Genomic DNA, 52,261 nt, shown 5'->3' on the forward strand with positions numbered 1-52,261 from the left:
CGGTATCGCCGATGAGCCGATCCGGCTTGATGCCGAACTGTTCTTCGACCCGCTCGATCATGGTCTTGGTGCTCGCGACCTCGGCGGTTCGATGCGCTGGGGTCGGCTCCACATCCATGATCACACCATGCTCGACATCAATCAGGTAGTTCGTCGAGTAAGCGAATAACGCCGGGCCTCCAGGCGCTGCTGTCCAGCGAGCGAGCGGATCATCAGTCAGCGACAAGCGCTTGGGTAGTGCTTCGGCCAAAGCCTCTTCATCCAGCGCTTCAAGGTACTCACGCACGGCCCGAGTACTGAGCGACGGATCGCTCCAGTTGACCTCTTCATCGCTGGGTACGCCACGTTGCCGACTGGCATCTGCCTTGATGATGCTGGCGTCAACCGCAAACCCTTCGCCCTTGACCAGACCTTCGGGAGCTGGCAGGCCGCTACATTGAGTTTCTGGTGCGTTCCTTAGGCGCGGGGCGAAGGTTAGAGGGGGGATGGCGGGGTGGGCAAGGGCAGCGTTGTAGGGCATTTCTGAAAATTATCGAAAGCTTGTGCGCATTTAGTCCAGACGGATCTAGCCGTGAGAAATTACGGTTGTCGTCTGTTGAGATGTCGCTTCTGAGCATTTTTCGACCAGCTTGCAGATTTCCACGTCAAGCATGCCTAGGTTTTTGGTTTGGCATTCCCAGATTATCGCGACCTTCCAGCCAAGTGCTTCAAGGTCAGCTTTCGCTTTGTGGTCGCGGAGCACGTTGTTCTGCAGTTTGGGCAACCAAAAACCTAGTCGTGATTTAGGCTGATAAGCGTATTTACAGCCTGGGTGTTGATGCCAAAAGCATCCATGCACAAATAAGCAAAGGCGATGCCTTGGGAAAACCAAGTCGGGTTTTCCAGGGAGGTCCTTGCGGTGCAGTCGAAATCGAAGGCCAAGCCTGTGGCAGACCGATCTCACGGTCATCTCAGGCTTGGTGTTTTTTCCTTTGATTTTCGCCATCACTTTGGAACGTTGCTCTGGCCTGAACACGTCTGCGCACATTTGTAGGTCAGCCTATCAAAGGGAAACTCGACTCCAACCAAGTAGCCAAAGCCGTGCAATCGTTGACGCCCGTTTGCCTGATCAAATCTACAACGTCTTTACCCGAAAGAATCATGACCGGATGACCATCTTCGACAATTTCCTTGTAAGCCTGAGCATGAAGCCAAGACGTTGTAATCATGATCCCGAATTGGCGATGTCGCAGGCGAGAGATCAATCGCGAGACCTCGCGTACTCCGACGGAATTTGATACTCCATAGCACTTCGCTTCAATCGCAAAATCGACAAGGACCGCTGAAGCTGCGCGTCCTATCCGAAGCTTTCCAATGCCATCTCGGCCCCCATCGCGATAGCGTCGCGTCAGGTCCAGCTCGACAATATCTGGCAGGCATACCCTGACTAGGTGAGCTGCGCACGCTTCGAATACGTATGGGTCGGCTTTGAAGTATTCGTGAACCGCCGTGAGCATCTTCATATCCTCCTTCGTGGATGGAAGCTGCTCCTTGCTCGACAAAATCGGCTGCGAGCGTTTAGCAATTAGAGGTATGTACTGGCCCGTCTTGACCCATTTGAGCCACTCCACAGGTGCGTGCTCACTATCCGCCGCAGCCTGGCCTTCTATGATCTCTGCGAGCCATTTCCTAGAGATGCTGGGCAGATCAAGAATAGTGAAAGTAGCCTTGTAATTTTGAAAACGCTGACCTTTGCTGGTATGCCAAACAGCTACCAAATCATCGTTGTGGGTGCTCCCTATTTGTCCGGGTACTACCAATCCACGAAAAATCACGTCTCGATATACGCCGGCTTTGGTGAAGACCAGGATGGGCGGGATGAGGTGCCGTTCGCCTGAGTGGTGCCTTGAGAAAATCAGTTCTAAAAGATTGTTGCCGTAGCGATTGGTTTCGTCCAATTTGCGCCCTGGCTTTTTGTTGTCACCGTAATAGATGAAGGTTCCTGTTGATAGGTCAATCTCATCGGGCCAGTCAAGGTCTTCCATGCTGGAGAGCAAAACGATCAAGCTAGGGCTATTGCGCTTCCCCCTGATGCGAAACCCACCTTGATTGCTGACATTCAGAAGCTTATTGAGAGGATCATCGCTGGAGTTTCCTTGGCGGCTTCCTGCATAGTGCGCATCAATCATCAGGTCTGAGCTGGAAAGCTCATCAACAGAGAAAAGCCGGTTGCCAGTCATCGTGATATCCTAGTGCCATCAGTCTTGAATGGTGCCTGGAACCTGGTAACCTGGCTAGAGAATTAATTTAAGGCTGCAAAATGGATCCGATACGCGTTTTTGACATGTTCTGTGGGGCGGGAGGAAGCAGCCTGGGGGCACGTGACGGTGGGGCTGAGATCGTTGGTGGGGTAGACCTCTGGGGGCCAGCTGTGGAGTCTTTTCGCCTTAATTTTCCGCGCGCTCATGTCTTTCAAAGGGACTTGCGTAAGTTAACGCCAGAGGAAGTGTTAGAAAAAACTGGTCCAATCGACCTGCTTATTTCCTCTCCCGAATGCACCCACCACACGTGTGCGCGAGGAAGTAAGCCTAGATCAGACGAAAGTAAAGATACGGCGTTTCAAGTAATTCGATATGCAGAGGTGCTGAGGCCGAGATGGATTACTTTAGAAAATGTTGTTCATATGAAACCATGGGGGCGATATAAGGAGCTCATGGGGGAGCTCAGAAGATTAAACTACAAAGTCCGCGAGCAGGTTATAGACGCATCCCAGTTTGGTGTCGCTCAGCGCCGACGTCGACTTTTTATGATTGCTGATCTTATGGGCATGCCAGATGAGGTGTATCCGTCCATTAAAGTTGGCAAAAATGTGTTGGATATATTAGATTTTTCTGATAGATACAAGATGACTCCGTTGAGAAAAGCTGGCCGGGCTACAGAAACTTTGGCTCGAGCTGATCGTGCAATAGCTGAACTGGGTAAATATAAAGATTTTTTGATAGTGTACTACGGTACGGATGGCGGAGGAGGGTGGCAGCGGATTGACGCGCCATTAAGAACGATCACAACTGTGGATCGTTTCGCATATGTAAAAGCTACGACGGATGGACATTTCATGCGAATGCTTCAGCCCGATGAGTTGCGGAGAGCTATGGGCTTCCCTGAGAACTATCAATTCCCTGACGTGACTAGGCGTGAGAAAGTGAAGTTGATGGGGAACGCGGTATGTTCTCCTGTAATGACAGCTATAGTCGAGAATGTTTTGTCTCGTAGAGCTGAGAAGATAGTTGCTTAGTTGCTGGTCTATTGAGTTATGGCGCGTTATATTAATTCGAGTGAGCCCTCAGTCTGGACTTGCTCGGGTTATTAGTAAGTTTGCTCTTTAATTATCCATTGATTAAGGCATTTCATGTCAAAGTCAATTGATTGACAAACGTACTTTTCAATGGTCGCCCTGACTCTGATAAGTGCTGAGTGAAATATTAATTATTTTGCTCCAGCGGGTTTGATATTGTATTAGAGATATAATTTATCATTCATCACCTTAAGGCTTTCATGAGTTTAGGTATGGGAAAATGCCAGATTTTGGTTTGGTTGGAATTAGACTGATTTAAGTTTTTCACTATCTTATAATTGTGGGGTGAATAGCTAATACTTTGAGAAAGTGCTCGTGTCTCAGCGAAAGCTTTAGCGGCCCAGTGTTAATATTTTTATCAACCATTATCTTAATTTCTGAATGCATCCGATTTGATGCGGCTCTGTTGAAAATATTCAATAGTCCAAAGGCGGTAAAAATTACCTGCTTTCGATTCCTTCACTGAACAGCCCAAAACTTGGTGCTTCGCAACGCTCTTTCATGAGACCGCACTGGGACTGTGCGCTTCTCATGGCTTTGTGGACGATTCCGCTGATGGGATGCTTGCTCTAGATAATTCCGTTTTGCTATCTTGGCATTCTGGCTTAGGATGGGGCAAGGTGCCAGATGCTATGGTGCTCGCCCATCCTTAGGAACGGGTATCACAGCTAATATTCCTTGATCGACACCTCGTTTGGTTAACGAGTTATTACTAATGGATTTTGCACATGCCGTCATAAGCATGTAAGGAGCATAGGTTTGACTGATCTGAAAGTTCGTGTGCAGTCCCATATCTTAAAGCTTCTTGGGGATCAGTTGATCGGTCATGATAGATTAGCTGTTTTTGAGTTGGTCAAAAACTCTTATGACGCTGATGCCAGCAAAGTTGATGTGGAATTAAGTCTGGAAAGTCTCGTGCCTTTCATCTCTATCGAGGATGACGGCTGCGGCATGAGTTTAAAAGATATTGAGACAAAATGGTTAGAGGTTGGAACAGACTCAAAACGAGGAAGCACAGGCAAGAAACTATCTCCTAAGTTCAAACGACTGCCTTTGGGAGAGAAAGGGGTGGGGCGTTTAGCAATTCAAAAGTTAGGCGGTACTGTAAACCTTATAACTAAGAAGCAAGATGGTGAGGAATTAGAGTTCACCATCACCTGGGATGATCTGATTGGTGGAGGGAGATACCTCGATAGTGGGCTCTCAGTGTCGGTTACGACAAACTCACAGCCAAAAATATTTGCCGGAAAATCTGGAACTAAGTTGGTGATTACGGATCTAGCTCGAGATGAGTGGAGCAAAAGGGAGGTTAGGGACTTATATAGGCTCATAACTTCGCTCGGAAACCCAATAAATAAAATTGATAGCTTTGAAGTGGAGCTATATCTGCCAGGGCGTGAGGGAGATATCGAAGATCTTCCGTCAGCTAAGCAGATGTTAGATGCTGCTATGTGGACTTTCGATTTCAGTTTGTCGCAAGACGGCTGTTTCTCCTGGAGTTATGCTTTTTGTCCTCCCTCCTATAAGGGGCTAAAACCCTCAGATGATAAGGAAGTGAACGACAAGCTAGAGTTGGTTAAGGTTTCAGGGGAAGAAGAGTCGGAAGATCCACCTTTGATATTTTTGTCTCCTGAAATGCTTACACAAATAGGTCCCATTAAAGGGAAAATCTATGCTTATCATCGTAGAACAGAAATTCTCAAAGAGTTGGGATCTGCGAAGCTGATAAGCGACTGGCTAAAATATCAGTCAGGTATACGAATATACCGAGATCAGGTTCGTGTTTTTAACTACGGTGAGCCCGGAGACGATTGGTTAGGATTAAATGTCCGTCGTATCAATAGGCCAGCGGGTAAGCTGGGTACAGATAGCTTAATAGGTTATATTGATCTCAACTTGGCGCAAAGCCCAGGCCTCAAAGAAAAAACAAATCGAGAAGGTTTCGACGAAAATAGTATCTATAAAAATCTACAGCGAGTTGTTCTGAGTGTTTTCGATAAGTTTGAGCGTTTACATGGTCCTCATCGTAAAGAAATCGACAAGGCTCTCAAGGGTGAAACGAAGATAGTCCCAGTTGAAGAAGCTTTTGATGCACTAAAAGAAATTGCTAAGAAGAATAATCTTGAGTTGGAAATTAAGCCTGTAGTCGATTCGCTACAATCTCAGCTTAATAGTTATCGGACCGTAATGCTTAATTCTGGTATGGCTGGACTGAATTTGTCTCTTGCTTTTCACGAGATGGTTCACGGCGTGGACTCTCTAGCTCGGCAGCTTGAGGCCAATAGCGGTAGAGCTACTCTTGAGCAAACAGTGACGAATCTTAGAAAGCTGTTGGATACATTCAAGCCGCTACTCAACAAGGAAAGATCTCGAAAAGTTACAGTGAGAGAGTTGATGGCGCGAGCTCTTGATATGAATTCCGGGCGTTTTAAAAGGCATGACCTAGTATTGTCTAATCATCTTTCAGATGGCGGAATTTCTTTTCCTATCAGCGGGCCGTTAAATCTTCTCATGGGGGCTATTAATAATATAATTGATAATGCGATTTATTGGGCACGTTACCAAGCGCAAAAGAAAAACCATCAGGGTGCAGTTCTTATTACTTCTAACTGGGACAGTGAGCGGAGATGTGGGTCATTGGTTGTAGTTGATAACGGTCCTGGGTTCGAGCTTCCATTTGATCAGCTCGGCACTCCATTCGTTTCTAACAGAGCAGAAGGAATGGGGTTGGGGCTTTATTATTCAAAGATGGTGATGGAGTCCATCGGCGGGAGTTTAGTTCTCTGTACTGCGGATGAGTTACGTGAAGATTTTGAGTTTTCTGATGCGTACAATGGTGCTGCCGTGATTTTCCAATTCAAGGAAGAAAAATGATTCCTCAATTCGTTCGTGTAGCTGCAATTGATAATGAGCAATCCCATCTCGATAAAATTTACTCTGCGCTGGTCTCCAGCGGTTTTTGGGTCATGCCATTCCTTTATGACTTCGGAACTGTTAAACCTACTCCTCCAAATCCATACAATGGAATAAGGATCGTCTTTACTGATATTCATTTAGTTGATGGCGGTATGAATAATATGGCCCAGCAGGCGCTAGCTATCATTGCCTGCTTAAAAAAAGTTGTCTGTGACGGCCCTTATGTACTTATTTTTTGGACAAAGTTTCCCGATGACGCGAAAGTAGTGTTTGAAGACATAGTCGCGCGTGCGAAAGATAATGAATGTGTGGCTCCTGTCGCATATGGTTGTATGGATAAAGGGTTGGTTCTTGGTTTAGAAGAATATCCGGACCGTCTGCCTGAAATATTGACTCAGCTAAATGAGGCTATTGAAAGCTGTGGCGCGTTATTATTATCAATTTCATGGGAGGAGCGAGTATCGCAAGCTGCGATTCGTTCTACCTATAGGCTGTTTGATTTAGCTCATCAGCAGTCCCCTAGTGACCCTCTCACCAATTGGCATCAATTATTGGCATACTTGTCTACTGAGGCGGTGGGTGAAGCGCAAGCAGCTATAGCTCCAGTTGCCGCGATGGACGTCGCGTTATTACCTATCTTGGAAGATCGCCTTCACATATCTTTTGAGAATGTCGAATCTCTCAATGAGCTCCTAGGGCAGCAGTTTGGTAAGAGCAATCTTGTATCTAAATCAGCTTTGAATGCTCATTATCTAGTCTCAACATTAAGTAGTTCATCTAAAAATTCTCCGTCTACCCGGGGAGTCGTGTCAGTTATAGATAGAGGGGCATGGGATGCTCATCAGTTGGAGTTGTGGGGCCAGACTTGTAACGATGTTTTGGTAAAGGAGTTCTTTTTACCAGCTCAGAAGTTTGATAAAAAATTCATGGACTCTCTCTCACCATGTGTTGTCACATTGACTCCTGAGTGTGATGATGTTCAAGGTAAAGTTGGCAGCTATCGATATCTTTTAGGTGTTCTAATACCCTACTCAGATTCTGTTAGATCGTTCTATTACAGCAAGAGCAAAAGGCAGTACTCCAATCTTTCAATTTTTGACGTTGGCGTGCTGTCTATTGATGTGGGGGACGGTGTGAAAGACTATTGTCTGTTGATTTCAAGTAATAGATTTTTTGCTAAACCTACTACAGATTTATTGCATGCGGTACCTAAATTGAGGTTGCGAAGAGCAACTCTTGAAGAATTGAGTCATCACTATGCTACCCATGCGCGTAGGCCGGGCGTTATGCGATTTTCATTATACTAACCACGTGGTGCCTCAGTGCTTCATGAGCCTCACCTTTAGTTTGAGGTTCATGTAATGCTTAATTTTTATCCTGACTTCGTGCATGCCTAGTACTTCGAGACACAAAATACGACTTATTCGAATTGAAGTCGAGCTGGTTTTAAGTAGTTGCATGTTTTTCAAGGCTGAATTTGTATTGATTTCGGTATTAGCTATTACATGTTAAGAGTTTGGGTCGCGAGGTACACGAAGCTCATAAAAGCGTTAAGTAGTCACTTTAATTATTGAAGGTTTTATTGTTTTAGGATAGGGCGCTAATGGCAAAGGACTGTACGTTACTGGATCTCAGATTCTTTAGAATTCGTCTAAGTTTCAGAATAGGAGCACGGAAATGTTAAGTTTGATCGTTTTGTATTGCTGAAGCAGTACCGTAATATCAAATTCTACGTTCTTTTTTTAAGCGCGCGGTGGAGTTTATGCACTACATTTTTAGCACTGAAACATATGCTCGTGCAAAAAAAATTCGTAATTCTACCAGTAATGAAGCGATTTTTGCGCTTGTACAAGAAGACAGAGACGGGGCCGCTTTTTTTTTATCGGGCAAAGTATTTTCACTCGATGATGAGTTTCGCGAAAAACTTTTGCAACATGTAATTTCTAGCCCTCTGCAGATAGCTTCCTCGAATAGGGCACACTTTATCAAGTGGGGTGTTTCTAAGGCAGGGCAGTCATACACGCACGCGGCCAGCTGTGTTACCGATCTCAATGTGTCAAGTATGCTCGCCTATTTGGAAACGTCTGTTTTGAGGATGGAAGTATTTGGCACAAGTGTAGATGGGCGCTTTTATCCTGAAAGTGTTCTGCAATCACAGTCTGGACATCTCATATCTACGTTAATGTCGGCATTATATTTTGTTTCTAAGCGATCTAGTTTGTGTATCGAAGGTACTACCGATGAGAGTGGGATTGCTGAATTCTGGAAACATATGGCTCATTATGAATCTCTAAAAGGGTTTGTTCAGGAGGTTGCCCACGGTAATTGTATCCCGATAGAAGTTACTAGTTTAAGTCCTGAAGTCTCCGCGAAGAGTCTTGAGAGGTTTGTCGGGCGCGCTACATATTATATGGAGTGGTATGACCAACGATGGAGGAGTTTAGAGATATACAGAGATTTAAACTATAGATTTTACAATGCTCATGAGGATGGCGGCGATCTATTGCTTCTGATGGAGCGCAGCGGTTTAAGTAAGGTTGAAAGCTCAATAGTCACGTTTGATATGACAAATAGTGAGAGCTTTGAATTTGAGTTGAGGAGGTTCAAAGTAATAAAATTGTTGGAGTTGATGTACGTTGTTGATGGGCGTTGTTGTTATGAAGGCTGCTATTTTACAATTAGAAAATTGATTGATTGCCTCTTTTCTTTGCTTGCTTACGCTCAAAAACTTAATGCGGATAATACAGGGCGGGTAAGGCGCGGGAAGGTAGCTAAAGTTCAAGCTCTTAGTTTGTATAGGCTCGGAAAAATTTTGAATTTAAAACGGAGCGAGATTAAATTGATCGATTTGTTCGTCTCTGATCTAAATCGTAACGGACCAAGTCCTAATTCTGGCGTTTTTATGGTGGGAAGAGAGTACTACATTATACCTTCTCACATTATGTCTCTTTCTGTTGAGAAAGTTGTTGATCATATAATGGTTCGAAAAGACGTTTTTATAAATAATGAAGGTTTTTCAGATAAAGGATATTTTTTCGAAAGCTTGTTGAGAGACGTAATTGAGAAGTCGGCTAGGTCCTTTTATAAGCTCAATCAAGATATTAAAAAAGGGATACCTGAGATTGATGGTATGTTCAATGTTTGGGGTTCAACATGGGTGCTGTGTGAGGCCAAGTGTAGTGTCAAACCAGAATGTCGACGAGATGCGTATCAATTTACTGAAAATCACATTGTCGGCGCGTTGTCTCAGTTAGATAAGCGGTTTGATTTCCTATCTGGTCGTCTTAATCCGATTCCCGGTTTTGTATTTGAAGAGGCAGATCTCTTGCTCTTAATAGTCACAAATCATAATTACTTTACCGGTTTGAATTTGAAAACACCTAAGGGACGAGATGTTTATGTTGTAGATTTATTGTATTTGAGTGATATTTTGATTGGGGGGTTTGTGCCGGTTTGGAGTAATGTAAAGGGCGGCCAGAGTTATGTTAGATCAAAGCGGGATGTTGCTAATGAATTAATTTCTGATGCCATTAAGTATCCCTTGCGAAATCTACTAAGTGTTGAGGTGCCAAGCTTTCAGATTCAGGAGTCAGGTATTGTGATTCGAATCCACAAAGAATCAATCGTAGATGATATGTCTTTTTATTCTTAGGCTTAATCAGCGGTTTTTCGAGTTATAGCGGTTATTAGTTATGGCTAAGATAAGTTTTGTCATGGCTGCGCATCTCAGATGTGCTGTTCACAGTTATCCACAAAAAATACAACCTCTCCAGGCCGGCCTTTATTCGAAGCTTGGTAGCGTGTGATCGCTCCTACAGGTTCTGCGTATCATTCCCGGGCAATAAAAAAGCCAAAAGCATCATGCTTCTGGCCTTCTGTTTACCGCTGCAATGCAGCCCGGATATCAATCCCAGCTAAGCGCACCGCCGTTCTGGTATTCAATAACCCGCTTCTCAAAGGAGTTCTTCTCTTTCTTCAAGTCCATGATTCCGCTGTCGCGCGATGCTTCGGCCTCGTTTTGCGGGTCCGATCACTCAGGCCTGGCCCCGGGTTGCAACAGCAGCGCAACCAGCGCGCTCCAGCCTGTCTGATGTGAGGCGCCCAGGCCGCGTCCATTCTCGCCGTGAAAATACTCGTGGAACAACACCAGGTCGAGGCTCTGTGGATCGATTTCCAGTTGTGGATAGCTGGCCATGGAAGGTCGATTGCCTTCACTGTTGCGCAGGAATAATCCGCAGATGCGCTGACTTAAACCTTCAGCCACTTCGTCCAGCGAAGCCAGATAGCCCGAGCCACTGGGGTATTCCACGGAAAAGTTCTCACCGTAATAGCGATGAAACTCACGCAGTGATTCGATCAACATGTAATTCAACGGCATCCATATCGGGCCGCGCCAGTTTGAGTTGCCGCCGAACAGCCGCGAGTCGGACTCGGCAGGCTGGTAATCCGCCGACAGCGTGTTGCCGTTGATTTGCATGCTGAACGGATTCTCTGCGTAGAAGCGTGACAACGAGCGCACACCAAACGGCGAGAGAAACTCGTTTTCATCAAGCATTTGCTTGATGAGGTCCTTGGTCCGTTGCCCGCGCAATAGTGCCAACAACAGACGATTGCCTTTTCCGGGTTCGGTCCAGCGCGAGATTAGCGCTGCCAGGTCCGGACGATGATGGAGGAAACCCAGCAGACGTTCGCGCAGCCCTTTGAGCCCTTCATGTTCGCTCTGCTCCAGCACACGCACGGCAAACAGCGAAATCAAGCCCACGAATGATCGCAGCCGCACCGACTCACGGCTGCCGTCAGGACGGTGCAATACGTCATAGAAGAAGCCGTCCTGCTCATTCCAGAGCCCTTCGACGTCCACGCTGTCCACTTGGTTGATCGCACCGGCGATGTACAGAAAGTGTTCGAAGAATTTCACCGAGATGTCGATGTAAACGTCATTGCGCTGTGCCAATTCCAGCGCCATGCGCATCAGGTCCAGGGCATAGCCAGCCACCCAGGCGGTTCCGTCGGCCTGGTCCAATTGATAGCCGGGCGCAAAGGCGGCAGAACGGTCAAACAGGCCGATGTTATCGAGACCGAGAAATCCACCCTGGAAAATGTTGTGGCCTTCGCTGTCCTTGCGATTCACCCACCAGGAAAAATTCAGCAGCAGCTTGTGGAAAACCCGCTCAAGAAACGCGGCGTCGCCTTGGCCCGTCTGGGCCTTTTCCATCTGGTACACGCGCCAGGATGCCCAGGCATGCACCGGCGGGTTGGCGTCGTCGAAGCACCATTCATAAGCCGGTATCTGACCGTTGGGGTGCATAAAGCGGTCTTTGACCAATAGCAGCAACTGATCCTTGGCGAAGTCCAGGTCAATCAACGCAAACGCGACCGCCTGGAAGGCCGTGTCCCATGACGCGTACCAGGGATACTCCCACTTGTCCGGCATCGAGACGATGTCGAAGTTGTACAGGTGATGCCACTGGTTGTTTCGTATTTGCGCGCGTTCAGGCGGCGGTGTCTCTCCGGGATCGCCAGCGAGCCAGGTTTTGACGTCGAAGTAATAAAACTGTTTTGACCACAGTAATCCAGCCAGTGCCTGGCGCTGAACATTGCGAGCATCGGCATCGGGCAATGCATGCTGCAACGCGTCATAAAACTCATCGGCATCGGCGCGGCGCGTCTCAAACAACTTGCGTGCATTCACCCGCGCCGCTCCGGCGGGGGCGAAACGCAAGTACACCACCTCAGAAGCGCCACCCTCCATTTGCAGGACGAAATGCGCGGCGACTTTGGTCCCGTTGTCTCTGCGAATCGCAGTGGGGTTAGCGTTCATGAGGTATTCACCGATCCCGTCCTTGAAGGGGCCGGGCGCGGGCTCGCCAAAAAGTTTTGGGGTATTACTGCGGTTCTCGCAGAACAGCCAGTCGCAGGCGTGCGGCCCCCAGGCCGTGGCGTGTCTATCGGCTTCTGACGGATGCCGGGCACTGATGGTGTCATCAGACAATGACAGGGCAGGGCGCTCGGTACCCGGTGCCCGGCTCCAGGTATCACGGGCCCATAACTGCGGCAGTACATGCACCCGTGCTGCCAGATCGGAGCGATTGGTTATCGTCACCCGCATAAAGACATCATCCGGAGTGTGCTTGGCGTACTCCACAGTGACGTCGAAATAATGGTTGTCGTTGAATACGCCGGTGTCGAGGATTTCATACTCAGGATCATTCAACCCACGCCTGGCGTTCTCTGCCACCAGATCATCGTAGGGAAACATCCCATGCGGGTACTTGTAGAGCATGCGCATATACGCATGGCTCGGGACGCCGTCGAGGTGAAAGTACAATTCCTTCACGTCTTCGCCATGATTGCCTTCAGCATTGTTCAGGCCAAACAAACGCTCTTTGAGGATGGGATCGTGTTCATTCCACAAACCCAGGCCAATGCACCAGTGCTGAGACTTGTCGGAAAACCCGGCCAGCCCATCCTCCCCCCAACGGTAAACACGACTGCGGGCATGATCATGGGGAAAGTAGTCCCATGCATTTCCATCGGAGCTGTAGTCCTCCCGAACTGTGCCCCACTGCCGATCACTCAGATACGGCCCCCACTCACGCCACCGTTCCACATCCTCGCTGGCAAGGCGCAAACCTTCGGTCGTCTTCAACAACGCGTACTGCTTTGGATCGGCAGCCATCATCACTTCCCGGCACGTTAATGTTGGAAAATCCAGACCTCGTGGTTTGTTATGAGGCTATCGGTTGCTGAGGTTTGTCAAACGGCGGGCAGGAACGTTGGGATCGGCCTGGCTACAAATGTGACTGAAAATACAGCGTCTGATTTTTCATTGAGGTGAGGCGTCGAGTCGCTTGGCGGATAAGCTGAGCGCAATAAAAAGGGCCACCTTTTCAGGCAGCCCTTTCATTGAAGCTTGTCAGCGAGGGATCAAATCAATCCCAGCTCAACGCCCCACCAGTTTGATACTCAATAACCCGCGTCTCAAAGAAGTTCTTCTCTTTCTTCAAGTCCATGATTTCGCTCATCCATGGGAATGGGTTGGTGGTACCTGGGTACTCTTCTTTCAAACCGATCTGCGACAGGCGACGGTTGGCGATGAATTTGAGGTAATCCTCCATCATCGCGGCGTTCATGCCGAGGACGCCGCGGGGCATGGTGTCGCGGGCGTATTCGATTTCCAGTTGGGTGCCTTGCAGGATCATCTGGCTGGCTTCTTCCTTCATCTCGGCGTCCCACAGGTGTGGGTTTTCGATTTTGATCTGGTTGATCACGTCGATGCCGAAGTTCAGGTGCATGGATTCGTCGCGCAGGATGTACTGGAACTGCTCGGCGACGCCGGTCATTTTGTTGCGGCGGCCCATGGACAGGATCTGGGTGAAGCCGCAGTAGAAGAAGATGCCTTCCAGTACGCAGTAGTAGGCGATCAGGTTGCGCAGCAGTTCTTTGTCGGTTTCTTCGGTGCCGGTTTCGAACTTCGGATCGGAGATCGAACGGGTGTATTTCAGGCCCCAGGCGGCTTTTTTCGCGACCGATGGGATCTCGTGGTACATGTTGAAGATCTCGCCTTCATCCATGGCCAGCGATTCGATGCAGTACTGATAGGCGTGGGTGTGGATCGCTTCTTCGAAGGCCTGGCGCAGGATGTACTGGCGGCACTCCGGGTTGGTGATCAGGCGGTACACGGCCAGGACCAGGTTGTTGGCAACCAGGGAGTCGGCGGTGGAGAAGAAGCCCAGGTTGCGCATGACGATGCGGCGCTCGTCGTCGGTCAGGCCTTGTGGGTCTTTCCACAGGGCGATGTCGGCGGTCATGTTGACTTCTTGCGGCATCCAGTGGTTTGCGCAACCGTCCAGGTACTTCTGCCAGGCCCAGTCGTACTTGAATGGCACGAGCTGGTTGAGGTCGGCGCGGCAGTTGATCATCATTTTTTCGTCAACGGCAACACGGGCGCTGGCGCCTTCGAGTTCAGCCAGACCTTCAGCGACGTCCAGTGCGTCCAGCGCTTTTTTGGCGCGGACCAGGGCAGGGGAGTCTTTGTCGGTGATGTTGCGTGCTTCGGTCGCTGCGGCGCCACCGGCGCTGTCGAGGCGGTCCATGTTGGCTTCGTTGGCGTGACCGGCGTTGGTCGCTTTGGCGACTACTTCGCCGTCTTCTTTATCGAATTCGTCCCAGCTCAGCATGGTGGAAGCTCCTGAATTTCAAAGGATGTAGTGCCCGCGTCGTGTCGCTAACGTTGGCAACGGATTTCTTGATTTACTCGGGATCGACTGGCCTGTGGCGCTGTAGGTCGATCAATGGATTTGCCGCCGCGGCGCGGGGCCACACAGGCGAACAAAACGGGCAGTAGAGGTTGCTTTCAGGTAAGACAGCATTGCGTGTGCAAATGGTCATTTGAGTACCCTGGAGCGAGCGCGGGATTATACAGATTTTGCCCGGCACTTGTTCATTCATGACTGTGTTTTGGGGTGTGATTTTCACTTTTTTCTTTTGCATTTGCGGGTTCATTCTCAAATGGTGAGAAGTGAGCGGAAATGCAGTGAAAACCCTGTATGTAGTGTTTTTCAAATTTCGAAACACAGCATATAGGTCTCGCTGGCCTCCGGCAACGTGTCGATGCGACGCATTTACGCTTAGGCTTTATCGCTTGATGGGGGTCAATGTTTCTGTGTGCCTTGGATACTGGGGGTTGTGGCGGGGGGAGGGGTTTAGGCGGGGATTTTCAGGTGACCAACGGTTGGTGTGACGGGCGTGCGCGATGTCAGCCGCTCCAGACGGCGGAGAGTCTGTGGGAGCGGTGCTTGCCCGCGATGAACGATAATGCGGTCTGTCTGAAAAATCACAGCGTCTGCATCGCGGGCAAGCACCGCTCCCACGGGGGGCGGCGGCCTATCTGATGTACCGCGTCATCGTTCTTCGCGGGCAAGCCTCGCTCCAACAGAACTCCGTGCATAAGTGTTAGCTGACTTTGAAGAACGCCACTTTCTGAGTCAGGCGATCTGCCAGTTGAGCGAGTTCGTGGCTTGCGGTGGCCACTTGTTTTGATCCTGTCGCGGACTGCACGGTTGAGCCGTGGATGCGGTTGATGTTGACCGCGACTTCTTCGGCCACGGCGCTCTGTTGAACCGAGGCGCTGGCGATCTGCTCGTTCATGCGGTTAATGGCGCCCACTTCCTGGCTGATTTTGGACAGCGCACCTTGAGCGTTGCGGGTTTGTTCCACGGTGCGGCCAACCAGTTCGCAGTTATCACGCATGGTTTGCGCGGCGGCTTCGGTGCCGCTTTGCAGGGTGCTGATCATTTCCCGTATGTCCTGAGTGGAGCGCTGGGTGCGGTTGGCCAGGGAGCGGACTTCATCAGCCACCACGGCAAACCCTCGGCCATGCTCACCGGCCCGGGCCGCTTCAATGGCAGCGTTGAGGGCCAGGAGGTTGGTCTGCGCGGCGATGGAGTTGATGACGTCGATAACGCTTTCAATCTCCTCGCTCTGTTTGGATACCCGCTCCACGGTCAGGGTGGTTTCAGCCAGTGAGGTGGCCAGTTGTTCGATCGCCAGGGTAGTGCCTGCGACCAGTTGGTTGCCGCTTTCAACTTCACCGTCGGCCAGGCGCGTTGCGTCGGCAGCTTGAGACGCGTAACCGGTGACTTCGTTGACGTTGGCTGCCATTTGCGTGATGGCGGTCGCGACTTGCTCGGCCTCACGGGTTTGCAGATTTATCTGGTCATTGTTGGTGATCGACGTAGCAGACAGCAGCGAGGAGGAGTGATTGACCTCCTGCGCGGCCAGACGCACCTGGGTGATGGTGTCGGCCAGTCGGCTGAGGGCGGTTTTCAGTACGCCCATGACACTGTTCGGGTAGCGGGTGTCGATGCGTTGCTGCAAATCGCCGGCTGCCAGGCGCTGGATGGCTTCGGCGACTTCGGTAGGCTCGGCGCCCAGAGTGGATTTGACGAAGCGGATGATCACGACTGACAAGATGACACTCAGCAGCAAGGCCACGGCGGTTGCCAGCAGCATCAAGCCGCGAAACTGGCTGGCGGTGGCTTGCACATCGTTCAAGTGCGACTTGATAGAGGCCTCTTCGTAGTCGATCAGGGTGTTAATGCGCTTGAGCCACTCGCTGTAGTTGGCGGATACCTGGTTCAGCAGCAAAGCCTGCGACCCGGCGATATCGCCCGTACGCCGCAAGGTGATCAGTTTTTTGGTGGCGGCGAGGGTTTGCTGTTCGATTTCTTTGATGGCACTGAGCATGGATTGCTCTTGCACGGTGACGTGGCCGCCAGCATACAGCTGGTCCAGGGGCACGGCTGAGTCGACGTAGTCTTTTTCCAGGCTAGTGACTTCGGTCAGGTGGCTTTCCAGATCACGATCATTTGCCACCAGCACCGCATCACGAATGGCGATGGCCCGGTTGTGCACGCTGCCGCGGAAGTTGATGGCGAAGCGCTGCACTTTTGCGGCGTTATCGTTGACGTCTTCCAGCGTGGAGTCAATGAAGCTGACCCGTTGGATGCCAACGGCGGTGATCAATACCAGCAACGACACGATGGCAGCAAAGCCCAGGCCGATGCGTGACGCGAGGGAAATCGGGGTTTTCATGAGCAGAACTCGTGGGGAAGCGATGCGCAAAACGTACTGGTATCAATACGCCATCTTTGGGTGTGACGAAGGTATCGTTAAGCGGGGTTACTGCCTAATGAAAGGAGACTACGGCATTCATAGGGGGATGCTATGGAATTGTTTTAGGCAGTGGTTTGGCTGCAATGCCGTGGGGGCGGCTAAAGCCGGTGCCACAGATTCACCTTACCCGTGTGGGAGCGAATTTATTCGCGAAGAGGCCGGTAGATTCGATGGATTTTCATCGGTTGTGATATTGCCTTCGCGAATGAATTCGCTCCCACAGGTTCGGTGTTTTCTGAGGTTGTGCGGCTCGATAGAAATTTGGGCTGGGCTGATGCTATCGCGAGCAAGCGCGCTCCTACAGTTTTGTGTTTTGAGGGATTCAAGCAGGGAGGGAGGTGTTGCGGGGGGAGGCCGGGAGGGTTTGATGCTCCCGGTTTTGTTCAGCTAGTTATAGCGGTGTTGGCTTCTTCGCGAGCAAGCTCGCTCCCACAGAAAGCGATGGGAGCGAGCTTTCGGCTATGCCTTATTGGCAAGCCTCGCAATCCGGTTCGTCGATGGCGCAGGCTTTAGGCACTGGCGCTGGACCGGCCGGGGCGGCTTCGGTTGGGCGAGGGGCGGTGATCGCCGAGTCGTCCGGGCCGTGGCCGCCGCTAGATACTGCGTTGAGCTTGCCGGTGTTGACGGTGGATTTCTCGGTGCTGGTCGCGGCCAGGGCACGGAGGTAGTAAGTGGTTTTCAGACCACGGTACCAGGCCATGCGGTAGGTCACGTCCAGTTTCTTGCCCGATGCGCCGGCGATGTACAGGTTCAGGGACTGAGCCTGGTCGATCCACTTCTGGCGACGGCTTGCTGCGTCAACAATCCACTTGGTATCCACTTCAAACGCGGTGGCGTACAGGTCTTTGAGTTCCTGCGGGATGCGTTCGATCTGCTGTACGGAACCGTCGTAGTACTTCAGGTCGTTGATCATGACCGAGTCCCACAGGTCGCGAGCCTTGAGGTCGCGAACCAGGTAAGGGTTGATCACGGTGAATTCGCCGGAGAGGTTCGATTTCACGTACAGGTTTTGATACGTCGGTTCGATCGACTGCGATACGCCAGTGATGTTGGCGATGGTCGCGGTCGGTGCGATGGCCATGATGTTGGAGTTACGAATACCTTTCTGTACACGGGCACGTACTGGCGCCCAGTCCAGAGATTCGTTCAGGTCAACGTCGATGTACTTCTGGCCACGCTGTTCGATCAGGATCTGTTGCGAATCCAGCGGCAGGATGCCTTTGGACCACAGGGAACCCTGGAACGTCTCGTAGGCACCGCGCTCGTCGGCCAGGTCGCAGGAAGCCTGGATCGCGTAGTAGCTGACCGCTTCCATGGACTTGTCGGCGAACTCGACGGCAGCATCGGAACCGTAAGGAATGTGCTGCAGGTACAGCGCATCCTGGAAGCCCATGATGCCCAGGCCGACTGGACGGTGCTTGAAGTTCGAGTTCTTGGCTTGCGGCACCGAGTAGTAGTTGATGTCGATAACGTTATCGAGCATGCGAACCGCTACGTCGATGGTGCGCTTGAGCTTGTCGGTGTCCAGCTTGCCGCCCACGATGTGGTTCGGCAGGTTGATCGAGCCCAGGTTGCAGACCGCGATTTCGTCCTTGTTGGTGTTCAGGGTGATCTCGGTGCACAGGTTCGAGCTGTGAACCACGCCCACGTGCTGCTGCGGGCTACGCAGGTTGCACGGGTCTTTGAAGGTCAGCCATGGGTGGCCGGTTTCGAACAGCATCGAGAGCATCTTGCGCCACAGATCCTTGGCCTGGATGGTCTTGAACAGTTTGATCTTGCCTGGGTATTCGCTCAGCGCTTCGTAGTACTCGTAGCGCTCTTCGAAGGCTTTACCGGTCAGGTCGTGCAGGTCCGGCACTTCGGAAGGCGAGAACAGGGTCCATTTGCCGTCATCGAAGACGCGCTTCATGAACAGGTCAGGGATCCAGTTGGCGGTGTTCATGTCGTGGGTACGACGACGATCATCACCGGTGTTCTTGCGCAGCTCGATGAACTCTTCAATGTCCATGTGCCAGGTTTCCAGGTAGGCACAGACCGCGCCTTTGCGCTTGCCGCCCTGGTTGACTGCTACTGCGGTGTCGTTCACGACTTTCAGGAACGGTACAACGCCCTGGGATTTGCCGTTGGTGCCTTTGATGTACGAGCCCAAAGCACGAACTGGCGTCCAGTCGTTGCCCAGACCGCCTGCGAATTTGGACAGCATGGCGTTGTCGTGGATGGCGTGGTAAATGCCCGACAGGTCATCCGGCACGGTTGTCAGGTAGCAGCTGGACAGCTGCGGACGCAGGGTACCGGCGTTGAACAGGGTTGGGGTCGACGACATGTAGTCGAAGGACGACAACAGGTTGTAGAACTCGATGGCGCGGTCTTCTTTGGCTTTCTCTTCGATCGCCAGGCCCATGGCCACACGCATGAAGAAGATCTGCGGCAGTTCGAAACGCACGCCATCCTTGTGGATGAAGTAACGGTCGTACAGGGTTTGCAGGCCCAGATAAGTGAACTGCTGGTCGCGCTCGTGGTTGATCGCCTTGCCGAGTTTTTCCAGGTCAAAGGTGGCCAGGATCGGGTTCAGCAATTCGAACTGAATGCCTTTGGCGATGTACGAAGGCAGGGCCTTGGCGTACAGGTCGGCCATTTCGTGGTGAGTAGCGCTTTCGGCGACTTCCAGGAAATTCAGACCTTCAGCGCGCAGGGTGTCCATCAGCAGGCGGGCAGTCACGAACGAGTAGTTCGGCTCACGCTCAACCAGGGTACGGGCGGTCATCACCAGCGCGGTGTTGACGTCTTTCATCGCCACGCCGTCGTACAGGTTCTTCAGGGTTTCGCTCTGGATCAGGTTGGCATCGACTTCTTCCAGCCCTTCGCAGGCTTCAGTGACGATGGTGTTCAGGCGACCCATGTCCAGCGGCGCAACGCTGCCGTCGGCGCGGGTGATGCGGATCGAAGGGTGCGCCTGGACCGGTGCGTCGTTGCCACGAACAGCACGCTCTTTGGAGCGCTCGTTACGATAGATGACGTAGTCGCGAGCCACTTTCTGCTCGCCGGCGCGCATCAGGGCCAGTTCAACCTGGTCCTGGATTTCTTCGATGTGGATCGTGCCGCCCGAAGGCATGCGACGCTTGAAGGTCGCGGTGACTTGTTCGGTCAGGCGGGCAACGGTGTCGTGAATGCGCGAAGACGCAGCGGCGGTGCCGCCTTCAACTGCAAGAAATGCTTTGGTGATGGCGACGGTGATTTTGTCATCGGTGTAAGGGACGACAGTGCCGTTACGCTTGATCACGCGCAGCTGGCCGGGAGCGGTCGCGGACAGGTCTTGCTGGGATTGGCCTGTCTGCGGCGCCGGGGTCGGCGAATTCTCGCGAGTTGTGTCTGTTTGCATGGGTGTCTCCACGTTCTCTATGTTTGTTTGGGTACTGGTCGAGTACCCACCTTTCCGTCATTGAAGGCATTCAGTCGACAAACGTCGGCTGTAACGACCTCAAAACGGAATGGGATGGCGGATGTCGCCGTCCCTGGCCTTGAAGTCAAAAAGGTAACGAATCGTTTTGCTCGTTACCCTGGGAAATCTTTGGGATGGTGCTGGTTAAATATTGCAACAAATGTACTGGCTGGCTCTGATTTACGAGTCTGGTTCCGGGATTGCGTGCTCAGCGTCAGTTCGGGAAGCTTTGGCCGTTAATCGGACCCTTGGTTCAACCCTGAACGCTAAAGAAAAATGCTTGAAATTCCCGATCTACTTGTGGTGGGTTTTTATCTCAAAACCCTATATGTAGGGTTATTTGTGAAGTCGGGCTACAAGATAAAGGTTTTCGGACACCAATTGCAACGCATGGCCTGTGGATAAAGCTGTGTGTAAATCGTGTATGAAAACGCCTTCTCGCGTGTAGGCCGCATAACTACTGGACCAGACTGGATTTTCCGGATTTTCAGGTTTTTTTCCGACGCGGGCTGATTTTTGAGGGCGCGAACCCTATCACAAAAAATGACCTTGGCAAGGCCGGTCTGGCATGTGCTGTGCTTGGCGAAATGGGTTGGTACAATTGCGGCCTTTCAGAATCGAACCCGCTTTTTATGTAGGAGCGCGCTTGCCCGCGATTTCGTTATGACAGATACAGAAAGGCTGGCTGGAAGAACGCAATCGCGGGCAAGCGCGCTCCTACGGTCGGTTGACCAGCGTTTATTCAGCGGCGCATTCACCCCTTTCGGCCAGACCCTGCTGGCCGCCGAAGATCCGCAACCCGTGCGGCCGTTACTGGAGGTGTTGCGGCCTGAATCTCTGGACGCATTGTTGCTGAATATCTACGGCCCGGCGTTGATGCCTGCGCAGCGAGCGGTGCTGGTCTCGCAGTGGTCCAAGTATTACTTCATGCAGTTGATTCCGCCGGTGGTGGTGGCCAGTCTGGTTTTTGATCGGCATTGGTCGTTGGCGCTTGATCGGGTAAGCCTGGCGTTGGACGCGCGGGGTTTGCCAAGTGGCGTGAAGCTCAGCGATTGCGAGCGCGGGAGCCTTGGCGAATTGCTGGATGACAACCTACGACCCTTTATTGCCGCGTTGAGCGCATACGGTCATGTTCCGGGCTCGGTGTTGTGGGGCAATGCCGGGGATTATCTGGAAAGCTGCCTTGTCCGGTTGAATGCTGTGACGGATGTTTCGCTGGAAGCGGGCTATGGGTTGTTGCGCAACAGAACGCTGAGCGATGGGCGGCGCAATCCCTTATTCAAGGCAATCGATTACGTGGGTGAGCCTGCGCGCCGAAAGCGCCTGACCTGTTGTTTGAGTTATCAGGTGGAATGGGTGGGGCGGTGTGAGCATTGTCCGGTGCAGGTAGCGATCTGACTGACCCTGTGGGAGCGAATTTATTCGCGAAAGGGCCGGTACATCCGATAGAGATTGGTCATGTGTAAAACCGCATTCGCGAATGAATTCGCTCCCACAGGAGACCGCATTCCAATAGTGAATATCGACTGATTCAGGCGGGCACCGCTACCAGACTCAGCACATGCTCACCCTGCACGCTGAACTGCCCCTCCAGTTCTTTGCCGCTGTGCCATTCGCTGGACAGGTCGGTGAGCAGGCGCAAGCGGGCGTGGCCATCGTCTGTCCATTCCAGCAGTTGCGCGTCTTCGAAATAGAAGCGCTTGAGCACGATGGGATACAGCGCTTTGAACAGTGCTTCTTTTATAGAAAAGGTCAGGGTCACGCGCAGGGCAATCTGATCAGCGGAGCCGGCGGCCATTTGCTGCATTTCTGCTGGCGTGAGGATTTCCCCAGCCAGGCGTGTAGCGCGCTCCGCTGTGAGCATGTTCTCCGTGTCCAGGCCCAGGCCGCGCCAATGCTGCTTGTGTCCGACGATGGCTGCGGCCCAGCCCGTGCTGTGGGTGATCGAGCCACTCACATCATCCGGCCAGATCGGCGCGCGGTCTTCGCCCATGCCTGGTACCCAGTCGCGGCCCTGCAGCTGCAGCAGAGCGGCGCGGGCGCATAACCTGCCTGCGAGAAACTCGGTTTGCCGTTTGGCAACGGATCGCTGAATGCTGGCCGGTGGCTGAACTGCGCAACGCGGGAAGTCACCCTCGGCCAGTTTCGTCGGGTCGAAATACCCGCTGACCAACGCCACATTCGCCAGGGCGTGAGGCAGGGGCCAGTGATGGTGGAGTACGGGGCAGCAGTCGGGGAGCGGTTGGGTTTGAGTCATGGGCGGCATTTTGCCGGGGGAATGGGGTATTGGGGAAGGGGCCGAGTACCCGTGGGAGATTCTGAATTTGCCCGCAATCGGATGTGACGACGTGGGACCGGCTTTAGCCGAGAAGAGATCGTCACGGTCACTGATGATTGGTTGTCAGAATTACCGCTTTCCCGGCTAAAGCCGGTCCCACGTCGCTCGTCAGCCCCACAGGTGATCAGCCAGTCTTTTGGTTACGCGCCAAATACCTTTTTCAGGAACGCCTGCATGTCTTTCCACGAGCTTTCGTCGGCGGCTTTGTTGTAGCCGATGTCCGGGCCGCCATGTTCGCCGTGGCTGAGGCGGTCGGCGTCGGGGTTGGTGAAGCCGTGTTTGGCATCGGCGAGGCTGACGAACTTGTAGTCGGCGCCGGCCTTGTCCATTTCATTCTTGAAGGCGGTAACGTTTTCAGGCGTGACCATAGTGTCTTTCGCGCCATGCTCCACCAGCATTGGTACTTTCACGCCACCCGGGGTTGCCGGGGTGTTGGTGACCAGTGCGCCGTGGAAGCTGACCACGCCGGCTAGGGCTTCACCACGGCGTGCTGCGTCGAGCACGATCTTGCCGCCGAAGCAGTAACCGATGGCGGCGATCTTGGCAGGGTTGGTCTGTGGCTGTTTCTTGAGCTGTTCAAGGCCCGCATCGAAGCGCTTGTTGGCCGCGTCGCTGTCTTTCAAGGCGGCCTGCATGAAGGCCATGGCGTCTTTCGGGTGTTCTGTGTTCTTGCCTTCACCGTACATGTCGATGGCCATGGCGCTGTAGCCAAGGGCGGCGAGGTCGCGGGCGCGGCGTTTCGCGTAGTCGTTCAGGCCCCACCATTCGTGAACCACAATGATGCCGGGGCGCTGGCCCTTGATGGCGTCGTCATAGGCGTAATAGCCCACGAGCCTGGTGCCGTCGGCGCTTTGATAGTCGACCTGCTCGGTCTTGATGGCGGCCTGTGCCAGCCCGGCCAGGGTCATCATCGCGAATGCAATCCAGAAACGCATGTTCAGCTCCTTCTTCTTCATATGAGTAAATGAGTGCCGAAGAAGACTAGCCCATTGTGCCGCCTGAAAAACATCGTGTGCGGTAGATAGTTATTCAGTGGGGCTCTTAGGAGCGTGTTAAGCGAGTGTTCAGCAGGTGTTCAGGGCCGGTTCAGGGCCTGCAGACTAGTCTGGCCTCGTACCTGAACAGCGCCCGGCGCGAGAGGACTACAGCATGCAGACCTTCAACAAGTTGTTTCTGGCTTTGGCTTTTCTGGGCGGCAGCGCAGCGGCGCAGGCGGCGGACACTAACCAGCTGGCGCGTGCGCCCACAAACAAGACCAGTGAGCGGTTTGAAGCCATCGAGCGGCGCAACTGGGGTCAGGGCTTGAGTCAGCAAGGCACCTACAATGGCGTACCGGTGGCGCTGAAAAACCTGTCGGGTCATTATGATCTGCAGCAGACGGTGCCGGTGGTGCTTGGCGCCCAGGCTGGCAGCTCGCAGGAGTGGAAGCCGGCACACCAGGTGCTTTGAACGGTTTCGCAGCAATCACTGAATAAACACAGAACCTGTGGGACCGGATTCATCCGGGAAGGCGGCGGTCCAGGCGAACGATATCCTGCGAGTGTACTGGCCCTTTTCGCGAATGAATTCGCTCCCACAGGATGAAGATCCGAGATGGTACTAATTCCCCCTCCCAGGAGAGCGTCATGAAGTTGCTGGTGGTTGAAGATGAGGCGCTGTTACGTCATCACTTGCAGACCCGCCTGTCCGAGTCCGGCCACATTGTCGAGGCCGTGCCCAATGGCGAGGAGGCGTTGTATCAGGCCGGGCAGTTCAATCACGACCTGGCAGTGATCGACCTGGGCTTGCCCGGCATGAGCGGCCTTGAGCTGATCCGTCAGTTGCGCGTGGCCGGCAAGGTGTTCCCGATCCTGATTCTGACCGCTCGCGGCAACTGGCAGGACAAGGTCGAAGGGCTTGCCGCCGGGGCCGATGATTACGTGGTCAAGCCGTTTCAGTTCGAGGAGCTGGAAGCGCGCCTCAACGCTTTGTTGCGCCGGGCCAGCGGCTTCACCCATTCAAGCATCGTCGCTGGGCCGTTGCTGCTGGACCTGAACCGCAAACAGGCATCCCTTGACGACCAACCCTTGGCGCTGACTGCCTACGAGTACCGCATTCTGGAGTATTTGATGCGCCATCATCAGCAGGTGGTGGCCAAGGAACGACTGATGGAGCAGTTGTACCCCGATGACGAAGAGCGCGATCCGAATGTCATCGAGGTGCTGGTCGGGCGCTTGCGGCGCAAGATCGAGGGCTCGCTGGCGTTCAAACCCATCGAAACCGTGCGCGGCCTGGGGTATTTGTTCACCGAGCGCTGTAAATGATTCGTTCGCTGCACCTGCGTTTGCTGATTGGCGCTGCGGCATTGGCCGTTGTGTTCATGCTGTTGATGCTGCCTGCCTTGCAGGGCGCCTTCAGCCTGGCATTGCGCGGCGCTATCGAGCAGCGTCTGGCCTCTGATGTGACGACGTTGATTTCTGCCGCCCGGGTAGAGCATGGCCGCCTGTTGATGCCCTCAGTGTTGCCCAGTGAGCAATTCAACCTGCCGGGCTCGCGCCTGCTGGGTTACATCTATAACCGTCAGGGCGAGTTGGTCTGGCGGTCGCTGGCCACCGAAGATGAAAACATCGACTACCAGCCACGCTACGACGGCAAAGGCAGCGAGTTTTCCCTGATCAAGGAAGCCGACGGCGAAGAATTCTTCGTTTATGACGTGGAAATACGGCTGTTGGGCGGGCGCAATGCGGCGTTCAGTATCGTTGCGCTGCAACCTGTGCGCGGCTATCAGGAAACCGTCAGTGCCTTGCGGCAAAAGCTCTATCTGGGTTTTGGCGCGGCGCTGATCGTGCTGTTGGCGCTGCTCTGGCTGGGGCTGACCTGGGGTTTGCGTGCGCTGCGCGGCCTGAGTCAGGAGCTGGATGAAGTCGAGTCCGGTGCCCGGGACAGCCTCAGTGAAAACCACCCCAGCGAGTTGTTACGCCTGACCGGGTCTCTCAACCGATTGCTGTCCAGTGAGCGCGAACAGCGTATTCGCTATCGGGATTCTCTGGGCGATCTGGCCCACAGCCTGAAAACCCCGCTCGCGGTGTTGCAGGGCGTCAGCGAAACCATCGCCAAACGTCCCGAAGACTTAGAACAGGCGCGCATCCTGCAATCGCAGATCGAGCGCATGAGCCAGCAGATCGGCTATCAATTGCAACGCGCCAGCCTGCGCAAAAGCGGGCTGGTGCGCCATCACGTCAGCCTGCGGCCGGTGGTGGAAAGCTTGTGCAATACCTTGGAAAAGGTCTACCGCGACAAGCAGGTCAAAGTCACTCTGGACTTGCCCGAGGCGTGCGTGGTGCCCATGGAGGAGGGCGCATTGCTGGAGATGCTCGGTAACCTGCTGGAAAATGCCTACCGCCTGTGTCTGGGCGAGGTACGGGTCAGCTTGCGCACGTCGGCGACGGGCGATGAGCTCTGCGTCGAAGATGACGGCCCCGGTGTGCCGGAGGATCAGCGCGAACGCATCCTGCAACGGGGCGAGCGGCTGGACCGGCAGAACCCGGGGCAGGGGATCGGGTTGGCGGTGGTCAAGGACATCATCGAAAGCTACAACGCCCGCCTGACCCTGGATGATTCGCCGCTGGGTGGCGCGGCGTTCAGGATTCATTTTTTGGTGGGATGACTCAGATCCCCTGTGGGAGCGGTGCTTGCCCGCGATAAGACTGGATGCGTTCTAAAGTGAATCGCGTCCAGCCTTATCGCGGGCAAGCACCGCTCCCACAGGAACCGCGCGAGTCTATAAACCCATGCTGCCCTCTCCCCGTCATGGGCGGATACCCGCCACTCCCGCGCTGTTTTGTCCCTCATGCGGCGGAAATCCGCCATGCCTTCGTACAGGCTCAACCAACATTTTTCCCTGTGAGCATCGGTTTGACTGATGTTCAGCGCGTTTCGCGAAACTGGCACGGGCCTTGCGATAGGTGTGGCAGGTCTGCTCAATGCAGCTCGACAAAACAAATCCCTCCAGTTGCAGGAGGGTTAGCTCGTTAGGTGTCTCGCGCATCACATGAATGATGCCGACGATACCCTTGAGGATGATGCCATGACGACTCGTCAGCCCCTGTATAAGTCCCTGTATTTCCAGGTGATCGTAGCAATCGTGATCGGTATTCTGATCGGTCACTTCTATCCTGACACCGGCAAGGCTCTCAAGCCGCTGGGTGACGGATTCATCAAGCTGATCAAAATGGTCATTGCCCCAATCATCTTCTGTACGGTGGTCAGCGGTATCGCCGGCATGCAGAATATGAAATCGGTCGGCAAGACTGGCGGTTACGCGCTGCTCTACTTCGAAATCGTTTCCACCATCGCCCTGCTCATCGGTCTGGTCGTGGTCAACGTGGTTCAGCCGGGTGCCGGCATGAACATCGACGTCAGCACGCTTGATGCCTCGAAAATCGCTGCTTATGTAACAGCGAGTAAGGATCAGAGCATCGTTGGCTTCATCCTTAACGTGATCCCGAACACCATCGTCGGTGCATTCGCCAACGGCGATATCCTGCAAGTGCTGATGTTCTCGGTGATCTTCGGTTTCGCCCTGCATCGCCTGGGTGCTTACGGCAAGCCGGTTCTGGACTTCATCGATCGCTTCGCCCACGTGATGTTCAACATCATCAACATGATCATGAAGCTGGCGCCACTGGGTGCTTTCGGCGCCATGGCGTTCACCATCGGTGCTTACGGTGTGAGCTCGCTGGTGCAGCTGGGTCAGTTGATGATCTGCTTCTATATCACCTGCGTCCTGTTCGTGCTGATCGTACTGGGCGGCATCTGCCGCGCTCACGGCTTCAGCGTTCTGAAGCTGATCAAGTACATCCGTGAAGAACTGCTGATCGTGTTGGGTACTTCGTCTTCGGAATCGGCACTGCCACGCATGCTGATCAAGATGGAGCGCCTGGGTGCACAGAAATCGGTTGTGGGTCTGGTGATCCCGACTGGCTACTCGTTCAACCTGGACGGTACCTCGATCTACCTGACCATGGCGGCTGTGTTCATCGCTCAGGCGACCAACACCCACATGGACATCACCCATCAGATCACCCTGCTGCTGGTGTTGCTGCTGTCGTCCAAAGGTGCTGCTGGCGTGACCGGTAGCGGCTTCATCGTCCTGGCCGCCACCCTGTCGGCCGTTGGCCACCTGCCGGTTGCCGGTCTGGCACTGATCCTGGGTATCGACCGCTTCATGTCCGAAGCCCGCGCCCTGACCAACCTGGTGGGTAACGCTGTTGCCACCCTGGTAGTTGCCAAGTGGGTAGGCGAGCTGGACAACGAACAGCTGCAAACCGAGCTGGCATCCGGTGGTCGTGCTATCGACAACACCATGCCGGTTGATGATCTGGGCGTTGCCGAGATGGCTGAAGAGCCTGTGACCCGTCCGATCCCGACGCGCAAGCCTGTTTAACCACAGACAGCGTTGTTGAAAAACCCATCTTCGGATGGGTTTTTTTATGGCCGGGATTTGCTCGCCTTGTTTGACTAAGCTCAGTGCTGGGCGGTTGTCATTGTGGAGGTCCCATGCAAGGTCCGTTGTCATCACTCAAAGTGCTGGATTTTTCGATCTTATTACCGGGGCCCTTTGCCTCATTGCTGCTGGCGGACATGGGCGCCGAGGTGCTGCGTATCGAATCGCCGTCGCGAATGGATCTGCTGCGCGATCTGCCGCCTTTCGAGCATGGCATCTCGGCGAGCCATGCTTACCTGAACCGCAACAAGCGCAGCCTCGCGCTGGACCTCAAACAGTCAGTGGCGGTGCAAGTCGTCAAGCAGTTGGTGCTGGATTACGACATCGTTCTGGAGCAATTTCGACCGGGGGTGATGGAGCGTCTGGGGCTCGGTTATGAGGTGCTCAAAGCGCTCAACCCTCGGCTGATTTATGTGGCGATCAGCGGTTATGGCCAGACCGGCCCTTATCGCGAGCGCGCCGGGCATGACATCAACTACCTGGCGGTGTCAGGCATGGCCAGCCATATCGGTCGCAAGGAGAGCGGACCGCTGCCTCTGGGTTTTCAGGTAGCAGACGTGGCAGGCGGTTCGCTGCACGGGGTGATCGGCTTGCTGGCGGCGGTGGTAGCTCGGCAGCAAAGCGGGTTGGGGCAGTACGTGGACGTGAGCATGACCGACTGTGCATTCAGCCTCAATGCCGTTGCGGGAGCTGGCTATCTGGCGTGTGGTGCTGAGCCTGAACGGGAAAGTCAGCTGCTCAATGGCGGCAGCTTTTATGACTATTACCGCAGCCGCGACGGCCGTTGGTTTTCGGTAGGCAGTCTGGAGCCGCCGTTCATGCAGGCGCTATGCAAGGCCTTGAAGCGCCCGGAGCTGGCGAGTCAGGGATTATCCGCCCGGCCAGAAATCCAGGCGAGCCTGAAGAATGAGCTACGGATGGAGTTCGAAAAACGCAGTTTTGACGAGTTACAGGTCTGTTTTGCCGCTATCGACGCCTGTGTCGAACCGGTGTTGAGTCTGTCCGAGGCGGTACAGCATCCGCAGTTGCGGGCCAGGGAGGTTGTCACGCAAGTGCCACGGGGCGACGGCACCTCACAAGCGCAGATGGCCTGCCCGCTGAAATTCTCCGACGGCTTGGCGGCTCCCCGCCACACGGGGGCGAGGCTGGGGGCGCATAGTCAGCAGGTGTTGGAGGAATTGGGGTATTCGGAGCAGCAAATCGCTGCAATGCGTGAGTCTGGCGCGGTTTTGTGAAAAGCCCTAAAACCTCTGTGGGAGCGAGCTTGCTCGCGAAAGCTATGGTACATCCGCCACATTTACCGAGCCTTGCACACCGTTTTCGCGAGCAAGCTCGCTCCCACCTGGATGGTGCTAACCCTTACTCGACTCTTGTCTCGCCACTGAACACCAGCGTCTCGCGACAGCGCCTGCACAGGTAGCGACGGCCTTTGCGAACCAACTGGTGGCGCTGGGCGGAGAAGGGGAAGTCGCTGTTGGCGCAGGGGCAGCGGTAAATGTAACGGGTCACGCTACGGCGTTTGATGGCGTAAGTGTGGCAACGGTTGGGCGGCAGTTCATAGACGCCGCGCATGATCAGTTGCCATTCCTCGCCATGGGGTGCGATGCGATCACCGAACAATTGGTGGGCGATCAGGTGCGCGACTTCGTGGGCCACCGTCTGGCGCAGGAAATCATCACTGTTCTCGCGGTACAGCTGAGGATTGAAGCGCAGCATGTTTTCATGCAGATGCGCCACGCCCGCCTTTTGCCCGCGCAGCTTGAGGCTGACTACCGGACGTTTGAAGGGGCGTTTGAAAAAGGCTTCGGCTTGTTGGTAACAGACTTCGACACGGGTGTTGAGTTGCTCGGGCATGCTTCATCGGTCTCCAGAGAACGCGAGTATGCCGTAAAAAGCGTGGCTATCGAAAACCCGAGGTGCCGAATGGTCGTTGGGTTGTGCATAAACCCTGTGGGAGCGAATTCATTCGCGAAAGCTGCAGTCCGGCCGACAAAGTTCTATCGTCCGTACTGGCCTCTTCGCGAATGAATTCGCTCCCACAGGGTTTACGCCGCATTCTGATACTTAATTGGTGTACTCCGGCCCTATACCAATCCCCCACAGCACCACCGTGAACGCCATGATCGCCACCAGGACTACCAGCCCCACGGCCAATACCGAGCTGGAGAACATGAAGCCCTCATCAGCCGGAATGTTCATGAAGGTGGGCAAGCCCACATAGAGCAGGTAGACCGTGTAACACACCGCTGCGGTGCCCACCAACATGCCTAGCCAGAGGTGGGGATAGAGCGCGGCCAGCCCGCCGATGAACAGTGGCGTGGCGGTGTAGGTCGCGAACGCCACACAACGGGCCAGGCTCGGTGTGGCGTCATAGGTGCGGGCCATCCAGTGGATGAAACCGCCCATCACGGCAACACCGGCGAGCATGGCGAGGTACGACATGATCGTCATCCAGATCGCGCTTTCGTGTGTGAGCATGACCGGCGCCCGCTCACCGATCACCCAGCCCATCTGAGTGGTGCCGATATACGCCGAAACAGCGGGGATCGCCGCCAGGATCAGTGTGTGGGTGAGGTACATGTGGCCTATGCTTTCCTCCTTTTCGCCACGTATTTGCTGCCATTCTCGATCGGGATGTGTGAACAGTCCCCAGACATGGTGAATCATGGGTTTCACTCCTTGCTGTCATCGAACAATCAAGCATCTGAAATATGACGTGGGACCGGCTTCAGCCGGGAAGAGGCCAGCACATACACTGAGTTTTTTTGTCTGTGCCGCCGCTTTCCCGGCTAAAGCCGGTCCCACGACATCACTCTTCAGATGAAGCTCAGTGTCAGTATAGGAAGCGCATGCCAGCGCTTTAGAGTCATTAGTCATGTGCAGACTCTCGCTAATAGCTCAATGTGTCGGGGTACCGGGTTTAGCGCTGCCTGGCATTTATGCGTAAAATACCCGCCGTTTTAACGACCTTCCCGTCATAGCATCCGGATAACAGCGCCATGGGCACTCTTTCAGTCAATCAGAACAAACTGCAGAAACGCCTGCGTCGCCTGGCGGGCGAAGCCGTGGCCGACTTCAACATGATTGAAGAGGGTGACAAGGTCATGGTCTGCCTGTCTGGTGGCAAGGACAGCTACACCCTGCTCGATGTGCTGATGCACTTTCAGAAAGTGGCGCCGATCAATTTCCAGATCGTTGCAGTGAACATGGACCAGAAGCAGCCGGGCTTTCCCGAACATGTGCTGCCGGCCTACCTGGAAGCCTTGGGCGTCGAATATCACATCGTCGAAAAAGACACCTACTCCGTCGTCAAAGAGCTGATCCCGGAAGGCAAGACCACCTGCTCGCTGTGCTCAAGACTGCGGCGCGGCACCCTGTATACCTTCGCGGACGAAATCGGCGCGACCAAGATGGCGCTGGGTCACCATCGCGATGACATCGTCGAGACCTTCTTCCTCAACATGTTCTTCAATGGCTCATTGAAAGCAATGCCGCCCAAGCTGCGGGCTGACGATGGCCGCAACGTGGTGATTCGTCCTCTGGCTTACTGCCATGAGAAGGACATTCAGGCTTACTCCGACTTCAAGAACTTCCCGATCATCCCTTGCAACCTGTGTGGTTCGCAGGAAAACCTGCAACGCCAGGTGGTCAAGGACATGTTGCAGGAATGGGAGCGCAAGACCCCGGGCCGCACCGACAGCATCTTCCGCAGCTTGCAGAACGTGCAGCCCTCGCAACTGGCCGACCGCAATCTGTTCGACTTCACCAACCTGCGGATCGACGAAAGCGCGGCGTCGCGGTTTGTGAATGTGGTGAATGTCTGAAAGCGGCTTGCGAATGAAATACCTCTGTGGGAGCGAATTCATTCGCGAAAGCGGTGGGACCGGCGAAGAATATTTATCGACTGGACCGGCCCATTCGCGAATGAATTCGCCCCCACGGGTTTAAGTCGCGGCGTGCTTAATGATTCACGGTAAATGCCAGCATCGCTGACAGATGGCACAACGGCCTGCCGCTTTCGCTCTGCCACTGGTTGAACACTTGCTGGACGATGGCCTGGTCGCGTTTGCTGGTCGGCACTTTGTCGACGATCTTCTGGGCGTTGAGCGCTGCCACCACGTCCCAGGTCGGGATGAAGGTGTCTTTGCCCACCATGCGCAAGAAGCGTGGTGAAGACAGCCCGCCCATCTGGTTGCCATGCTTGGCCAGGTATTGCCATAAGCCGGTGATGTCATCCACCGGCCATTGGGCGATGAATTTGCCGAAGCTGCCGTGTTCCTGCTCGATATCGAGAATCAATTGCGCGTTGCGCGGCACGCTCTTGAGTTTGCCCAGGTGGCGGATGATCCGGGCGTCCTGCATCAGGCGTTCCAGGTGATCGGCACCCATCAACACGACTTTTTCCGGATCGAAGCGGTAAAACACTTCTTCGAACGCGGGCCACTTGGAATCCACCAGACTGTGCTTCAAACCCGCACGAAACACCCGCAGGGCCATGGTCGACAGGTAACGGTCGGCGCTGATGGCTTCGAGTTGTCTGGCGGTCTTGGGGGTGGGCAGGTGCGCTTCAAGGGCTTTGGCCGAGCCGAAACGGTTCAGGCAATACTCATTCAGCCATTTGTAGTCGTGCATTGAAACTCCAGAAAATTGCGCGTAAAGCGTCAGACCTGACCTTCACCCGCAAGTTTGCGGTTGTATTGAAAACGCCAGCGGATATACAGCAGGGCGCTGACGAACACCGCGAGGCTGGCGAGCATTTCCAGCACACCAAACAGTGAGCGATTGGGATCGAAAGACGCCAGCGCGCCTTTGATGAAGTACAGGTTGACCACAAAGCAGGTCCACGAGTGGGCGCGCGGGCTACCCAGGATCATCCCTGGCGCGAGGAGCAGCAACGGCACCAGCTCGATCATCAGGATCACCCAGGGCCGGGCGCCGTGCAGGTCCGCCAGCCACAGGTAATAAATGATCAACAGTGCGATCAGGCCGAAAAAGCACAACAGGCTGACCACGCGGCTGACTTTCACTCGCGGTTCAAGCCAGTCCAGCGCAGGCAGCACCTTCGGCTTTTTAGCCACGGGCAGGCTCCAGCAGGACCGCGGTTTTCGCCAGACGCTGGCCGAGGGCGCGACACAATTGGGTTTCGTGCGGGTCCAGCGGACGTTTGCCGTCGGCACCCGCGTGGTGGCTGGCGCCATAAGGCGTGCCGCCGCCGCTGGTTTCCACCAAGGCCGACTCGCTGTAGGGCAGGCCGGTGATCAGCATGCCGTGGTGCAGCAACGGCAGCAGCATCGACATCAGTGTGGTCTCCTGGCCGCCGTGCAGGCTGGCGGTGGAGGTGAAGACGCTGGCGGGTTTGCCCACCAGTGCGCCGGTCAGCCACAGGTTGCTGGTGCCATCGAGAAAGTACTTGAGAGGGGCGGCCATGTTGCCGAAGCGGGTCGGGCTGCCCAGGGCCAGGCCTGAACAGTTTTTCAGGTCGTCGAGGGTGGCATAGAGCGCGCCGCTTTCCGGGATGCTCGGTGCCACGGCCTCGCAATCAGTGGAAATCGCCGGCACGGTACGCAGGCGCGCTTCCATGCCGCCCAGCTCGATGCCACGGGCAATCTGCCGGGCCATCTCGCTGGTGGAGCCGTTGCGGCTGTAGAACAGAACCAGAATATAAGGCGCACTCACGAGACAATCTCCAATACGTTTTCGGGCGGTCGGCCGATCACGGCTTTGTCGCCAGCGACCAGAATCGGGCGTTCGATGAGTTTCGGGTGGGCTGCCATGGCGGCGATCAACGCGTCGTCATCCAGGCTCTTGTCAGCCAGGTTGAGGGCTTTGTAGTCGTCTTCACCGGTGCGCAGCAGTTGCCGGGCGCTGATGCCCAGCTTGCTCAGCAGGTCGCGCAATTGTGCGGCGTCGGGTGGGGTTTCCAGGTACAGCACGATGGACGGGCTCAGGCCTCGGCCTTGCAGCAGTTCCAGCGCGCCGCGTGACTTGGAGCAGCGCGGGTTGTGATAAAGCGTCAGATCGGTCATTTGCAGGTCGCATCTTGCGTAGGGTGGCGGCTATTCTACCCGCGTGACGGCAGCGTCTGAACACCAAGCGGTAATCAGTCGCAGCTTTCGGCATTTCATGACAGTGAGGAACAACATGGCAAGGCGATTGGCAGCAGTAGTGACACTGGTCGGCAGTTTCCTGTTGGCTGGCTGCGGCGTGGATCTGGGCACTGACCAGAACGGCCAGAAGGTCGCCAGCGATAAGGTCGACAAGCATTGGCTGGTGATCAATTACTGGGCTGAGTGGTGTGGTCCGTGCCGGGTGGAAATTCCAGAGCTGAATCATTTGTCCGAGCAACTCAAAGACCAGAAGGTCAGTGTGTTCGGGGTCAACTTCGACAATCTGCAGGGCGAAGAACTGAAAACTGCCAGTAATGCGCTGGGCATCAAGTTCACGGTCCTGGCCCAGGACCCTGCCGCGCAATACGACCTGCCGCCTAGCGAAGCGCTGCCGGTGACTTACATCATCGATGACAAAGGCAAAATGCGTGAACAGCTGTTGGGTGAGCAGACCGCTGCGGGTGTGGCGGCCAGACTGAAGGCGTTGCGCGGGGAGGGGTGAGCGGGGGTTTATGTTGGAGCGAGGCTTGCCCGCGAAGAACGATGACGCGGTACGTCAGTTCCTCCGTGGTGATCCATTCGCGGGCAAGCCTCGCTCCAACAGACCCTCATCCTCCGCTCAACTCTCTTCCCAAAACCTCAACGGCTTGCCTTCGGCGGGCCACAGGCGCAGTTGGTCGATGGGGGAGATGTCCCAGCGCTGGACTTTGCCCACCGCTTCCAGGAAGCGCTGCTCCTGCTCCATCAATGCCGGGGCGCACATTTTGCGGGTTTTGCCCACGGCGCCGAAAGTGATGGTCTGGTCTTGCAGTGTGTACGGCGCGAACCAGTGATTGCAGCCGGCATTGCCATAAGCCCGGCCATCGGCGCCGAGGGTCATGGTCAGGTGGCTGTTATCAATCAGAGGTCGCTCGCCGATCCATTCCAGTACGTAACTCTGGTCATGCTTGATCGGCAGCGGTTTTGCCGCGCAACCGGTCAGCAAGGCAACGCCGATCAATGCGGACAGAACGTGTTTCATGCCGCCTTCTCCTGACACTTTTTGCACAAGTGCTTCTCGCCCACGGTTTTCCAGCCCAGTTCGGCAATCCGCGCTGCTGCAGCCGGCTTCTGCGCCGAGACGCCTGCTTTGGCATCAACCATGAACTCGAAGTCCAGCACGGTGCTGCAACCGTCGCAGTTGACCTTCCACTGATGGATGGCCAGCTCGTCGAACACCGGCCCTTTGGCAACGGCGATCCACTGCCCTGGCGGGTTGATCAGGTGACGAACCTTCTCGACTTGCAGGCGCATGTGCAGGGTTTTGCTGCCCTTGATGGTCACCAGCAATTCGTCCTGATCATGGATCGAGCCGCCGTTGCCGGTCACTTGATAGCGGCCAGGCGCCAGGGTGCGGCACTCGGTCAGGGTGTGTTGCGGGTTGAGCATGCTGTAACGGAAATCGTGTTCGGCCATGAGGTCCTCCAAATTGCGCGCATCCTATCACGCACGTGTGGCTTGTCTCCCCCTCGCTAACCGACCACCAGATTCTGCGCAGCTCCGTCAGCCCAGGCCTGGATGTTGTTCAGTGTGGTCTGCGCGATGGCACCCAGTGCTTCGTGGGTCAGAAAAGCCTGATGAGCGGTCACGATCACATTGGGAAAGGTCAGCAGGCGTGCCAGTACGTCATCTTGCAGCGGTAGATCGGAGCGGTCTTCGAAGAACAGCAGGGCTTCTTCTTCGTAAACATCCAGGCCCAGATAGCCGAGCTGGCCGCTTTTCAGGGCGTCACTCAAGGCCGGGGTGTCTACCAGTGCGCCGCGCCCGGTATTGATCAGCATCGTGCCACGTTGCATGGTCGCCAGTGAGCGCGCGTTGATCACATGCTTGGTATCCGGGGTGAGCGGGCAGTGCAGGCTGATGATCTGCGCCTGGGCCAATAGCTCTTCAAGACTCACGTAGTGCGCGCCCAGAGCCTCGACTTGCGGGTTGGGGTACGGGTCATAAGCCAGCAGTTTGCAGCCGAAGCCGGACATGATTTTCGCGAACGTGGCGCCGATTTGCCCAGTGCCGACGACTCCCACGGTTTTGCCTACCAGATCAAAGCCCGTCAGGCCATGGAGGCTGAAGTCGCCTTCACGGGTGCGGTTGTAGGCGCGATGCAATTGCCGGTTCAGGGCAAGAATCAAGGCCACGGCATGTTCAGCCACCGCGTGGGGCGAATAGGCGGGTACCCGCACGACGCTGATCCCCAGCTTTTTCGCAGCGGGCAGGTCGATATGGTTGTAGCCGGCCGAGCGCAAGGCAATCAGCCGCGTGCCGCCGGCCGCTAGCCGCTCCAGCACCGGGGCGCTGAGGTCGTCATTAATGAAGGCACAGACCACTTCGTGCCCGTCAGCCAGAGCGGCGGTGTCCAGCGTCAGTCGGGCGGGCTGGAAATGCAGTTCCAGATTGGCAGGCAGATGGGCGGCGAGAAAACTTTCCCGGTCGTAGGTCTGGCTGCTGAAGATCAGAGTGCGCATCTACGGTTCCTTGTAATGAGATTCACTGGACACTGGCTGTGGCCCATGTGGGAGATTTGCAAGTTTGCCTGCAATGCTTCTGTGCATCTGAACTGACGAAATCGCGAGCAAGCTCACTCCTACAGTTGGAACGCTCCCACAGTCGCGCGTATCACCGTTGGAGCCGAGCTTGCTCGCGAAGAGCGATCACGGGGAGTGCCTGACAGACCGCGTCGACCAATTCGCGGGCAGGCCTCGCTCCAACAGAAAAAACGCGATTCCTGTGGGAGCGGTGCTTGGTCTGGCCCGCATCCGGACGATGAGACTGGGCGCGGTTAACCTACCGACCGCGTTGTCTGTATCGCGGGCAGGCCTCGCTCCCACAGGAGATGGAACGAGGGCGATCAAGCACTCACCCGCGCTTCGGCTGCGAGGCGGTTGATGGCGGATTCCAGATCGTCCAGCGCATGGTGCGCCAAGGGGGCATTTTGCTTGAGCAAGGTTTCGCTGCGTTGACATGCAGCACGTAATTGCGGAACTCCACAATATCGAGTCGCACCATGCAGGCGATGGACCCGTTCGATCAATGCTGACTGATCGTTGCTTTCCCGTGCGGCACGGATGGCTTCTCGGTCACTGTCCAGGGACGCCAGGAGCATGGCCAGCATGTCGGCGGCCAGATCCGGTTTGCCGGCGGCCAGTCTCAAGCCTTCCTCGTGATCGAGGACCAGCAGGTCTGCGCTCCTGCGTGGAACTTCCTGCTGACGTTCCGGCTGTTGGTTGCGCAACGCCAGGCCACTCCACTTCAGCACCACCTGAGCCAGTTGCCGTTCGCTGATCGGTTTGGTCAGGTAATCGTCCATGCCGCTCTGCAACAGCGAGCGCTTTTCGTTGGCCATGGCGTGGGCGGTGAGGGCGACGATAGGCAGCGGCGTGCTCTGGCGCTCGGTTTCCCAGGCGCGAATCGCTTCGGTGGTTTGCCGACCGTCCATGCCGGGCATCTGCACATCCATCAACGCCAGGTCGAAGGTCTGGGTTTGAACGGCATGCAGTGCCGCATAACCGCTGTCCACGGCGGTGACTTCGGCTCCCATGTCTTCGAGCAAGGTCTGCACCAGCAAAAGATTGGCCGGGTTGTCGTCGACGCAAAGCAAGCGTGGCGGGCGACTGGCCAGCGGTTCGGTGGCATCGCTGCGTGGGGTTTTCGGGTTGATCAATTCGCAAAGGGTGCGGCGCAGCTTGCGAGTACAGACGGGTTTGGACTGCAACTGGGTGTACATATCAGGCACGGCGAGCTGAAACAAAGCCTGCTCGGTGGTCGGACACAGGACCAATACTTTGCAGTCGAGGTTTTCAAGGTCCCAGATGTGCTGGCGCAATCTTTCCGGCGGCAACTCGTGGGCCGTGACGCCCAGCACGGCAAAGTTGATCGCAGAAGGCGTCTGATGCGCGGCGGTGACACCGTTGAGCAGGTTTTCCAGATTGTTGAACATCAGGGTTTGCAGCCCGCAATCTTCCAGCTGGTGTTCCAGTGCCTGGCGAGCCAGATCGTGCTGTTCAAGCACTCCGACCCGCAGCCCTTGCAAGGCCATTGCCGGGACATCTTCAATGTCGTCCCGGGCTTTTGGCAATTTCAGGCTGATCCAGAATTCCGAGCCTTCGCCCGGCGTGCTGTCTACCCCAATCTCGCCGCCCATCTGTTCGATGAGACGTTTGGAAATCACCAGCCCAAGCCCGGTGCCGCCGGGTTGTCGGGACAACGAATTGTCCGCCTGGCTGAATGCCTGGAACAGGGCGCGCACGTCCTGGCTGGACAGCCCGATACCGGTGTCCTGCACGCTGATGCGCAATTGTGCGCTGTCGTCGGTCTCGTCTTCGACCATCGCCCGGGCGACGATGGTGCCTTCGCGGGTGAACTTGATGGCGTTGCTGACCAGGTTGGTCATGATCTGTTTGAGTCGCAACGGGTCGCCCAAAAGCGACAGCGGTGTGTCACGGTAAACCAGGCTCACCAGCTCCAGCTGCTTGGCGTGGGCGGCGGGGGCGAGAATGGTCAGGGTGTCTTGCAGCAGATCCCGAAGGTTGAAGGGCACGTTGTCCAGCACCAGCTTCCCGGCTTCGATCTTCGAGAAGTCGAGAATCTCGTTGATGATGCTCAGCAGGCTGTCGGCGGATTTTTCGATGGTGCCCAGATAGTCATATTGGCGCGGCGTGAGATCACTCTTTTGCAGTAGATGAGTGAAACCGAGAATCCCGTTGAGCGGAGTACGGATCTCGTGGCTCATGTTGGCGAGGAATTCCGACTTGATGCGGCTGGCCTCCAGCGCCTCTTTGCGCGCCAGGTCCAGCTCGATGTTCTGGATCTCGATGGTTTCCAGATTCTGCCGCACGTCCTCGGTGGCTTGATCAATGCTGTGCTGCAGCTCTTCCTGGGCATTCTGCAAGGTGGCCGCCATGCGGTTGATGCCCGAGGCCAGCTCGTCCAGTTCCAGGCTGCCCAATGGCGGCAACCGCGTTTCCAGCCTGCCGTCCTTGAGCTGGGAAACCGCTTGTTTGATCAGACTGAGTGGCCCGTTGATCGCGCGACTCATGCGGATCGCCAGGACTGCGGTCAGGCCGACGCCAGCCAGGATCAGCAACAGGCTGGCGAACATGCTGCGATAGCCGCGCAGCAGCGTGCCGCTGTGGGACAGCTCCAGTTCTACCCAGCCCAGCAGTCGGTCGGCTTCTTCCGGGACCACTGCGCCGGTCAGGTGCCGCTGGCGGCCAAGTACCGGTAGCAAGTAGCGGGTGGCATCGCTTCCGGAGGTTTGCAGTAGTTCGTCACTGTTTCCGCTGGGCGGTGGATTGATCATGCTCGGGCCCGCGTGGGCCAGCATTTGCCGGTCTGCGCTGAGGAACGAAACTGAGCGCACGTCAGTCTGCTCCAGAGTTTCCACCGCGATGCGTTCGAGCAGCTTGGCGTCGCCGCGACTTAGCGCGGGTGCTGAAAGCGGAGCCAGCTCTTCGGCGATCATTTCCCCACGCTGCAATAACTGCGCTTGCAGGTCGTGCAACTGCATCCAGGTGAAATAACCGCCCAGCAACGTCGCCATCAGCATGGCAGGCAGAATGGTCAGCAGCAGTACGCGGCCTTTTATACCCAGCTTGGTCAGCACGCTTGTTCTCCAGCAGGCCAGGACGATCTTCGCTCGACTCGGGAGTTTGCCGAGATTGGGCCAGTGTAGCCACTAAACGCCGCTCAATCTCGGCAAATTGCCTGGCACGCCCCCTGTAGGTGCTCGCGCGCTCTAATCAAACATAAATCAATTATCTGAACTGGAATGCTGATTGTGTAGGAGCGCGCTTGCCCGCGATAGCGTTGTGTCAGCCACAATCCTTTATCGGAGCTGACGCCATCGCGGGCAAGCGCGCTCCTACAGGGTTCCGTGTTTGCTGTGCCACAGCGCGGGACCTCATACGAAAAAGCCGCGAAAACGATCGCGAAATACAGTTAAGGGGGGTGACCATGTAACAACTACCGTGCACTTATGCCATTTAGCGATAAGCCCCGCACTTTGCGTGATATGGGCTTTTGGCGTTTGCCGTTATGATAGGCGCCCCCGCAGTCTGGATTGCGAATACGCCATGACCTTGCAGTACCCAACCATTGCCGATTGCGTCGGCAACACTCCGCTCGTGCGTCTGCAACGCATGGCGGGTCATACCAGCAATACGCTTCTCCTGAAACTGGAGGGTAATAACCCTGCAGGTTCGGTCAAGGACCGTCCTGCACTGTCGATGATTACCCGTGCCGAGCTGCGCGGGCAGATCCATGCCGGCGACACCCTGATCGAAGCGACCTCCGGCAACACCGGTATCGCGCTGGCCATGGCTGCGGCGATCAAGGGTTACAGGATGATCCTGATCATGCCGGACAATTCCAGTGCCGAGCGCAAGGCGGCCATGACCGCCTACGGGGCCGAGCTGATTCTGGTCAGCAAGGAAGAAGGCATGGAGGGCGCCCGGGACCTGGCCGAGCGCATGCAGAATGAAGGCCGTGGCAAAGTCCTCGACCAGTTCGCCAACGGCGATAATCCTGAGGCGCACTACACCAGCACTGGTCCGGAGATCTGGCAGCAGACGGGCGGCACCATTACCCATTTCGTCAGCTCCATGGGCACCACCGGCACCATCATGGGTGTTTCGCGGTACCTGAAAGAGCAGAACCCCAACGTGCAGATCGTCGGTCTGCAACCCATGGAAGGTTCGGCCATTCCTGGTATCCGCCGCTGGCCGGAAGAATATCTGCCGCGCATCTACCAGGCGGACCGGGTGGATCGCATCGTCGATATGGATCAGACCGAAGCCGAAGACACCATGCGTCGTCTGGCGCGTGAGGAAGGCATCTTCTGTGGTGTTTCTTCTGGCGGAGCCGTTGCCGGGATGTTGCGTTTGTCTCGTGAAGTCGAAAATGCGGTCATGGTCGCGATCATTTGTGACCGTGGCGACCGTTACTTGTCGACCGGCGTCTACGACGCGCCTAACTGATGGCCAAGCACGAAAGAGGCCTGCGCTTTCAACCAGCAGGCGGTACTCGGGTCAATCAGATCCCGACCGGCAAAAAACAGCGCCTGACCATCGAGCGTCTTGCCAACGACGGGCGCGGTATTGCGTTCTTCGAGGGCAAGACCTGGTTTGTCGCCGGCAGTCTCGCGGGTGAAGAAGTCGAAGCCCGGGTCCTGAATGCCCACGGCAAAATCGTCGAAGCGCGCACCGAGCGAGTCTTGCAGGGCAGCGCCATGCGTCGCCCGGCCCCTTGTGCGCATTTCGGTCGGTGCGGCGGTTGCAGCGTGCAGCATGTGCCCCACACTGAACAACTTGCCCTCAAACAGCGCATGTTGGCGGAGCAGTTGATGCGTGTCGCAGGTGTCGAACCCGAGGAGTGGGCAGCGCCTCTGACCGGGTCGGAATTTGCCTACCGCAGACGTGCCCGGGTCGCGGTTCGCTGGGACGTCAAGGCCAAGCGGCTGGATGTGGGTTTCCGTGCGGCGGCCAGTCAGGACATCGTTGCGATTACTGAGTGCCCGGTGCTGGTACAGGCTTTGCAACCGATCATGATGCAGCTGCCTGCAATGCTGAAAAGTTTCAGCAAGCCACAGGTGCTGGGCCATGTCGAATTGTTCAGGGGAACGTCCAGCGCGGTGCTGGTCCGACATACCGCGCCGTTGGCGGAAGTCGACTTAAATACCTTGAAAGCATTTTGCCATACTCATGACGCACAACTATGGTTGCATGGCGAAGGTGATCCGCAACCGGTAGACCCGATCCAGACATTGGCTTATCGACTGGAGCCCTGGAACCTGGAGCTGGCTTATCGGCCGGGGGATTTCATTCAGGTCAATGAGGCGGTCAATACCGCGATGATCGAACAGGCGCTTGATTGGCTTGCACCTCAGGCTGATGAGCGGGTGCTGGATCTGTTCTGTGGGCTGGGCAACTTTGCCCTGCCACTGGCCAGAACGGTCAGTCAGGTGGTGGCAGTTGAAGGGGTTGCGACCATGGTCGAGCGTGCCACCCGCAACGCAATGAGTAATGTTCTGCATAACGTAGAATTTTTTCAGGCAGATTTGTCACAGCCGCTGGCGCAGGCGAACTGGGCCGCGCAAGGCTTTTCTGCAGTGCTCCTGGACCCACCGCGAGACGGTGCTTTGGAGGTGGTACGCAAGCTGAAAACACTAGGCGCCGGACGGTTGCTTTATGTTTCATGCAACCCGGCAACTTTGGCTCGCGACACTGTCGAATTGGTCAATCAGGGCTATCGATTAAAACGTGCCGGAATCCTCGATATGTTTCCACAGACAGCGCATGTCGAGGCGATGGCTTTATTTGAAGCGAGTAAGTAAGCCGCTGCCCAAGGAATCGAGTAAGCGGCTTACATGGAGTCTCGTTTAATCCGACTGGCCCGCGAACACCAGCCCTTGCTTGCCCGGCAAGGAGTGTTCGCTCAAGAAGGTCAGCGACTGTAGGCGCTATTCATCGCGCCTTAGGGAAGGTAAGCAACATGGTACAGGTGAGAGCACACCAGCCGATAAACACAGACGGCAGTATCAACCTCGACGCATGGCTTGATCATGTGGTCAGCGTCGACCTCATAGTGGATCGACAGGCTTTGAAAGAGGCCTGTGAGTTTGTCCGACAGGCCGAGCAGCAGGACAACGCTGCGAAGAACCTTTGGGCCGAAGGCACGTCCAGTTTTCGTACTGGCCTGGAAATCGCCGAGATCCTCGCGGACCTCAAACTTGATCAGGATTCGCTGGTTGCCGCGGTTTTGTACCGTGGCGTGCGCGAAGGCAAGATCCCCTTGCCGGATGTCGAGCAACGTTTTGGCGCCACCGTCGCCCGCCTGATCGATGGCGTGCTGCGCATGGCGGCGATCAGCGCCAGCCTCAGTCCGCGTCAGTCATTGGTGCTCGGCACTCAGGTTCAGGTGGAAAACCTGCGCAAGATGCTGGTGGCCATGGTCGATGACGTTCGCGTTGCGTTGATCAAGCTGGCCGAGCGCACCTGCGCGATCCGGGCGGTAAAGAATGCCGACGAAGAAAAGCGCAACCGGGTTGCCCGGGAAGTCTTCGACATCTACGCACCACTGGCCCATCGCCTGGGCATCGGTCATATCAAGTGGGAGCTGGAGGACCTGTCCTTCCGCTACCTTGAGCCTGAGCAATACAAACAGATCGCCAAGTTGCTGCATGAGCGGCGGCTGGACCGTGAGCGCTTCATCAGTGATGTGATGTCGCAACTGGACAACGAGCTGCTGGCCACCGGCGTCAAGGCTGATATCAGCGGCCGCGCCAAACACATCTATTCCATCTGGCGCAAAATGCAGCGCAAGGGCCTGGAATTCAGCCAGATCTACGACGTTCGCGCCGTGCGCGTGCTGGTTCCGGAAATGCGCGACTGCTACACCGCGCTGGGTATCGTGCATACCTTGTGGCGGCACATTCCCAAGGAGTTTGACGATTACATCGCCAATCCCAAGGAGAACGGCTATCGCTCACTGCATACGGCCGTCATCGGGCCGGAAGGCAAGGTGCTGGAAGTGCAGATCCGCACTCACGCCATGCACGAAGAGGCCGAGCTGGGTGTCTGTGCTCACTGGCGGTACAAGGGCACCGACGTCAAATCCGGCTCCAATCATTACGAAGAGAAAATCTCCTGGCTGCGTCAGGTGTTGGAGTGGCACGAAGAACTGGGTGATATCGGCGGCCTGGCTGAACAGCTGCGGGTCGATATCGAGCCGGATCGTGTCTACGTCTTCACCCCGGACGGCCACGCCATTGACTTGCCAAAGGGCGCGACACCGCTGGACTTCGCTTATCGGGTGCATACCGAAATCGGCCACAACTGCCGGGGCGCGAAGATCAACGGCCGGATCGTGCCGCTCAACTACAGCCTGCAAACCGGTGAGCAGGTCGAGATCATTACCAGCAAGCACGGCACGCCGAGCCGTGACTGGCTGAACTCGAACCTGGGTTACATCACCACCTCCAGAGCGCGGGCGAAAATCGTCCACTGGTTCAAATTGCAGGCGCGTGACCAGAACGTCGCAGCCGGCAGAACACTGCTTGAGCGTGAGCTGGCGCGCTTGGCGTTGCCGGCGGTGGACTTCGATCGGTTGGCGGAAAAAGCCAATCTCAATTCTGCCGAGGACATGTATGCGGCGCTGGGCGCGGGTGATCTGCGCCTGACCCAGTTGGTGAATCTGGCGCAGCAATTGGTTGAGCCGGAACGCGGCAACGAGCAGCTTGAACTGATCCCGCGCAAGGCCACTGGTTATAAGCCAGGCAAGCGTGGCGATATCCAGATTCAGGGCGTTGGTAACCTGATGACGCAAATGGCCGGCTGCTGCCAGCCGCTGCCGGGCGATGCCATCGTGGGCTACATCACTCAGGGTCGTGGGGTGAGTATTCACCGTCAGGACTGCGCTTCGGTCTTGCAGCTTGGCGGCCGCGAGCCGGAACGGATCATCCAGGTCAGTTGGGGCCCGGTGCCGGTGCTCACCTATCCGGTGGACATCATCATCCGCGCCTACGACCGTTCAGGTCTGCTGCGGGACGTTTCTCAGGTTCTGCTTAACGAGCGGATCAACGTGCTGGCCGTCAACACCCGCTCTAACAAGGAAGACAGCACCGCGCTGATGTCCCTGACCATCGAGATTCCAGGGCTGGATGCACTGGGCCGGTTGTTGGGGCGGATCTCGCAATTGCCGAACATTATTGAGACGCGGCGGAACCGAACGCCTTGAGGCGTAGCTGCCAGCTTCAAGCTACAAGCCGCAAGCGATACGCGGATATCTTGTAGCTTTTGGCTTGCCGCTTATCGCTGTGACCGAAGGGAACCCGATGTACACACTCCAAGACCTGCTTCACCTCATGGCCCGTCTGCGTGACCCGAAATTCGGTTGCCCCTGGGATGTGAAGCAGAATTACGCCAGCATCGTGCCGCACACCCTCGAAGAGGCGTATGAAGTGGCCGACGCCATCGAACGTGGTGACTTTGATGATCTCAAGGGCGAGCTGGGTGATTTGCTGTTTCAGGTCGTCTATTACAGCCAGCTGGCCAGGGAGGAGGGGCGTTTCGAGTTTGATGGCGTCATCGACGGCATTACCACCAAGCTGATCCGTCGCCACCCTCATGTTTTCCCCACGGGCGATTTGTACGCGCCACTGGAAACCCCGCGCCTGAGCGATGATCAGGTCAAGCAGCGCTGGGAAGAAATCAAGACTCAGGAGCGCGCTTCCAAGAGGGGCGTGCCGGAGCAACTGTCGCTGCTCGACGATGTGCCCGCTGTACTACCTGCCTTGTCCCGCGCCGCCAAATTGCAGAAGCGTGCCTCGCAGGTGGGTTTTGACTGGCCTGCGGCGTTGCCCGTGGTCGATAACGTGCGCGAAGAGCTGGATGAAGTGCTCGAAGCCATGGCGGATAACGATGCCGAGGGCATTGCCGAAGAGGTCGGTGACCTGCTGTTTGCAGCAGTGAATCTGGCAAGGCACCTCAAGGTCGACCCGGAAAATGCTTTACGCGCCGCCAATAATAAATTCGAGCGCCGCTTCAGATTTATCGAACAGGCATTGCGCCAGACCCAGCGTCCCATGGAAGATTGCACCCTCGAAGAAATGGACGCTCTCTGGGGCGAAGCCAAACGTCAGGAAAAAAACGCGCCCAGCTGTGGCTGAGCCCGCTGCATAAGTGAGTAAACAATGAGCATTTCCCTTCGCGATCAGTTGCTCAAGGCAGGTCTGGTCAACCAGAAGCAGGCCAAGCAGGTCAGCAAAGACAAGCAGAAAGAACAGCGTCTGGCCCACAAAGGTCAGGTGGAAATCGACGACTCGCAAAAGCGTGCAGCCCAGGAAGCCATGGCCGAAAAGGCCAAGCGCGATCAGGAGCTAAATCGTCAGCAGCAGGAAAAAGTCGAGCAGAAGGCACGAGCGGCGCAGATCAAGCAATTGATTGAAAGCTCACGCCTGCCGAAGCTGACCACCGAGGATTACTACAACTTCGTCGATGACAAGAAGGTCAAGCGTCTGTCGGTCAACAACCTGATGCGCAGCAAGCTCAGCAACGGCTCGCTGGCGATCGTGACTCACGCAGGTGGCTACGAAGTCATCCCTCGTGAAGCGGCGCTGAAGATCCAGGAGCGCGACCCACGTCGCGTCGTGCTGCTCAGCGAGCCGACGGAAGAGAAAGTCGAAGGCGATGATCCTTATGCGGCCTACAAGATCCCTGACGATCTGATGTGGTAACGGATCCTGATACAAACAAAACCCGCTCATGGCGGGTTTTGTTTTTTAGCGATTCTGAAATGACTGCTTACTGGGTGCGGCGGCTTTCCTGCTCTTCCAGCTCCATTTTGTACCGGTGCGCATCCGACTCAACGTGGAACATGCCGACCAGCTGATCCTGCTGATAGACGTCCCAGATTTGAATGCCATCGGCAATGCTTTCATGGGAGATATGGGCGTCGTCGCGTTCACTTACTCTTACGGTCATAGTTCAAACTCCTGACTTGGACTGCGGCGATCTGTCGCAGGCCTCAGTTATAGAATTTGTTAGCTGACTACGTAAATAGCTTGTTTTTTTCATGTTCGATGCAAGGGGCGATCGGGGTGCTGCAGGCCTTTATTCATAAGGGTTGTAGCGGGGCTGGCGGGTAAATGAAGATTATTTCATGTAGTGCGCGCAGGTTCAGACTGACCGCGCTCTTTCCTGTGGGAGCGGTGCTTGCCCGCGATAAGGGCACCGCAAATCTAAAGTGAACTGCGTCCAGCTTTATCGCGGGCAAGCACCGCTCCCACAGGGATTGCGTTTTTCCAGCAACACCGTTAAAAAAAAGCCCCGCTCAACGGCGGGGCTCTCTAATGGCTGCGGGGCTAAATCAGCTGCCTTTAACCGCTTTACCATTCACCGTGCCGTCCAGCAGCATGATGTTGTATTCCTTGCCGTCGGTTTCGACCTGTTGCAGGCGAACCAGTAGGTAATCCCAATCCTTGGCAAACCACAGCACCGTGATGCGCTTGCTTTGTGTCGGGTCACGGACGCGTTCGACCTTGATGGCGTCGATCTGGCCCGCCTTGGTCGCCACTTTCTCGGCGCCCAGTACCCGGAAGTCATAAGTATCCACTTCGTCACCGTCGACGACCTGATAGCTCATGCTCTTCTTGCCAGCGGCCACGTCGTGCTGCAACGCCAGCTGATAGGTAGATTTATCGAGAATGCCGCGATTGAGTGGCAGCTTGACCGCATCGCCGCGATCAGTCCCGGTGATGAATTTATTGGACCAGTCGAACGCCAGATCAACCTTCTTGGATTTACCCAGGCCGCCTCGCTCGAAGTTATAGGTCTGCGGCAGCAGGGTGTCCTTGTCGACCTTCAGGGTGCTGACTTCGGTCAGGCTGGCGATCATCATGGAGGCTTTGAAATTAAGGGTCCAGACGCCGTTAGGGCCGGACTCCAGGCTGCGTTCTGCCGTACCGCTCATGGGCAGTTGCTTCCAGTCGGCGGTGTAGCTGGCGGAGAACGGTTGCAGGTCGGTTGCCTGGGCAGCAGGCAGGGCGAGCAAGGCCAAAGCGAAAAGCAAAGCGCGACGCATAATATCTCCTAGGTTCGAATCAAGTGGCCATGGGCGGCGAGTAACTGACCGTCCAATAATGCGCCTTCTTCGCCAAGGCTCAAGCGGCCTTCAGCGAACCAGCGGATTGCCAGCGGATAAATATGATGTTCCTGGGTATGAACGCGTTGGGCCAGGGTCGTCGGAGAGTCATCAGGCTCTACCGAAATGACTGACTGTATGACCAGTGGTCCGCCGTCGAGTTCCTCGGTGACGAAGTGCACGCTGCAGCCGTGCTCGGCGTCGCCAGCTTCCAACACCCGTTGATGGGTGTGCAAGCCTTTGTAGCGAGGAAGCAGGGAAGGGTGAATGTTCAACAGGCGACCCTGATAATGCCGCACGAATCCGGCAGTCAGGATTCGCATGAAACCGGCAAGCACCACCAGCTGTGGCTGGTAGCTGTCGATCAGTTGCATGAGCGCACCGTCGAAGGCTTCGCGACCTTCGTAAGCCTTGTGGTCAAGTACGCAGGTCTCGATGCCTGCGTCCCGAGCGCGTTGCAAGCCGAAAGCATCGGCGCGGTTGGAGATCACCGCGCGAATGCGGGCGGGATGGTCCCCGCCCTTGAAGCTGTCGATCATGGCTTGCAGATTACCGCCGGTGCCGGACAGCAGCACCACAACATCGCAGGTTGCAGGCATCAGTGCGCCTTGAGGTTTTTCAGCTCAACTTGTGCAGCGCCTTCGGCAGCGGTGCCGATCTGGCCGATCACCCAAGGCTGCTCGCCTGCTTCACGCAAGACGTTCAGCGAAGTTTCAACGTGCTCTTGAGCGACGCAGATCACCATGCCAACGCCGCAGTTCAGCACGCGGTGCATCTCGTGTTCATCAACGTTGCCTTGCTGCTGCAGCCAGTCGAATACCGCTGGACGCTGCCAGCTGGCGACATCGACCACGGCCTGAGCGCCGGCTGGCAGAACGCGTGGGATGTTGTCCAGCAGACCGCCGCCGGTGATGTGGGCCATGGCTTTGACCGCGCCAGTGTCCTTGATCAGCTTGAGCAGTTGTTTGACGTAGATACGAGTCGGGGCCATCAGCAGTTCGGTCAGCGGCTTGCCGTCGAGCTGGATGTTTTCGATATCGGCACCGGCGACTTCGATGATCTTGCGGATCAGCGAGTAACCGTTGGAGTGCGGGCCGGACGATGGCAGGGCGAGCAGGGCGTCACCGGCAGCTACTTTCGAGCCGTCGATGATGTCGGCTTTTTCCACGACGCCAACGCAGAAACCGGCCAGGTCGTAGTCTTCGCCTTCGTACATGCCAGGCATTTCAGCTGTTTCGCCGCCCACCAGCGAGCAACCCGCCAGTTCACAGCCAGCGCCGATACCGGTGACAACATCGGCCGCAGTGTCGACGTTGAGTTTGCCGGTGGCGTAGTAATCGAGGAAGAACAGCGGCTCTGCGCCACAGACCACCAGGTCGTTGACGCACATGGCAACCAGATCGATACCGATGGTGTCGTGCTTGTTCAGGTTCAGCGCCAGACGCAGCTTGGTGCCAACGCCGTCGGTGCCGGAAACCAGAACCGGCTGCTTGTAGCCTGCCGGGATTTCGCAGAGGGCGCCGAAGCCACCCAGGCCGCCCATGACTTCTGGCCGCTTGGTGCGCTTGGCGACGCTCTTGATGCGTTCGACCAATGCTTCACCGGCGTCGATGTCTACACCGGCGTCTTTGTAGCTCAGGGAGGGTTGCTTGCTCATAATCCAGGCCTTTAGGGGGGATTCGGGGGATCGACCGAAATAGCGGGGCCTCTGAAAATCTGCATGCAGTTTTTCGGGCCGCCACCATCGCCAGTCTGCGAAGGCGCGCGATTTTATCAGGCTTGGGCGGCAGCGGCCATCCTTAGGCCGACGGGCTGGCCCTCTGGATACAAAATAAACCCGTTACAACTTGGCTGACTGGTTCGGCGAAGACTCGATTAGGTGTAGCCTTTGTCTCCAATGTGAATGATTGACCGCTTGTTGCGGTCTCAAACACGTCAGCCATTTCTGACGCGGCTTCCTTCTTGGCCGCTTTTTTTCCGTTCGGGAACTGTTTATGCGTCTTTCGAGATTCTTTTTTGCCGGCTGCCTGTCATTGCTCAGTCTGCCGAGCTTCGCTGAAACCGTTAATAACCTCTATCAAGTGCGTGAGCCGGTCAGTGGCCAGTCTCCTGATGAGCGTACCCGTGCCACTCAGGCGGCACTGGAAACCCTGGTCCTGCGCCTGACCGGCGATGCCAAGGCGCCGCAGAGTCCGGCGCTGGCCGAGTTGCGCAAGGATCCCCAGCAGGTCATCAGCCAATACGGCTACGAGGCCGGACCACCGGAATCCCTGCTGGTAGATTTCGATCCGGTCAGCACTGACCGTTCATTGCGTCAGGCGGGTCTGTCCCTCTGGGGTAGCAATCGACCGACCATTCTCGGCTGGTGGCTGAACGACGCAACCGAGGGTTCCAATCTGGTCGGTGACGGCCAGAGCGCTGCCGAACCGCTGCGGCGTGCGGCTCAGCATCGTGGTCTGCCATTGCGCCTGCCCCTTGCTGACCTTGGCGAGCAGAGCGTCGGCACCGCAAAAAATCTTGAAGGCACCGATGCTGCTCCTCTTAAAGAAGCCTCTGAGCGTTATGGCGCCGACGCGCTGCTGGCAGTGCATGCCAAGGAGGAGGCCGGTCAATGGCAAGGCAAATGGCGGCTGTGGATGGGCGACAAGCGCGAGCAGGGCACCGCAACCGGCGCCAGCTCCGAGGCCTTGGCTGACGCCGTGTTGTTGGCCGTGAGTGAGCGGCTTGCCCCACGCTTCGTCGTCAAGCCTGGCGCGAGCACGGGGATGCTGCTGCAAGTGCAGGGCATGAATCTGGAGCGCTATGCGCAACTGATGCAGTTACTCGAACCATTTGGCGCGCGTCTGAAGTCTGTTGAAGGCGATCGCATCATGTATGAGGTCAGTGGCAGCGCTGAGCAGATCCGCTCGCAATTGGCGCTGGCCAAGTTGCAGGAAACGCCGGCACCTGAAGTCGCTCCGGTGGCTCAGGCTCCTGTCAATGCTACAGGTGCGGTTCAGGCTCCAGCACCGATGATCGTGCCTGCTCCGGCGGCGCAACTGTATTTCCGCTGGTAAATCACTAGACGTATCCATGAGTAGTAAGGGGTTTTGATGACTGACACACGGCGCTGGTTCTGGCTCGGCGGGATTGTCCTGCTGTTCCTGTTTGTGTTCTTGCTGCACTCGATTCTGACCCCGTTTCTGGTCGCGCTGCTGCTCGCGTACATGGGCGACCCGCTGACCGACAAGCTGGAAAAGCTCGGCCTGTCGCGGACCTTGAGTGTGGTGGCGGTGTTTGCCCTGTTCACCCTGATCTTCATGGGCCTGCTGTTGATTCTGGTGCCAATGCTGGCCAAGCAACTGTTCCGCCTTTATGAGCTGGCGCCGCAAATGCTCGACTGGTTGCAGCACACTGCCTTGCCTTGGGTGCAGACCAAGTTCGGCCTGGCCGACGGTTTCTGGAAATTCGACAAGGTCAAAGCGGCCATCTCCGAGCATATGGGGCAGACCGGCGATATCGTCGGCGTGGTGCTTTCCAAGGCCACGGCGTCGAGCCTTGCGTTAATTGGCTTTATTACCAATCTGGTGCTGATCCCGGTGGTCTGTTTCTACCTGCTGCGGGACTGGGATGTGATGATGGCCAAGATTCGCAGCCTGCTGCCGCGTCATCGCGAAGAGCAGGTCGTGAAGCTGGCAGGTGAATGCCACGAAGTACTGGGCGCCTTTATTCGCGGGCAATTGCTGGTGATGGTGGGCCTGGGCGTTATTTACGCTGCTGGCCTTATGCTGGTGGGCCTGGAACTGGGGCTGTTGATCGGGGTAATCGCCGGGCTTGCCGCGATCGTTCCTTATATGGGCTTTGTGATCGGTATCGGCGCGGCGCTGATTGCCGGGCTGTTCCAGTTTGGCGGCGATCTCTACCCAATGTTGGGCATTGCGGCGGTATTCATGATTGGTCAGGCGCTGGAAGGTATGGTTCTGACCCCCTTGCTGGTGGGCGACCGCATTGGCCTGCACCCGGTGGCGGTGATCTTCGCGATCCTGGCGGGCGGCGAATTGTTTGGCTTCACCGGCATCCTGCTTGCGCTGCCGGTGGCGGCGGTGATCATGGTGCTGGTGCGGCACATGCACGACATCTATAAAGAGTCGGATATCTACGGTGGGGCGCAGGATCCGGAGTTGTAGGGGCGACCGCCCGCGGGTTGGGGGAGGAATACAATCTCATGTGGGAGCGGTGCTTGCCCGCGATGCAGGCATACTGAAGTGCGCCCCAAAAGTTGGACACCCGTCCAACCTCTGGGGTGTTTTTCATG

The 52,261-nt window shown here is 55.9% G+C and carries 41 protein-coding genes and 2 pseudogenes; 19 read left to right on the plus strand and 24 right to left on the minus strand.

The window, feature by feature from the left end; all coding sequences use genetic code 11:
- The 3 genes and pseudogenes from IV01_RS08690 to IV01_RS08680 form a co-directional block, all read right to left on the minus strand.
- Positions 1–412, minus strand: a pseudogene (locus IV01_RS08690) (IS5/IS1182 family transposase); the annotation flags it as partial.
- Between the two features lie 153 nt (positions 413–565).
- Positions 566–1,027: a very short patch repair endonuclease gene (locus IV01_RS08685; RefSeq protein ID WP_032629891.1), complete on the minus strand. Its 462-nt coding sequence runs from the start codon at positions 1,025–1,027 to the stop codon at positions 566–568.
- Between the two features lie 7 nt (positions 1,028–1,034).
- Positions 1,035–2,219 (minus strand): restriction endonuclease, encoded by a 1,185-nt coding sequence (locus IV01_RS08680; RefSeq protein ID WP_032629892.1) that lies wholly within the window; start codon positions 2,217–2,219, stop codon positions 1,035–1,037.
- Between the two features lie 80 nt (positions 2,220–2,299).
- Between IV01_RS08680 and IV01_RS08675 the strand changes: the two genes are divergently transcribed.
- From IV01_RS08675 to IV01_RS08660, 4 genes are all read left to right on the plus strand, one after another.
- On the plus strand, positions 2,300–3,274 hold the full coding sequence (locus IV01_RS08675; RefSeq protein ID WP_032629893.1) for a DNA cytosine methyltransferase: 975 nt from the start codon (positions 2,300–2,302) through the stop codon (positions 3,272–3,274).
- Positions 3,275–4,093: 819 nt separating this feature from the next.
- Positions 4,094–6,208 (plus strand): ATP-binding protein, encoded by a 2,115-nt coding sequence (locus IV01_RS08670; protein ID WP_032629894.1) that lies wholly within the window; start codon positions 4,094–4,096, stop codon positions 6,206–6,208.
- On the plus strand, positions 6,205–7,557 hold the full coding sequence (locus IV01_RS08665) for a hypothetical protein (protein WP_032629895.1): 1,353 nt from the start codon (positions 6,205–6,207) through the stop codon (positions 7,555–7,557). Before IV01_RS08670 ends, IV01_RS08665 begins: the two co-directional genes overlap by 4 nt.
- A gap of 455 nt (positions 7,558–8,012) precedes the next feature.
- Positions 8,013–9,902 (plus strand): hypothetical protein, encoded by a 1,890-nt coding sequence (locus IV01_RS08660; protein ID WP_154232242.1) that lies wholly within the window; start codon positions 8,013–8,015, stop codon positions 9,900–9,902.
- A 252-nt stretch (positions 9,903–10,154) separates the two neighbouring features.
- Here the strand turns inward: IV01_RS08660 and IV01_RS27525 are convergent.
- The 5 genes and pseudogenes from IV01_RS27525 to IV01_RS08635 form a co-directional block, all read right to left on the minus strand.
- Positions 10,155–10,244, minus strand: a pseudogene (locus IV01_RS27525) (hypothetical protein); the annotation flags it as partial.
- A gap of 36 nt (positions 10,245–10,280) precedes the next feature.
- Complete coding sequence (locus IV01_RS08655; RefSeq protein ID WP_032629898.1) at positions 10,281–12,929, minus strand: MGH1-like glycoside hydrolase domain-containing protein; 2,649 nt, start codon at positions 12,927–12,929, stop codon at positions 10,281–10,283.
- Between the two features lie 253 nt (positions 12,930–13,182).
- Positions 13,183–14,430: a ribonucleotide-diphosphate reductase subunit beta gene (locus IV01_RS08650; protein WP_032629899.1), complete on the minus strand. Its 1,248-nt coding sequence runs from the start codon at positions 14,428–14,430 to the stop codon at positions 13,183–13,185.
- Positions 14,431–15,205: 775 nt separating this feature from the next.
- Positions 15,206–16,846, minus strand: coding sequence for a methyl-accepting chemotaxis protein (locus IV01_RS08645; protein WP_032629901.1), 1,641 nt, complete (start codon positions 16,844–16,846; stop codon positions 15,206–15,208).
- Positions 16,847–17,393: 547 nt separating this feature from the next.
- Positions 17,394–20,306 carry a ribonucleoside-diphosphate reductase subunit alpha gene (locus tag IV01_RS08635; RefSeq protein WP_032629903.1) on the minus strand — a complete coding sequence of 971 codons (2,913 nt, stop codon included), beginning with the start codon at positions 20,304–20,306 and terminating at the stop codon, positions 17,394–17,396.
- A gap of 723 nt (positions 20,307–21,029) precedes the next feature.
- Here IV01_RS08635 and fhuF point away from each other — a divergent pair.
- Positions 21,030–21,764, plus strand: a complete 735-nt coding sequence (fhuF, locus tag IV01_RS08630) for a siderophore-iron reductase FhuF (protein ID WP_080290351.1) — start codon at positions 21,030–21,032, stop codon at positions 21,762–21,764.
- 133 nt (positions 21,765–21,897) lie between these two features.
- Here the strand turns inward: fhuF and IV01_RS08625 are convergent, their stop codons facing one another.
- Positions 21,898–22,623: a 4'-phosphopantetheinyl transferase family protein gene (locus IV01_RS08625; RefSeq protein WP_229636138.1), complete on the minus strand. Its 726-nt coding sequence runs from the start codon at positions 22,621–22,623 to the stop codon at positions 21,898–21,900.
- 221 nt (positions 22,624–22,844) lie between these two features.
- Positions 22,845–23,639 carry a dienelactone hydrolase family protein gene (locus tag IV01_RS08620; RefSeq protein ID WP_032629905.1) on the minus strand — a complete coding sequence of 265 codons (795 nt, stop codon included), beginning with the start codon at positions 23,637–23,639 and terminating at the stop codon, positions 22,845–22,847.
- Between the two features lie 214 nt (positions 23,640–23,853).
- Here IV01_RS08620 and IV01_RS08615 point away from each other — a divergent pair, with 214 nt between their 5' ends.
- From IV01_RS08615 to IV01_RS08595, 5 genes are all read left to right on the plus strand, one after another.
- The gene (locus IV01_RS08615; protein ID WP_032629906.1) at positions 23,854–24,153 is read left to right on the plus strand and encodes a hypothetical protein; all 300 of its coding nucleotides are present in this window, start codon (positions 23,854–23,856) and stop codon (positions 24,151–24,153) included.
- Positions 24,154–24,329: 176 nt separating this feature from the next.
- Positions 24,330–25,007, plus strand: coding sequence for a response regulator transcription factor (locus IV01_RS08610; RefSeq protein ID WP_032629907.1), 678 nt, complete (start codon positions 24,330–24,332; stop codon positions 25,005–25,007).
- A complete protein-coding gene (locus tag IV01_RS08605) occupies positions 25,004–26,350 on the plus strand; it encodes an ATP-binding protein (RefSeq protein ID WP_032629908.1) in 1,347 nt (448 codons plus the stop codon). The genes IV01_RS08610 and IV01_RS08605 overlap by 4 nt, the downstream gene beginning before the upstream one ends.
- Before the next feature lie 420 nt (positions 26,351–26,770).
- Positions 26,771–28,129: a dicarboxylate/amino acid:cation symporter gene (locus IV01_RS08600; RefSeq protein WP_032629936.1), complete on the plus strand. Its 1,359-nt coding sequence runs from the start codon at positions 26,771–26,773 to the stop codon at positions 28,127–28,129.
- A gap of 113 nt (positions 28,130–28,242) precedes the next feature.
- A complete protein-coding gene (locus tag IV01_RS08595; protein ID WP_032629909.1) occupies positions 28,243–29,424 on the plus strand; it encodes a CaiB/BaiF CoA transferase family protein in 1,182 nt (393 codons plus the stop codon).
- Positions 29,425–29,548: 124 nt separating this feature from the next.
- Here the strand turns inward: IV01_RS08595 and IV01_RS08590 are convergent, their stop codons facing one another.
- Both IV01_RS08590 and IV01_RS08585 read right to left on the minus strand, forming a co-directional pair.
- Entirely contained in the window at positions 29,549–30,043 is a 495-nt protein-coding gene (locus tag IV01_RS08590; protein WP_032629910.1) for a SprT family zinc-dependent metalloprotease, read from the minus strand.
- A gap of 210 nt (positions 30,044–30,253) precedes the next feature.
- Positions 30,254–30,856, minus strand: coding sequence for a Yip1 family protein (locus tag IV01_RS08585; RefSeq protein WP_032629911.1), 603 nt, complete (start codon positions 30,854–30,856; stop codon positions 30,254–30,256).
- 332 nt (positions 30,857–31,188) lie between these two features.
- Here IV01_RS08585 and ttcA point away from each other — a divergent pair, with 332 nt between their 5' ends.
- The gene (gene ttcA, locus IV01_RS08580; RefSeq protein ID WP_032629912.1) at positions 31,189–32,013 is read left to right on the plus strand and encodes a tRNA 2-thiocytidine(32) synthetase TtcA; all 825 of its coding nucleotides are present in this window, start codon (positions 31,189–31,191) and stop codon (positions 32,011–32,013) included.
- A 136-nt stretch (positions 32,014–32,149) separates the two neighbouring features.
- Here ttcA and IV01_RS08575 read toward each other — a convergent pair whose 3' ends face one another.
- Genes IV01_RS08575 through arsC form a run of 4 tightly spaced genes read right to left on the minus strand, consistent with a single transcriptional unit; the run spans position 32,150 to position 34,215 of the window.
- Positions 32,150–32,821, minus strand: coding sequence for a DNA-3-methyladenine glycosylase I (locus IV01_RS08575; protein WP_032629913.1), 672 nt, complete (start codon positions 32,819–32,821; stop codon positions 32,150–32,152).
- Between the two features lie 29 nt (positions 32,822–32,850).
- Complete coding sequence (locus IV01_RS08570) at positions 32,851–33,267, minus strand: DUF2069 domain-containing protein (RefSeq protein WP_032629914.1); 417 nt, start codon at positions 33,265–33,267, stop codon at positions 32,851–32,853.
- Positions 33,260–33,865 carry an NAD(P)H:quinone oxidoreductase gene (gene wrbA / locus IV01_RS08565; protein ID WP_032629915.1) on the minus strand — a complete coding sequence of 202 codons (606 nt, stop codon included), beginning with the start codon at positions 33,863–33,865 and terminating at the stop codon, positions 33,260–33,262. Before wrbA ends, IV01_RS08570 begins: the two co-directional genes overlap by 8 nt.
- Positions 33,862–34,215: an arsenate reductase (glutaredoxin) gene (gene arsC, locus IV01_RS08560; RefSeq protein ID WP_032629916.1), complete on the minus strand. Its 354-nt coding sequence runs from the start codon at positions 34,213–34,215 to the stop codon at positions 33,862–33,864. Before arsC ends, wrbA begins: the two co-directional genes overlap by 4 nt.
- Before the next feature lie 115 nt (positions 34,216–34,330).
- On the opposite strand from arsC, the gene IV01_RS08555 reads away from it, so the two are divergent.
- Entirely contained in the window at positions 34,331–34,798 is a 468-nt protein-coding gene (locus IV01_RS08555; protein WP_032629917.1) for a TlpA family protein disulfide reductase, read from the plus strand.
- Positions 34,799–34,915: 117 nt separating this feature from the next.
- Here IV01_RS08555 and IV01_RS08550 read toward each other — a convergent pair whose 3' ends face one another.
- From IV01_RS08550 to IV01_RS08535, 4 genes are all read right to left on the minus strand, one after another.
- Positions 34,916–35,317: an META domain-containing protein gene (locus IV01_RS08550; protein ID WP_032629918.1), complete on the minus strand. Its 402-nt coding sequence runs from the start codon at positions 35,315–35,317 to the stop codon at positions 34,916–34,918.
- Complete coding sequence (locus tag IV01_RS08545; RefSeq protein ID WP_032629919.1) at positions 35,314–35,751, minus strand: hypothetical protein; 438 nt, start codon at positions 35,749–35,751, stop codon at positions 35,314–35,316. The genes IV01_RS08550 and IV01_RS08545 overlap by 4 nt, the downstream gene beginning before the upstream one ends.
- 56 nt (positions 35,752–35,807) lie before the next feature.
- Positions 35,808–36,797, minus strand: coding sequence for a 2-hydroxyacid dehydrogenase (locus tag IV01_RS08540; RefSeq protein WP_032629920.1), 990 nt, complete (start codon positions 36,795–36,797; stop codon positions 35,808–35,810).
- A 383-nt stretch (positions 36,798–37,180) separates the two neighbouring features.
- On the minus strand, positions 37,181–39,934 hold the full coding sequence (locus tag IV01_RS08535) for a response regulator (protein ID WP_032629921.1): 2,754 nt from the start codon (positions 39,932–39,934) through the stop codon (positions 37,181–37,183).
- 469 nt (positions 39,935–40,403) lie between these two features.
- On the opposite strand from IV01_RS08535, the gene cysM reads away from it, so the two are divergent.
- The 5 genes from cysM to IV01_RS08510 all read left to right on the plus strand — a co-directional run bounded on the left by cysM (position 40,404) and on the right by IV01_RS08510 (position 46,561).
- Complete coding sequence (gene cysM / locus IV01_RS08530; protein ID WP_032629922.1) at positions 40,404–41,306, plus strand: cysteine synthase CysM; 903 nt, start codon at positions 40,404–40,406, stop codon at positions 41,304–41,306.
- On the plus strand, positions 41,306–42,661 hold the full coding sequence (gene rlmD / locus IV01_RS08525; protein ID WP_032629923.1) for a 23S rRNA (uracil(1939)-C(5))-methyltransferase RlmD: 1,356 nt from the start codon (positions 41,306–41,308) through the stop codon (positions 42,659–42,661). Before cysM ends, rlmD begins: the two co-directional genes overlap by 1 nt.
- 158 nt (positions 42,662–42,819) lie before the next feature.
- Positions 42,820–45,063, plus strand: a complete 2,244-nt coding sequence (relA, locus tag IV01_RS08520) for a GTP diphosphokinase (RefSeq protein WP_032629924.1) — start codon at positions 42,820–42,822, stop codon at positions 45,061–45,063.
- 97 nt (positions 45,064–45,160) lie between these two features.
- Entirely contained in the window at positions 45,161–45,994 is an 834-nt protein-coding gene (gene mazG, locus IV01_RS08515) for a nucleoside triphosphate pyrophosphohydrolase (RefSeq protein WP_032629925.1), read from the plus strand.
- Positions 45,995–46,018: 24 nt separating this feature from the next.
- Positions 46,019–46,561 (plus strand): DUF2058 domain-containing protein, encoded by a 543-nt coding sequence (locus IV01_RS08510; protein ID WP_032629926.1) that lies wholly within the window; start codon positions 46,019–46,021, stop codon positions 46,559–46,561.
- Positions 46,562–46,628: 67 nt separating this feature from the next.
- Here the strand turns inward: IV01_RS08510 and IV01_RS08505 are convergent, their stop codons facing one another.
- From IV01_RS08505 to purM, 4 genes are all read right to left on the minus strand, one after another.
- Positions 46,629–46,808: a hypothetical protein gene (locus IV01_RS08505; protein ID WP_032629927.1), complete on the minus strand. Its 180-nt coding sequence runs from the start codon at positions 46,806–46,808 to the stop codon at positions 46,629–46,631.
- Positions 46,809–47,193: 385 nt separating this feature from the next.
- Positions 47,194–47,907: a DUF3108 domain-containing protein gene (locus IV01_RS08500; protein ID WP_032629928.1), complete on the minus strand. Its 714-nt coding sequence runs from the start codon at positions 47,905–47,907 to the stop codon at positions 47,194–47,196.
- An 8-nt stretch (positions 47,908–47,915) separates the two neighbouring features.
- Positions 47,916–48,566 (minus strand): phosphoribosylglycinamide formyltransferase, encoded by a 651-nt coding sequence (gene purN, locus IV01_RS08495; protein WP_032629929.1) that lies wholly within the window; start codon positions 48,564–48,566, stop codon positions 47,916–47,918.
- On the minus strand, positions 48,566–49,624 hold the full coding sequence (gene purM, locus IV01_RS08490) for a phosphoribosylformylglycinamidine cyclo-ligase (protein ID WP_032629930.1): 1,059 nt from the start codon (positions 49,622–49,624) through the stop codon (positions 48,566–48,568). Before purM ends, purN begins: the two co-directional genes overlap by 1 nt.
- A 337-nt stretch (positions 49,625–49,961) precedes the next feature.
- Between purM and IV01_RS08485 the strand changes: the two genes are divergently transcribed.
- Positions 49,962–51,023 carry a DUF2066 domain-containing protein gene (locus IV01_RS08485; protein ID WP_032629931.1) on the plus strand — a complete coding sequence of 354 codons (1,062 nt, stop codon included), beginning with the start codon at positions 49,962–49,964 and terminating at the stop codon, positions 51,021–51,023.
- Positions 51,024–51,059: 36 nt separating this feature from the next.
- Positions 51,060–52,133, plus strand: coding sequence for an AI-2E family transporter (locus tag IV01_RS08480; protein WP_032629932.1), 1,074 nt, complete (start codon positions 51,060–51,062; stop codon positions 52,131–52,133).
- The last annotated feature ends 128 nt before the right edge of the window (positions 52,134–52,261 follow it).

This window comes from Pseudomonas syringae (assembly GCF_000737245.1).
GTDB lineage: Bacteria > Pseudomonadota > Gammaproteobacteria > Pseudomonadales > Pseudomonadaceae > Aquipseudomonas > Aquipseudomonas syringae_J.

Coding starts and splice junctions, on each gene's coding strand:
- IV01_RS08485 (WP_032629931.1), top strand. CDS start 49,962: ATGCGTCTTTCGAGATTCTTTTTTGCCGGCTGCCTGTCATTGCTCAGT.
- arsC (WP_032629916.1), bottom strand. CDS start 34,215: ATGACCGATCTGACGCTTTATCACAACCCGCGCTGCTCCAAGTCACGC.
- IV01_RS08505 (WP_032629927.1), bottom strand. CDS start 46,808: ATGACCGTAAGAGTAAGTGAACGCGACGACGCCCATATCTCCCATGAA.
- IV01_RS08540 (WP_032629920.1), bottom strand. CDS start 36,797: ATGCGCACTCTGATCTTCAGCAGCCAGACCTACGACCGGGAAAGTTTT.
- purN (WP_032629929.1), bottom strand. CDS start 48,566: ATGCCTGCAACCTGCGATGTTGTGGTGCTGCTGTCCGGCACCGGCGGT.
- IV01_RS08660 (WP_154232242.1), top strand. CDS start 8,013: ATGCACTACATTTTTAGCACTGAAACATATGCTCGTGCAAAAAAAATT.
- IV01_RS08600 (WP_032629936.1), top strand. CDS start 26,771: ATGACGACTCGTCAGCCCCTGTATAAGTCCCTGTATTTCCAGGTGATC.
- IV01_RS08650 (WP_032629899.1), bottom strand. CDS start 14,430: ATGCTGAGCTGGGACGAATTCGATAAAGAAGACGGCGAAGTAGTCGCC.
- IV01_RS08655 (WP_032629898.1), bottom strand. CDS start 12,929: ATGGCTGCCGATCCAAAGCAGTACGCGTTGTTGAAGACGACCGAAGGT.
- IV01_RS08685 (WP_032629891.1), bottom strand. CDS start 1,027: ATGTGCGCAGACGTGTTCAGGCCAGAGCAACGTTCCAAAGTGATGGCG.
- IV01_RS08575 (WP_032629913.1), bottom strand. CDS start 32,821: ATGCACGACTACAAATGGCTGAATGAGTATTGCCTGAACCGTTTCGGC.
- purM (WP_032629930.1), bottom strand. CDS start 49,624: ATGAGCAAGCAACCCTCCCTGAGCTACAAAGACGCCGGTGTAGACATC.
- IV01_RS08635 (WP_032629903.1), bottom strand. CDS start 20,306: ATGCAAACAGACACAACTCGCGAGAATTCGCCGACCCCGGCGCCGCAG.
- IV01_RS08615 (WP_032629906.1), top strand. CDS start 23,854: ATGCAGACCTTCAACAAGTTGTTTCTGGCTTTGGCTTTTCTGGGCGGC.
- IV01_RS08595 (WP_032629909.1), top strand. CDS start 28,243: ATGCAAGGTCCGTTGTCATCACTCAAAGTGCTGGATTTTTCGATCTTA.
- fhuF (WP_080290351.1), top strand. CDS start 21,030: ATGACAGATACAGAAAGGCTGGCTGGAAGAACGCAATCGCGGGCAAGC.
- IV01_RS08550 (WP_032629918.1), bottom strand. CDS start 35,317: ATGAAACACGTTCTGTCCGCATTGATCGGCGTTGCCTTGCTGACCGGT.
- relA (WP_032629924.1), top strand. CDS start 42,820: ATGGTACAGGTGAGAGCACACCAGCCGATAAACACAGACGGCAGTATC.
- IV01_RS08510 (WP_032629926.1), top strand. CDS start 46,019: ATGAGCATTTCCCTTCGCGATCAGTTGCTCAAGGCAGGTCTGGTCAAC.
- IV01_RS08610 (WP_032629907.1), top strand. CDS start 24,330: ATGAAGTTGCTGGTGGTTGAAGATGAGGCGCTGTTACGTCATCACTTG.
- IV01_RS08675 (WP_032629893.1), top strand. CDS start 2,300: ATGGATCCGATACGCGTTTTTGACATGTTCTGTGGGGCGGGAGGAAGC.
- mazG (WP_032629925.1), top strand. CDS start 45,161: ATGTACACACTCCAAGACCTGCTTCACCTCATGGCCCGTCTGCGTGAC.
- rlmD (WP_032629923.1), top strand. CDS start 41,306: ATGGCCAAGCACGAAAGAGGCCTGCGCTTTCAACCAGCAGGCGGTACT.
- IV01_RS08645 (WP_032629901.1), bottom strand. CDS start 16,846: ATGAAAACCCCGATTTCCCTCGCGTCACGCATCGGCCTGGGCTTTGCT.
- IV01_RS08555 (WP_032629917.1), top strand. CDS start 34,331: ATGGCAAGGCGATTGGCAGCAGTAGTGACACTGGTCGGCAGTTTCCTG.
- cysM (WP_032629922.1), top strand. CDS start 40,404: ATGACCTTGCAGTACCCAACCATTGCCGATTGCGTCGGCAACACTCCG.
- ttcA (WP_032629912.1), top strand. CDS start 31,189: ATGGGCACTCTTTCAGTCAATCAGAACAAACTGCAGAAACGCCTGCGT.
- IV01_RS08620 (WP_032629905.1), bottom strand. CDS start 23,639: ATGCGTTTCTGGATTGCATTCGCGATGATGACCCTGGCCGGGCTGGCA.
- IV01_RS08480 (WP_032629932.1), top strand. CDS start 51,060: ATGACTGACACACGGCGCTGGTTCTGGCTCGGCGGGATTGTCCTGCTG.
- IV01_RS08585 (WP_032629911.1), bottom strand. CDS start 30,856: ATGATTCACCATGTCTGGGGACTGTTCACACATCCCGATCGAGAATGG.
- IV01_RS08625 (WP_229636138.1), bottom strand. CDS start 22,623: ATGACTCAAACCCAACCGCTCCCCGACTGCTGCCCCGTACTCCACCAT.
- IV01_RS08605 (WP_032629908.1), top strand. CDS start 25,004: ATGATTCGTTCGCTGCACCTGCGTTTGCTGATTGGCGCTGCGGCATTG.
- IV01_RS08545 (WP_032629919.1), bottom strand. CDS start 35,751: ATGGCCGAACACGATTTCCGTTACAGCATGCTCAACCCGCAACACACC.
- IV01_RS08680 (WP_032629892.1), bottom strand. CDS start 2,219: ATGACTGGCAACCGGCTTTTCTCTGTTGATGAGCTTTCCAGCTCAGAC.
- IV01_RS08590 (WP_032629910.1), bottom strand. CDS start 30,043: ATGCCCGAGCAACTCAACACCCGTGTCGAAGTCTGTTACCAACAAGCC.
- IV01_RS08500 (WP_032629928.1), bottom strand. CDS start 47,907: ATGCGTCGCGCTTTGCTTTTCGCTTTGGCCTTGCTCGCCCTGCCTGCT.
- IV01_RS08665 (WP_032629895.1), top strand. CDS start 6,205: ATGATTCCTCAATTCGTTCGTGTAGCTGCAATTGATAATGAGCAATCC.